We start from the raw sequence: 45,433 nt of genomic DNA, 5'->3' as shown, positions 1-45,433 counted from the left end.
CGGCCCCGGGGCGGGGGCCCGGCCCGCCGGAGGCCTAGTGCCCCCGGAGGATCTGGCTAAGGAAGGTCTTCAACCGCTCGGTCTGCGGGTTCTCGAACAGGTGGTTCGGCTCGCCGATCTCGACGATCTCGCCGCGGTCCATGAACACCACCCGGTCCGCCACCTGCCGGGCGAAGCCCATCTCATGGGTGACGCAGATCATGGTCATGCCCGTCTCGGCCAGGCCGACCATGGTGTCGAGTACCTCCTTGATCATCTCCGGGTCGAGCGCCGAGGTCGGCTCGTCGAACAGCATGATCTTCGGCTTCATGCAGAGCGCGCGGGCGATGGCGACGCGCTGCTGCTGCCCGCCCGAGAGCTGGCCGGGATATTTCTTCGCCTGCTCCGGGATGCGCACCCGGGTCAGGTAGTGCATCGCCAGCTCCTCCGCCTCCTTCTTCGGCATCCGGCGGACCCAGATGGGCGCCAGGGTGCAATTCTCGAGGATGGTGAGGTGGGGGAAGAGGTTGAAGCTCTGGAACACCATGCCGACCTCGCGGCGGATGTCGTCCAGCGCCTTGAGGTCGTCGGAGAGCTCGATCCCGTTGACCTTGATTGTGCCTTCCTGATGCGTCTCCAGCCGGTTGATGCAGCGGATCATGGTGGACTTGCCGGAGCCGGACGGCCCGCAGACCACTACCCGTTCGCCGAGCGCCACGTTGAGGGACACGTCGCGCAGCACGTGCAGCGCGCCGTACCACTTGTTGACCTTGTCGAGCAGGATGGCCGGCGGGGCATCCGTCCGCGCGGCCGAGGCGATGTGGTCCAGGGTCTCGCTCATCGTTTGGTTCCCCTCAGCGCGCACGGTGGCGGTTGAGCTCCGCCTCCAGGCCCTGGCTGTACTTGCTCATGGCGAAGCAGAAGATGAAGTAGATGGCGCCGACGGTGAGATAGACCTCGATGCCGAAGCCCTGCCAGGCCGGCTCGATGATCGCCGTCTTGCCCGCGGTCAGCAGGTCGAAGATGCCGATGATGAGCACCAGCGAGGTGTCCTTGAAGAAGCCGATGAAGGTGTTCACCAGCGGCGGGATCACGAGGCGCAGCGCCTGCGGCAGGATGATGAAGCCGGTCTTTTGCCAGTAGGAGAGGCCGAGCGCGTCCGCCGCCTCGTACTGCCCCTTGGACAGCGACTGCAGCCCGCCGCGGACCACCTCGGCCAGATAGGCGCCGGCGAAGAGGATGATGGCGAGCTGGGCGCGCAGCAGCTTGTCGATGTTCATCCCCTCGGGGAGGAAGAGCGGGAACATCACGCTTGCCATGAAGAGCAGCGAGATGAGCGGCACGCCGCGGATCAGCTCGACATAGAGCACGCACAGCGCCTTGATCGCCGGCAGCTTCGACCGCCGCCCGAGCGCCACCAGAATGGCGAGCGGGAAGGCGAGCGCCAGGCCGAAGGTCGCCAGGATCAGGGTGATGACGAGGCCGCCCCAACGCTCCTGCGGCACATAGGGCATCCCCAGCACGCCACCCCACATCAGCACGCCGATCAGCGTCAGCACGCCGACCCAGATCAGCGCGAGCTCCTTCCGCCAGAAGCGCCGCATGGCGGAGACGATGTAGAGCCCGACGAAAAGCGCGATGCAGAGCGCCGGGCGCCAGTGCTCCTCATAGGGGTAGGTGCCGAAGAGGATGAAGCGGTGCTTCTCGGTGATCACCGCCCAGCAGGCGCCGGTGCCGCGCAGGTCGCGACAGGCCTGAGTCTGGTTGTTCGGCACCGACCAGACCGCGTTGATGAAGGCCCAGTCGACGAAGCCGATCGCCCAGCGGACGATCATGTAGGCCAGCAGCAGGGTGACGGCGGTCGAGAGCCAGCCGGAGAAGAGGTTGGCCCGCATCCAGCCGACGAAGCCGACCTGGGAGATCGGCGCGCTGCGCGGCGCCGCCTCGGCAACCTTGGCGCTGGCGTTGAGGGTGATGTCGCTCATGGGCTCAGCGCTCCACCAAGGCGATTCTTGCGTTGTACCAATTCATGAACAGGCTGATCGACAGGCTGATCGAGAGATAGACCAGCATGATGATGGCGATGCCCTCGATCGCCTGGCCGGTCTGGTTCAGCGTCGTGTTGGCGATCGAGACGATGTCCTGGTAGCCGATCGCCACTGCCAGGCTGCTGTTCTTGGTGATGTTGAGGTACTGGCTGGTCATCGGCGGGATGATGACGCGCAGCGCCTGGGGCAGCACCACCTGCTTCAGCACCTGGCCGGGGCGGAGGCCGAGCGCCTGCGCCGCCTCCCACTGGCCATGCGGCACGGCGAGGATGCCCGCGCGCACGATCTCGGCGATGAAGCCGGCCGTGTAGGTGGTCAGCCCCAGCAGCAGGGCGAAATACTCGGGGCTCATGTTGAGCCCGCCGCGGAAGTTGAAGCCGCGCAGCTCCGGCCAGTCGACAGTCCAGGGCGCCCCGGCCGCGGCCCAGATGGCCACCGGCAGCACGAGGAGGCAGCCGAGCGCCACCGGCCAGACCGGCCGCGGCCTGCCGTCGAGGATGCGCTTGCGGATGGCGTCGCGCCGGTAGAACCAGGTGAAGAGCGCGCCCAGCGCGAAGGCCAGCAGCGCATAGGAATGCGCGTCCTGCCATTCGATCCAGGGCAGCTTGAGCCCGCGGTTGGAAAGGAAGACGCCGCCCACCGGGTGCAAGGCCTGGCGCGGACCGGGCAGGCCCTGGAGGATCGCGTACCAGAAGAGCAGCTGCAGCAGCAGCGGCAGGTCGCGGATCACCTCGATATAGACGCCGGCGATCTTGGAGAGCAGCCAGTTCTTCGAGAGGCGCGCGATGCCGATCAGCGTGCCGAAGACCGTCGCAAGCACGATGCCGACGACGGCGACCTTCAGCGTGTTCAGCAGGCCGATGAGCAGGGCGCGGAAATAGGTGTCGGTCGGGCTGTAGGGTATGAGGTTCTCGGCGATCGGCAGCCCCGCCTCGCGGCCGAGAAAGCCGAAGCCGGTGGCGATGCGCCGCACCTCGAGGTTGTGGACGGTGTTCGACCAGAGCCACCAGACGATGGCGCCGATGATGCCAACGACGAGGACCTGCCAGACGATGGCGCGGACCCGTTCGTCGGACCAGGAAAGCCGCAGCGGCCGCCGGGGCGGGGCGCGCAGCGAACGCGGGTCGATTGTGGTCTGGGACATGGCGCCCTCTTGCTCCAGGCCGATGGCGGGACCGGCCGCCTGGCCGGCCCCTTGAGGTATCAGCGGAAGGGCGGCGAGTATTGCAGCCCGCCGGTGGTGGTCCAGAGCGCGTTCGGCCCGCGCTGGATGCCGATGGGCTTCAGGTGGCGGTCGAAGATCTCAGCATAGTTGCCGACGGCCTTGATGACGTTCACGGCCCAAAGGTTGTCGAGGCCGAGCATCTTGCCGAGCTCCCCGTTGCGGCCGAGCATGCGCTGCACCTCGGGCCGCGGGTCGTTCGCCATCTGGTCGATGTTGGCCTGGTTGATGCCGAACTCCTCGGCGCTCAGCAGCAGGAAGTGGGTCCAGCGGACGATGTCGGCGAAGCGCGCATCGCCCTGCCGCACGCCGAGTGCCAGCGGCTCCTTGCTGATGACTTCGGGAAGGATGAGGTAGTCATCCGGCTTCTGCTGAGCCGAGCGCGTCGCGGCCAGGCCGGAGACGTCCGTGGTGAAGGCGTCGCACCGGCCGCTGATGAAGGCGGCGACGATCTCCTCCAGCCGCTCGATTACCACCGGGGTGAAGCGGATGCGGTTGGCCCGCGCCCAGTCGGCGAGGTTCTGCTCCGTCGTGGTGCCGGGCTGGACGCAGATGGTGGCGCCCTCCAGCTCCTTCGCCGACTTCAGGCCGAGGCTCGACCTCACCATGAAGCCCTGGCCGTCGAAGAAGTTGGTCGCGGCGAAGTCGAGACCGAGCGCGGTGTCGCGCGACAGCGTCCAGGTGGTGTTGCGGGACAGCAGGTCCACCTCGCCCGATTGCAGCGCGGTGAAGCGCACCTGGGGGGTGGTCGGCACATAGCGCACCTTGTTCGGGTCACCGAATACGGCGGCCGAGACGGCGCGGCAGTAGTCGACGTCGAAGCCGCGCCAGACGCCCTGGCTGTCGGGCTGGGCGAAGCCGGCAAGGCCGGTGTTCACGCCGCAGACCAGCTGCCCGCGGCCGCGGACGGCATCAAGGGTATTGGCCGGCGCCGCCTGCTGCGCCTGGGCGTGGCCCGGCAGGGCCAGCGTCAGGCCCAGGGCTGCCATGCCCAGAGCACGTTTCAAGAAAAGCCCGAATTGGGGCATCAACTCCGTCTCCCGTTCTGGACGCCCCTGTCCGGGGCTCCTGTCCCTGCTTGTCCAGCAAATGCTGCGCCACGGAGCATTGCCGAGGCAACGCCCTATCGGCCCTCGCACCGCCGGACTGCGGCCGATAGCAGAGCGTCACGGCATTGCGAAGCAATCGGTTAAGCTTTACCGGCTCGCGAGACGTAATTTGCCCAAAATGCGGGCGCCGGTCCCAATCGCCGGGCGCATCACCCGGCGGCTGGTGCCGCCGGCAGGGTGAGCCGCAGCCCGTCCGGCGCGAGGTTCGCCGATCCGCCGCTGTCGCGGGCGAGGGCGGCCAAGGCCTCAAGGCCCGGCAACGCCATCCCCTCCGGGTGGCGGATGGCAAGTGCTACGCCGCCGCCGTGCTCCTCAAGCGCCATGCTCAGGGCGCCGCCGCGCGGCATCGCCTCCGCCGCTTCGCGCGCCATCGCCAGCAGGGCGTCCTCGAAGGCGGCCCGGTCCACCAGCACTGGCGGGTCCTGCTCCGGTAGGTCGAGCCGCAAGGCGCCGCCGGTCGGCAGCAGCAACACCAGCAGCGGGTGTATGGGGCGGAGGATGTCCGACATCCTGAGTGCCGCGGTCTGCCCGACCGGCCGGCGCAGCAGGCTGAGGATGGCCCGGGTCGAGCCCTCCAGCCGCTTCGCCGCCTCCTGGATGCGGTCGAGCTGGCGCTGCGGCCCACCGGCGGCGGCGGTGCGCTTCAACAACTCCAGGTTGGCGAAAACAACCGTCAGCAGGTTGTTGATGTCGTGTTGCACCGGCCGCGCCAGCGTGGCGACGCTGGCAAGGCGCTTGGCCTGGATCTCGGTGGCCGAATCGGTCTGGGTGGGGGGCTGGCCCGTCATAACCTGTGGTGTATCGCGGTTATCCGCCGTCTGCACCCTCTATCAGGGCAGGGACTCGGCCACGTCGCGGAACAGCCGGGCAGGAAGGGTGCCACCGCGCACGTCGTCCATCGGCCGGGCATCGTCATTGCCGAGCCAGACGCCGATCACCTGCCCGCCCATCATGCCGATGAACCAGGCATCGCGCGAATCCTGGGTCGTTCCGGTCTTGCCGGCGACGGTGCGGCCCGGTACGGCGGCGGCGCGGCCGCTGCCCTGGGCGACGACGGCCTCCAGCATCCGCCGCAGCGCGGCCGCATGCTCGGCGGCGACGGCGCGGCGCGGCGCGGCGCGGATCATCGGCAGGGGGCGGCCGCCGGCGCTGGCGGCGGCGAGGCCGAAGGGGATGACGCGCATTCCGCCATTGGCGATCGTCGCATAGCCCGCGGCGAGGTCGAGCAGCCTCACCTCCCCGGTGCCCAGCGCCAGCGAGGCATCCCTCGGGAAGCGGCCCTCGATGCCGAGGCGGGCGGCCATCTCCATCGCCCCCTTCGGGCCGCCGGCACGGTAGAGCACTCTGACGGCCGCGGTGTTGACGGAGTTGGCCAGCGCCTCCTCCATGGTGATCTCGCCGCGGGCGCGCCAAGTGCCGTTGCCCGGCGACCAGCCGCCGAGGGTGAGCGGCAGGTCGGACACCGCGTCGTCCGGCCGCATCCCCTGTTCCAAGGCCGCCAGGTAATAGACCGGCTTGAAGGCGGAGCCGGGCTGGCGCCGCGCATCGGTCGCCCGGTTGAACTGGCTGCCGCGGTAGTCCCGCCCTCCGGCCATGGCGCGGACGGCGCCGCTCGCGGCATCGAGCACGATGACGGCGCCCTGTGAGACGCCGGCCCGCGCCCCCGGCCCGGCGAGCAGGGCCTCGAGCCGCGCTTCCACCACCGCCTGCAACCGGGTATCGAGCGTGGCGCGAAGCGTCAGGTCGGCATTGCCGGGGAAGCTCTCGCCCAGATCCTCCAGCGCCCAGTCGGCGAACCAGCCGGCCTGGCCGGCGCGCGGCGGCGGCAGGCGCATGCGGGACAGCTCCGCCTCCATCTGCGCCTTCGTGATGGCGTGGGTGGCGACCATCGCCTCCAACACCTCGGAGGCGCGGGCGACGGCGAGGTCGGGCGAGGCGCGCGGGTTGAGGCGCGACGGCGCCTTCGGCAGCCCGGCCAGCAGGGCGGATTGCCAAAGCTGGAGGCGCCGCGCCGACACGCCGAAGAACAGCCGCGCCGCCGCATCCACCCCATAGGCGCCGGCGCCGAGATAGACGCGGTTGAGGTAGATCTCCATCAGCTGGTCCTTGCTGAAGCGGCGCTCCAGCCAGAGGGCCAGCAGGGCCTCCTGCGCCTTGCGGCGGAAATTCCGCTCCGGCGTCAGGAACAGATTCTTCGCCAGCTGCTGGGTGAGGGTGGAGCCGCCCTGCACCACCTCGCCCGCGCGCCAATTGGCATGGGCGGCGCGGGCCATGCCCCAGAGGTCGATGCCGGGATGGCTGCGGAAGCGGCGGTCCTCGATGGCCATGAGCGCCGCCGGAAGATGGGCGGGCAGGTCGCGCAGGCGGACGACCTCGCCATAAAGGTCGCCCTGGTTGGCCAGCACCGTGCCGTCCGCCGCAAGCAGGGTGACGGCGGGGCGGCGGGTGGCGGCGGGCAGGCTGTCGGGCCGCGGCAGATCCCAGGCGAAGACCAGCAGCAGCAGGGCCAGGGCGAGGCTGCCCCAGATGGCGACGAGCAACGGCCAGCGCAGCCAGCGCCAACCGCTGCGGCGCACCGCACGGGAAGGGCTGGGGGGAGGAGCGGGGGCCGGGCGAAAGCCGGCCGCGGGCGGGGGGGGCCGGCGCGGCCGCTTCCGGGCAGCCTGCGCCGGGAGCATGGGCGGATGATAGACCTTTGACGAGGGGCGGAGAAAGGGCGGCGGCCTCCGCCCGCTTCAATTGCCTGGCCGCTTCAAACGGGTGGCGAGCAAGCCTTTGGGCAAGCAGCGTTTCGGACTGGGAATTGAGGGTTTGAAGGCTTGAATGACCCTTGGCCGGAAGGCGCGGCACGGCCGATGTTGGCTGGATTATAATCCTATATGGGACGACAAGGAAAGCCATCCTTTTCGTTTCGGAATTGCAAATGATGGCGGCCGGTCGCACCCTTTTCACTCTTGGGACCGTGTCAGCGATTCACTACAGCTACAGGTAGATGGAAGTCCTACGCTTTGAAGAATGGCGAGGGATCAAGAAGCCATGTCGCACAGCACCGCCCTCACCGATGTCGAGCCGCTGCGCCCCATCGCCCTGGCTCCCTCCCTTGGCGGGCCGATCCATCGGCGCCTTCGCCAGGCGCGGGTGGACGCCGGGGTGACCCTGGCGCAGATGGGCCAGGCGCTCGGCGTGAGCCCGCAGCAGATCCAGAAATACGAAACCGGGCAGAACCGTCTCTGCGCCTCCCGCCTGCCGGCCTGGGCGGTGACCTGCGGGGTGGCGGTGGATGACCTGCTGGGCCAAGGCGACCTGCTGCAGGGCGCGAGGGGCGAGCGGGTGGACAGCCTAGTCCATGCCTTCAACGCCATCGCCAATGCCGGGGTGCGGCGGGCGCTGGTGGAGACGGCCAGGGCGCTGGCCGATGCGGACCGGCAGCGCAGGGCTGGGCGCTAGCCATTTCCCAAGGAACCACGGCGCGGCGCTGCAGGCGCCCCTGGTTGGCGTTTGAAGCCTGAGGCCTTGCTTGCCTTCCGCGGAAAAGCACCGGGACAGAGCGGGTGCTTCGGCCCGGGCATACGAAAGGGCGCCCGGAGGCGCCCTGCCGTGATCTCTAGCTCCTGATCCCGAACTTAGCCACCCTGACCGGCGAGCCGGCCGGCCAGCGTCGGGCTGGCCTCCGAGGCGGGGACGAGGACGAGGGCCTGCTCGCGGCCGCCGCCGACGAGGCGGGTGACGTAGCCGCTATTGCCCTGGGTCGCGGTCGGGCCCGAATAGGCCAGGCCGCGGCTGAGGCTCTCGCCGGTGATGCGGGCATAGCCGCCGCCGACAACGTTCTGGCTCGGAACCGCGTACTCGACGCGCGGACCGCCATCGGCACCGCCGCCGACCAGGCGGGGGCCGGCATCCTGCGCCTGGGCGGCACCGGCCGCGGCGAGGGCGATCACTGAAGCGAATACGGTATTGCGGATCATACTCTGGTTCTCCTTCCGGGGGGCGGGCGGCTGGGCTGGAAAACCCTGTCTGCCTCGCCTGTTGAACGGAAGATGGCCCTCGCCTCCGCCAAGGGCCAATACGGAACCCGGATAAGACGCATCCATCGGATGGATGATGCTCCGGCCCGCGCTTCGCTTACCTCCTGATCAGGAAGGGAAGCCATGCCAGACCCCGCCACCGCCCATCCCGGCCTCGCCGCCGCCCTGCAGCGGTACTGTGCCGTCTTCGGCTGCGATGCGCTGCCCTGCCTCTTCGCCGCGCGCTGCGGCGGCGGTGAAGCGGTAGCGGCCGCCATGCTCGACCATGCCGTCAAGGCCGAGCGGCCGCTGGCCTATGCGGCGGTCGCCGCGGCGCTTGGCGCCGCCCCAGCGCTGGGTGGGGCGCTGTAGCCGGCCGCCACGCGCAGCCGGTCGCGCTCCCAGGGCGTGAAATCCGCCCATATGGGGTTGCGGTCGAGCGGGAAGAGCGCGCCGCCCGGCGCCGTCACGCCAAGGGGGATAACGCGCGTGCCGCCAGCCAGAAAGGCTTCGCCTTGTGGGCAGCGGCCAGAAGGCCGGTCGCTTGCCGTCCATCCGGGGGCACCTGCCAACCATTCGTGTCGCGTGTCACCTGCAGCGGCACCGGCGTCAGCCGCCGGCCCGGGAGGTCCGCCAAGCCGCACCGCGCCCATCCTGAAATTCCCACCGCCCGGTTCATGCGCCTGCGGGTCTGGCGTGGGCGGCGGGGCGGGGGCAGGATCGGCGCCCACCCTGGGAAGGAACCGCCATGACCGGACGCTGGCAGCCGAGCGAACGCTACCCGGACCCGTCGATCGTCGCCCTCGACCCCGCCTTCAGGAAGTATCACCTGGCCCTGTCGGCGGTGGAGCGGCTCTGGACCGGCTCGCGCTGGGGCGAGGGGCCGGTCTGGCTCGGCGACATGCGCTGCCTGCTGTGGTCGGACATCCCCAACAACCGCGTCCTGAAATGGGACGAGGCGACGGGGCAGGTCTGCGACTGGCAGCGGCCCTCCAACAACGCCAACGGCCATACGCGCGACCGCGAGGGGCGCATCGTCGCCTGCGAGCATGCCGGGCGGCGCGTGGTACGCTTCGAGCATGACGGCAGCACCACCGTCCTCGCCGACAGCTACCAGGGCAAAAGGCTGAACAGCCCGAACGATGTAGTGGTGAAGTCGGATGGATCGGTCTGGTTCACCGACCCGCCCTTCGGCACCTACGCCTTCTACGAGGGCATCAAGACCGAGGCGGAGCTGCCGCATACCAATCTCTACCGCGTCGATGGGAAGACGGGAGCGATTACCTGCGTCGCCGACGACATCGACCACCCGAACGGCCTCGCCTTCAGCCCGGATGAAAGCCTGCTCTATGTCGTCGAGAGCCGGGGCTCGCCGCGCAACATCCTCGCCTATGACGTGGCGGGCGACAGCTTGCGCAACCGGCGGGTCTTCATCGCCTGCGGGATGGAGGAGACGCCGGACGGGTTCCGCGTCGATATTGACGGCAATCTCTGGTGCGGCTGGGGCATGACGCCGGAGCTGGACGGCGTGCGGGTGTTCAACAGCGCCGGCGCGCCGATCGGGCATATCCACCTGCCGGAGCGCTGCGCCAATCTTTGCTTCGGCGGACTGCACCGGAACCGCCTGTTCATGTCGGCGGCGCAGTCGCTCTTCTCGCTCTACGTCAACACGCAGGGGGTGGCGGGAGGCTAGACACCTTCTCCCTCTGGCCATCCGTCCCGGTCACGCAGCATGTGGACCGGGACCTGGAGGCAGAGGCTCTGCGCCGGCAGGACGTCGCGCCAGTCGGCGATGAGCTTCCTGTAGGCCTCGCCGACCGGGCGGATGCGGCGGTCGAGGTCGTAGAGGCCGAGCGGATTGACGCGGCCATTGCGCTCGCGGAGCGCGGTATCCCAGTCCACCTGGTCGGTGAGCGAGAACCAGGTGAAGCCGACGATCGGCACGCCGTCATTACGGACGCGCAGCACGTTGGCCCATTGCTTCCAGAGCCATTGCACGGCCTCGTCGCCGTGCGGTCCCTGCTGCAGGTTGGTCTCGGTGTGCATCACCGGCAGGCGGTAGCGGTCGTGGTACTGCCTGGTGATGGTGGCGTAGCCGAAGATCTCGCCCGAGGCGCGGGTGCTGCCGTCGGCGGAGACCAGATGCTCGTTGGTGACGTAGTAGTCGTTGCCCATGATGCACCAGCGCTTCAGCCGGTGATCCATGAAGAAGCGGTATTCCTCGCGCGTCATGCCGTTGTCGAGGAGGTAGGCGTACATCTCCGAATCGACGCGGCGGCCATAGTTGAGGTCGAGGGTAAGGAAGCGCTCGGCGTTCTTCACCTCGGCGGGGCCGATGGCGGCGGGGCTGTCGGCGTGGAAGTATTCCGACGACTCGCTCTGGATGAAGATGGCATCGGGGCGGACCTCGAGGATCGCCTCCATCGCCAGGACATTGCCGCGGACGATGTGCTTGAGGGCGGTGACGAAGCCGCGGTCGGTGCGGAGCTGCTCGTTCCACCAGCCGTAGCGGGCGGAAAAGACCGCCGTGATGAACATCTCGTTCACTGGGGTGTAAAGCTGCACCCAGGGGAAGCGCTCGGCGAAGGCGCGGGCGTAGGCGGCGAAGGCGGCGGGGAAGTCGGGGTTCTGGAAGTCGCCGAGCCAGTTCGGCACGCCGAAATGGCAGAGATCGACGATGGGGACGATCTTCAGCCGGCGCATCTCGGGGAAGACGGCATCGGCATAGTCCCAGTCGTGGCGGCCGGGGGCGAGCAGGGTGCGGTGGAGCGCAGGGCCGATGCGGAGGAAGCCGCAGCCGGTCTCGGCAACAAGGGCAAGATCCTCCCGCCAGCGGGCGTAGTGGCCGCATTCCTCCATCTGATCGCGTCGGATGCGGCCCCCTTCGATGGTCGGGTCGCTGTTCTCGATGCCGGTGGCGAACATGAAATAGGTCACGCCGGCGCCAACGCATGGTGGGGTAGGCGGTTCGGGCGCAACGACCCGTTTCATTCGGAAACACGAACCGGATTTATGGACGGCTGTTAGTGTAGCCGTTACCTCTGGGCCATGATGGTATGGGGCCATGTGAGTGCCGGAGGAGGAGAAAGTATCAAACCGATGTTCCGCACCAGTTTGCTTGCCGCTGCCCTTGGATTGTCCATGAGCGCCGCGGCCGTGATGGCGCCCGCCGGGGCGGCGCCGCTGCTTTCGGGCGGCGGCACCGAGGCGGCCGTCACCTACGGCCCGATGCGCGGGGACACCGTCGTCGGCGGCACGCATGCCACCATCCAGGGCGGCGGGCGCGACACCAGCTACCGTGCGGCGCCGGGTGGGCAGGCGCGCGAGGGGCGCATCGGCCAGCCGGTCGGCGGCGGGCGCGACAAGGCGGTGGTCTATGGCGACGGCATGCCGCATGGCTGGGCCGCGACCGAGGCGGAGATCGATACCCGAGGCCATCGCGGCTGACCGGACGCGGCGGGCGGCGCTCAGGGCGCCGCCTGCCTCCGGGCCCCCTCGACAAGCGGCGCGGGCGGGGCTTTGGTCCAGGCGAACCAGCCCCGGAGCGCCGCATGCCCATCATCAACCGCATCGCCGACTATGCCGCCGAGATGACGGCCTGGCGGCGCGACTTCCACCAACATCCCGAACTTGGCTTCGAGGAGCGGCGGACCAGCGAGATCGTGGCGGCGAAGCTCGCCGAGTGGGGGATCGAGGTGCATCGCGGCCTCGCCACCACCGGCGTTGTCGGGGTGCTGCGCAATGGCGCGAGCGGCCGGAGCATCGGCCTGCGGGCCGACATGGACTGCCTCGCCATGGACGAGGCGAGCGGGGTGCCGCATGCCTCGACCATCCCGGGGCGGATGCATGCCTGCGGCCATGACGGGCATACGGCGACGCTGCTGGGGGCGGCGAAGTACCTGGCGGAGACCCGGAATTTCGACGGGACGGTCACCTTCATCTTCCAGCCGGCCGAGGAGGGCGGCGGCGGCGGGCGGGTGATGGTGGAGGAGGGGTTGTTCGACCGCTTCCCCTGCGATGCCGTTTATGGAATCCACAACGCGCCGGATCTGCCGCTTGGCGAGTGCTCGGCGGGGACGGGGCCGATCATGGCGGCGTCCGATGGGCTGAGCATCACGGTGCGGGGGCTCGGCGGGCATGCCGCGAAGCCGCATATCGCCATCGACCCGGTGATGGTGGGGGCGCAGATCGTCGTCGGGCTGCAGGCGCTGGTGGCGCGGCGGGTCGATCCGCTGAAGAGCGCGGTCATCAGCGTCACGCAATTCCATGCGGGGAGCGCGATGAACGTCATCCCCGAGGTGGCGGAGCTGGGCGGCACGGTGCGGACGCTGCTGCCGGAGGTGCGCGACGACATGGAGCGGCTGATCCCGCTGGTGGCGCGGAACACCGCGGCGGCGCATGAGGCCGAGGCGGAGGTGGTCTATACCCGCAAGTATCCGGCGACAGTGAACCATGCGGCGGAGAGCGACCGCGCGGCGCGGGCGGCGGCGCGGGTGCTGGGCGATGCCAAGGTGCATCGCAACCTGCCGCCGGTGATGGGCGGCGAGGACTTCTCCTTCATGCTGCTCGAGCGGCCGGGCGCCTTCCTGTTCATGGGGCAGAAAGGCGCGGAACGCGGCGGGGTGCCGGTGCACCATCCGCGTTACGACTTCAACGACGATCTGCTGCCGGTCGGGGCGAGCTACTTCGCCACGCTCGTCGAGCAGGAGCTGCCCCGGAGTTAGGCTTTCGGCTGCGGGCCGGCTTCCGGCGTCGTCGCCACGGAATGCTCGTTGGTGCGCTTGGCCTGCTTGGTGCGGGCCCATTGCCAGACGCCGAGCGCGGCGCCGACGATGAGCGTCATGGCGAAGAGCCAAACGACGAGGCTGTCGGAATCCATGGCGGTTTCTCCTGGGGGCTTGCGGTACCCGGCAGACGCGGCGGGCGGGGCGGCGGTTTCGTCGCTCCCGCTTCGAGTCACGCCTCCGTGCGCAAGGCGCGCCCGGGCTGTTGCTGCTAGGGGCCGTCACGGCCCGTCGCCAGGCGACAGGGCCCATGCGGCCTCGCCACCTGGGCTTGCGGCGGGAAGGGCGCTACACAGGAAGCCATCACGGAACCCTTGGAGAGAGACGGATGCGTCGTCGGGCCCTGCTTGTCACCATGGCGACGCTCGCTGGTTCGCTGGCCGCCCCCGGCATCCTGCGGGCGCAGGGGCGGCAGGGGCCGCCGCATGAATGGGTCTTCGGCGCCTGGACGGGCGGCATCTTCCCGCCGAACGATGCCGACACGCCCGCCTGCTTCGGCAGCCCGACGGTGGTCTTCACCAAGGACATCGTCATGCGCGCCAGCCTGCTCGACACGCCCTACCGGCAGCGGGTGATCGAGACCGTGGCCCTGCAGCCGAACGGCCTCGAATTCCGCTTCCTGCCGGCGGCGCCGCAGGGCAGCGCCTTCAGCAGCCGCCTGCCGCCGGATTTCGGCTTCGGCTGCGGCGGCAACCCGGATGTGCTGCGGGTGGAGCGGCGGGGGGCGGACGAGATCGCCTTCACCGATTGCAGCGACTTCCCCGCGCTGCTGCGGCGCTGCACGAGGCGGGGCTGATGCGCATCGCCTTGATCCATGCCCTGCGGCATTCGCCGCCCCCGATCGAGGCCGCCTTCCGCCGCGCCTGGCCGGAGGCCGTGCTGATGAACCTGCTGGACGACAGCCTCTCGGCCGACCTGGCGCGGGCCGGGGCGCTGACGCCGGCGATGACGGAGCGCTTCCTCACCCTCTCGCGCTATGCGGCGGGAACGGGGGCGGATGCGATCCTCTTCACCTGCTCCGCCTTCGGCCCCTGCATCGAGGCGGTGGCGGCGGAGCGGGCGCCGATGCCGGTGCTGAAGCCGAACGAGGCGATGATCGAGGCGGCGGTCGCCGAGGCGCGGCGGATCGCCGCCGGGCGCAGGCCGCGGATCGGGCTGCTGGCGAGTTTCCCGCTGACGCTGGAGACAATGCCGCCCGAGTTTCCGGGGGATGTGGAGGTGGTGACCTGCCTCGCCGAGGGATCGCTCGCCGCGCTCGATGCGGGCAATGCCGGGGAGCACGACCGGCTGGCGGCCGAGGCGGCGAAGGCGCTCGCCGGTTGCGACGTGGTGGCGCTGGCGCAGTTCAGCCTGGCGCGGGCGGCGCCGCTGGTCGAGGCGGCAACGGGGCGGCCGGTCTTCACCACGCCGGACAGCGCCGTCGCCAAGCTGAGGCGGCTGCTGGCCGGGTGATGGCGGCGCGGGCCTGGGTGCGGCTGCCCTCCGGGCGGCGGCTCGACCTCCTTTCGCCGACGCCCTTCGACTGGACGGAGGAGGATCTGGCGATCGGCCTGTCGCGGACCTTTCGCTGGGGCGGGCATTCGGTCTGGCCGGGGGCGCCGCTTTCCGTCGCGCAGCATTCGCTCGCCGTGCTGGCGCTGCGGCAGGCGCGGGCACGGCTGAGCCTGGCCCAGGCGCGGCGCGAGCTGCTGCACGATGCCGAGGAGGGGCTCATCAATTTCGACTGCATCTCGCCGCTGAAGCCCTTCCTCGGCGCCGGCTTCGCCGAGTTGCAGGCCCGGCTGCAAGGCGTGGTGGCGCTGCGCTATGCGCTGCCGGCCTGGACGACGGAGGAAAAGCGGGCGCACAAGGCCTGCGACATCGCTCTCGCCGCCGCCGAGGCGGTGCATGTCGCCGGATGGACGCCGGAGGAGGTGCGGGGGACGCTCGGCATCCGGGCGAAGGTGATGCAGGAGGATCCGCTGGTCGCCGTCTTCGGCGGCGAGCCCTGGCGGCCCTGGGCGCCGGAGCTGGCGGCGGAGCGGTTCCTGCGGTCCCTGACAGGCCTCTGACGGGCTCGCCCCGAGAGCGCAACAATGCGACAACAGCGCGGCGTGCGGCATATACCGGTTGAAGGGTAGGGGCGGGCGCGGCAAGTTCGGTCGTCAGGCAAAAAGGGCCTTGGGTGACGGCTCACAGCGAGGCCAGCCAATGAGCTTCGACCGCGGGAAGGACGCGCTCGACCTGGCGAGCGAGGCGCTGTTCCAGGCGCTCGGCGACAACGCCTATGAGCTGGACCGCGACTTCCGCTTCCTGACCTTCAACGCGGGTTGCGTGGCCTACTACGGCCGGCCAGCCGAGGCGACGCTGGGGCAGCCGATCTGGGAGGTGCTGGAAGGTGCGCGCGGCAGCTGGCTCGAGCCCTTGCTGCGCGAGGCGATGGCGACCCGGCGGCCGATGCGCGTGGAGCGGGAAGGCGTGGCCCGCCCGGATCGCTGGCTCGAGGTCACCGCCTTCCCGACCGCCCGCGGCCTCGGCGTCGCCTTCCGCGACCGCACCACGGAGCACCGTGCGACCGAGGCGCTGCGGCAGAGCGAGGCGCGGCAGGCCTTCCTGCTCGCGCTCGAGGAGCGGCTGCGCGGCCTTGCCGACCCGGATGAGGCCATGGCCGCCGCGGCCGAGATGCTAGGCCGGCATCTCGATGCGGTGCGCGCCGGCTATGCCGAGGTGGATGCCGCGACCGGGATGCTGCGGGTGACCCGCGGCTGGACCGAGGGGCGCATTCCGGTGCGTGCGGGAGAGCAGCGCGCACTCGACGCTTTCGGCCCGGCCGCCGCGGCCGAGCTGCGCACCGGGCGCGTGCTGGTGGTGGAGGACTGCCTTTCCGACCCGCGGACCACCGGCGAGGCGGTGGCGGCGACCTGGGCGGAGATCGGCGTCCGTGCGCTCCTGGTGGCGCCGCTGGTCAAGGCGGGGACCCTCAACGGATTCTTCTATGTCCACGAGATGGCGCCGCGGCGCTGGTCGGCCGCGGAGGCTGAACTCGTCCATGAGGTTGCCGAGCGGACCTGGGCGGCGGTCGAGTGGGCGCGGGCCGAGGCCGAGCGGCGGGAAAGCGAGGCGCGGCTCGCCCTCGCCGCGGAGGCGGCCGGGCTCGGCATCTGGGACTGGGACCTGGTGACCAACCGCTTCGTCTATTCCCCGCGCGCCAAGGCGATCTGCGGTTTCGACCCGGAGCGGGAGCCGAGCTACGAGGATGTGCGGCGGGCGACGCATCCGGAGGATCTCCCCGGGACATCGGCGGCGGCGCGGCGGGCCCTGGACCCGGCGTTGCGGGAGCGGCCGGTCTTCAATTACCGCCTGGTGCGGCCAGATGGCAGCCTGCGCCGCGTCATCGCCCATGGCCGGGCCTTGTTCGAGCGGATCGGCGGCGAGGAGCGGGCGGTGCGCTATGTCGGCACGCTGCAGGATGTCACCGAGGCCTGGGAGGCGGCCGAGGCCCTGCGCGAGAGCGAGGCGCGGCTGCGCCTCGCGGTCGAGGCGGGGCAGATGGCGGTGTGGGAATACGACGTCGCCACCGAAGGGGTCATCGGCTCGCCGGAGCTGAACCGGCTGCTCGGCTTTCCCGAGGATGCCAGCCCCGGCATCGCCGAGATGCGGGCGCGCTATTGGCCGGGCGAGCAGGAGCGGCTGCAGGCGATCGCCCAGGGGGCGCTGGCGCGGGGCGAGCGGCATTTCGAGGCGGAGTACCGCTATCTTTGGCCCGATGGCTCCGTGCGCTGGCTGATGATGCGGGCGGAGATACGGTTTGGCGCCGGGGGGGTACCGAGCAAGGTCGTCGGCGTGGTGCTCGACGTCAGCGCGCGCAAGGCGGCGGAGGAGCGCCAGGTGCTGCTGATGCGGGAGGTCGACCACCGGGCGAAGAATGCGCTCGCCGTGGTGCAGGCGGCGGTGCGGCTGACCCTGGCGCCGGACCTGGAGAGCTACCGGCGGGCGATCGCCGGCCGGGTCTCGGCGCTGGCGCGGGCGCAGACGCTGCTGGCGGAGGATCGCTGGTCCGGAGCGGAACTGCGGGCACTGGTCGAGGGGGAGCTGGCGGCCTTCGTCGGCGAGCGGCAGCGGGCGGTGCTGGAAGGCCCGCCGGTCGCCCTGCCGGCGCGGGCGGCGCAGCCGCTGGCCATGGCGATCCACGAGTTGGCGACCAATGCGGTGAAATACGGGGCACTGTCGGTGCCCTCGGGCTGCGTGGCGGTGCGCTGGTCGGTGGAACGCGGGGCGACGCCGGTGCTGACCTTGCGCTGGGCGGAGATGGGCGGGCCGCCTGTTGCGACGCCGCTGCGGCGCGGATTCGGCTCGCGGGTGCTGGAAGGCACGGTGCGGGGACAGTTGGCGGGGGCGGTGACGCTCGCCTGGGAGCCGGGCGGGCTGGTCTGCACGCTGGAGGTCCCGCTGCGGCGGGAGGATGAGGTCGAGTCGGGCCCGGGCGCGGCGGAGATCGACTGAGCAATCCGCGGCCAGGCGGAAAAGGGCTGGACTTTCCGGCATTTGCGCGGGAATCTTCACGCTCCGTTCCAGGCACCTCCGGCAAGGACCTGCACGCCGATGATGGCGGGCTCCCATGTTGCGCTCGGCATGGCGGCCTGGATGGCCGCCGCGCCCCATCTCGGCCAGCCGCCGCTGGCGCCGGGGGCGCTTGCGCTGGCGGCGCTGGGCGGGCTGCTGCCGGATATCGACCATCCGAAATCCTGGGTCGGGCGGCGGGTGCGGCCGGTCTCGGACCTGCTGGCGGCGCTGCTCGGGCACCGGGGGGTGACGCATTCGCTGCTGGCGGTGCTGGCCTGCGGCTGGATGCTGCGGCGGGGAGAGGTGCCGCCCGAATATGCCGGGCCGCTGGTGATCGGCTATCTCAGCCATCTCGGCGCGGATCTGCTGACGCCGGGCGGGTTGCGGCTGGCCTGGCCACTGAAGGGGAGCTGGGCCTTGCCGCTGGTGCGGACGGGCTCGGCCTTCGAACCGCTGGTGGTGGCGGCGCTGATCGCCGCCGCCTGGCTAAGCCTGCCGCACCGGCCGGACCCGCGGGCGCTGGCGGAGCGCTGGGGCCTCTGCATCACCTGCGAGTCGCTGCCCTTGCCGCCCCCGCCTCCGCCGCTGCCGCCCCGTCGCCGCGTGGCGTAACATCGACGGGGATGGCGGGGAGGGGTGAAGCGCCGTCAGAATGGCGGAATGACGACCCTCCTCGCCGATATCGGCGGCACCAATGCCCGCTTCGCCCTGACCGAGGGCGAGGTCCCAACCAACCCGGCCAGTCTGGCGCTCGACGGCTTCCCCGGCATCGTCGAGGCCATCGCGCATTTCCTCGGCGGGGCGACGCCGCCCGAGGCGGCGGTGCTGGCGGTCGCCGGGCCGGTCCATCGCAACGCCGTGCGGCTGACCAATCGGGACTGGGTGGTGGATGGCGCGGCCATCGGGCGTGCGCTCGGCATCGGCCATGTGCGGGTGGTGAACGACTTCGCGGCGCAGTCCTGGGCGTTGCCGGACCTTGCCGGGGCCGACCTGCATCCGCTGGGCGGTGGACAGGCGGAGGCGGGGGCGCCGCTGGCCGTCCTGGGGCCGGGGACGGGGCTCGGGATTGGGGCCTTCCTGCCACCGGGGCAGGCACTGGTGACGGAGGGCGGGCATGCCAGCATCGCCACCCATGATCCGCGCGAGGCGGCGGTGGTGGAGTGGCTACGCGGGCGGCATGGACATGTCTCGGCGGAGCGGGTGCTGTCGGGGCAAGGTCTCGAGAACCTGCATGCCGGGCTGGCGGCGGTGGACGGGGCGACCGTCGAGTCGCTCGAGGCGGCGGAGATCACCCGACGGGCGCTGGCGGGCGTGGATGCGCGCTGCGCCGAGGTGCTCGACATCTTCTGCGCCATGCTGGGGAGCGTGGCGGGGGACCTGGCGCTGCTCTACGGGGCGAAGGGCGGGGTTTATGTGGCGGGGGGCATCTGCCCGCGCTTCCCGGACTACCTGGCAGCCTCGCGGTTCCGGGCGCGGTTCGAGGCGAAGGGGAGGTTCCGCGAATGGCTGGCACCGGTGCCGGCCTGGCTGGTGATGCGGCCCGACCCGGCGATGCTCGGCCTGACGGCGATCGCGCGCGGCCGGGCAAAATAGCTTGCTGGGCGGCGATGGCGATGCTTGCATCATGCAAGTTGCAGGAGCGCCATGCCGATGGGCCGCACGGATTTCACCCAGATGCGCTGCCCGGTGGCGCGGGCCATGGCGGTGCTCGGCGAGCGCTGGGCCATGCTGGTGCTGCGGGAGTGCTTCTACGGCACAAGCCGCTTCGACGAGTTCGAGCGCAACCTCGGCATCGCGCCCAACATCCTCTCCGCCCGGCTGCGGGACCTGGCGATGCATGGGCTGATCGAGAAGCTGCCGGCGCCGGGGGCGCGGCATGACTATCGGCTGACCGAGAAGGGGCGGGATGCCTTCCCCGTCTTCCTGGCGCTGAAGGGCTGGGCGGATCGCTGGATGACCGGGCCGGAGGGGCCGCCGGTGGTGCTGGAGGAGCGGGGGACGGGGGCGCCGGTGCGGAGCCCGCCGGCGCTTTCCTCGACCGGGGCGCCGCTGCAGCCCGAGGATATCCGCGTGCTGGCGGGGCCGGGGGCGAGCGAGGCGCTGCGGGCGCGGTTCGGGGCGCTTGTCGATGGCTGACGGCACGGCGGCGCTTGCGGCGCCTTCCTCGCGCGACCTGCTGCGGCGGGTCTGGGTGCTGGCGGCGCCGACCACGGCCGTCGCCGCGCTGCAGTCGGCGGCGCAGCTGGTGGAGCCATGGCTCGCCGCGCGGCAGGGGACGGCGGCGCTGGCCGGCTGGGCGGTGGTGCTGCCCTTCGCCCTGCTGATGCAGCAGATGTCGACGGGGGCGATGGGGGGTGGCGTGGTTTCCGCCATCGCCCGGGCGCTGGGGGCGGGCAGGCGCGAGGAGGCCTCGACCCTCGTCGTGCATGCCGTGGTGATCGCGCTCGGCTTCGGGCTGGCCTTCGCGGTGGCGCTGGCGGGGTTTCCGCGGGCGATCCTCGGGGTGATCGGCGGGGCGGAGGCGGCGGAGGCAGCGGCCGCCTATTGCGCCTGGCTGTTCGGGGCGGGGGCGGTGCCGGCCTGGATGGCGAATACCCTCGCCTCCGTGCTGCGCGGCGGGGGGCGGCATGCGCTGGCCTCGCGGGTGCTGCTGCTGGCCTGGGTGGCCTATCCGGTGCTGGCCTGGCTGCTGATGGAGCGGGCCGGCTTCGGGCTGGCGGGGGCGGGGATGGCCTTCGCCCTCAGCATGGCCGCCGCCTCGGTCGGGATGGCGGTGGTGGTGATGCGCGGCGGGGCGGGGTTCGTGCCGCAGCTCAGGGTGCGGCTGCGGGGGGCGCTGTTCGGGCGCATCCTCTCGGTCGGGCTGGTGGCCTGTGCGATGGCGACGGTCGCCAATCTGGCGACGATCCTGGTGACGGCGCGGGTAGCGTCCTACGGGGCGGTGGCCGTCGCGGCCTATGGCGTCTCGGCGCGGATCGAATTCCTCATGGTGCCGCTGGCCTTCGGCGTCGGCTCGGCGCTGACGGCGCTGGTCGGGCGCGCGGTGGGGGCGGGGGACTGGGCGACGGCACGGCGGACGGCCTGGGCGGGGGCGGCGATGGCGCTGGCGGTGACGCTGGTGGTCGGCGTCTTCGTCGCGGTGGCGCCGGGCTTCACGGCTTCGGCCTTCAGCGGCGACCCGGCGGTGGTGGAGATCGCCACGCAGGCGCTGGCGGTGATCGGCTTCGCGCTGCCGGGCTTCGGCGTCGGCATGGCGCTCTACTTCGCCAGCATGGGGGCGGGGCGGATGGCGGGGCCGGTGGTGGCGGCGCTGGCACGGATCGGCCTGGCGGTCGGCGGTGGGTGGGTGCTGTCGGACCTGCTGGGTTACGGCCTGCAGGGGCAGTTCGTCGCTGTGGCGCTCGGGATCAGCGCCTATGGGCTGATCACGGCGCTGTCGGTGCGTCCGGGGGTGTGGGCGGGGCGCTGATCAGCCCCGCTGCACCCAGGGCGTGCGCTGCCAAAGGCCGCGGTAGTCGGCTCCTCGCGGCGGAGGCGGGCAAACCAGGCCTCGCCGGGCTCGTAGGCCGGCTCGGTGAAGCGGCTTTCCAGGGCGCGGATGAATTCCGGGTCGCGGGCGATCTCCTCCGTCGCCTCGCGCAGCCGGGCGAGGACGGCGGGCGGCGTGCCGGCCGGGACGACGAGGCCGCGCTCGGAGGCCATGGTCACCGGGTAGCCGAGCTCCTTCAGCGTCGGGATATCGGGGCCGAAGCGGCTGCGGCTGGCCGCGGCCTGGGCGAGGATGCGGAAGCCCTGCGGCGCGGCGGTGACGGCGCCGAGGTTGAGGCCCATCAGGTCCACCTGCCGACCGAGCACGGCCGTGCGGAGCTGCGGGTCGCCCTGGAAGGAGACATGGGTGAGGCGGATGCCCGCGGCCTCCTGCAACAGGACGAGCTGCAGGTGGTCGTCCGTGCCGATGCCGGGCGAGGCGTAGGTGATGCTGTCGGGTGCCGCCTTCGCGCGCGCGATCACGTCCTGCAAGCTCTTGTAGGGACCGTTGGCATGGGCGGTGATGGCGCTCGGGTCCGTCACCAGGTTGGCGATGGGGGCGAAGTCGTCGAGGCGGAACTGCGCCTGCCGCTCGATCGGGATGGTGAGCAGGCCGGGATAGTTGGTGGTGCCGATGGTGTGGCCGTCGGGCCTGGCGCGGGCGACGGCGCCGAGGGCCAGCTCGCCGCCGGCTCCGGGGCGGTTGGTGATGACGACGGTGCCGCCGAGCTTCTGCTCCAGCGCGCGGCCGTAGGAGCGGGCGTCGAGGTCGGTGCCGCCGCCGGCGGTGAAGCCGACGACGATCTCGATCGGGCGGTCCGGGTAGCGCACGGTCTGGGCGAGGGCCGGCGTCGCCAGCGTGGCGAGAAGGAGCGTGCGGCGGGAAACGGCTGCGCGAGGCGGCCGATTCAGCCCTTCGCGCCTGTCGGTGCTTCGGCCATCGGACGCACTCATGTCCCGCGCCCCTCGTTGCTGTCGCGCCAGGCGATGAGGCGGCGGAGGCCCTCGCGCATATCGACCTCGGGCGCCCAGCCGATGGCGGCCTTGGCCTTCTCATGCGCGATGCGGAAGGCGCCGCCGGAGGTGAGACGGACCTTGCCCGGCTCGGCCCCGATGAATTCCGGCGCCGGGCCGCCGCCCAGCAGCTCGGTGACGAGCTGGACCAGCTCCAGCGTCGTGGTCGGGGCGGGGCCGGAGGTGTTCACCGCCACATCGGTCGCCGCGCTCTCGAAGGCCATGCGGTTGGCCCGGGCCAGGTCGCCGACATAGACGAAATGCTTGGTCTCGGCGCCGTCGCCGAAGACCTGCGGCGCCTCGCCGCGCTTCAGCCGGTCGATGGTCTCGATGATGTAGAGGGCATTGGCCGCGCGGTAGTGCTGGCGCTCGCCATAGACGGTGGAATAGCGCAGGACGACGTAGTCCTGGCCCCATTTGCGGAAGGCGTCGCGGCAGAGCTGTTCGCCGATGATCTTGCTGGCACCGTAGAGGATGGCGGCGGGCGGGGCGCCGACGCTGTGGAAGGGCGTGCTTTCCACGAGTTCGCCGGCGACGCCCGGGCCGTAGCCGTAGGTGGCGTTGGAGGAGGCGAAGACCAGCTTGCGCACCCCGTTGGCGCGGCAGGCCTCCAGCACGTTCTGCACGCCGCGGATGTTGACGTCGAGGCCGCCCCAGGGATCGCGGTCCATCGAGAGCGTCATGTAGGCGGCGAGTTGCAGCACGCCGGCGAGGCCCTCGGTGGCGCGCAGCAGGTCGGCCATGCGCATCACGTCGCCGCGCACCAGCTTCAGCCGCGGATGGTCCTTGAGATGGGCGATGGCGGCATCGGAGCCGAAGGCGAAATTGTCGAAAAGCACGACTTCGGCGGCGCCGTGGTCCAGCAGCTCGCCGGCGGTGGCGGAACCGACCAGGCTGGCGCCGCCGATGATGGCGAAGCGGTTGCCGGCAATGGGGACCGAGGCGGCCATGCGTTTCCTCCAATATTCCTTGCGCGCCATCCAAGCGCGATGCGCGTTGCAGGCCAAGCCGCTTGTTGTGTCCCCGGCAGGGGTTCGACCGGCGGTGCCCCGGCCGCTAGAAGGGCGCCCCAACGCCAGATAGGGAAAACCATGCCCGTCATCCCACGCCGCGTCGCGCTCGGGGCCAGCCTCGGCACCACGCTCTCCAGCCTGCTGCCCGGCCGCCGCGCTGCGGCCCAGCCCGCCTGGCCCAGCCGGCCGGTGCGGATCATCGTTCCTTTCAGCGCCGCCGGCACCACCGACATCGTCGCCCGCATCCTGGTGGAGCCGTTGAGCGCGCGGCTCGGCCAGTCCGTGGTGGTCGAGAACCGCCCCGGCGCTGGCGGCAATATCGGCGCCGAGGCGGTGGCGAAGGCGACGGACAATCACACGCTGCTGATGACAACGATCGGGACGGCCGCCATCAATTACGGCCTGTACCGCAACACCATGCCCTACAAGCCGGAGGATCTCGCCGCGGTCTCGAACATCGCGGCGGTGCCGAACGTCATCATCGCGGCGCCGGGAGTGCCGGTGAAGACCCTGCAGGAGGCGGTGGCGCTGGCGAAGCAGCGGCGCGACGGGCTGACCATCGCCAGCTCGGGCAACGGCACCAGCCTGCACCTCACCGGCGAGCTGTGGAAGCAGGTGGCCGGCATCAACCTGGTGCACGTCCCCTTCCGCGGCTCGGGGCCGATGCTGACGGAGGTGATCGCCGGCCGGGTGGACCTGGCGGTGGACAACCTGCCCTCCTCGCTCGGGCATATCCGCGACGGGCGGGTGCGGGCGCTGGCGGTGACGACGCCGGAGCGCAGCAAGGCGGTGCCCGACGTGCCGACGACGCGGGAGGCCGGCTATCCCGGGCTCGACGCGACGGCCTGGTTCGGCATCCAGGCGCCCGCCCGCATGCCGGCGGAGGCGGTGCAGCGCCTGTCGCAGGAGTTGCAGGCGATCGTGAAGGAGCCCGCGGTGCGCGCCAGGATCGAGGAGCAGGGCGCGGAGCCGGTGGGCGACACGCCGGAGCACTTCGCCGGCTTCATCCGCGGCGAGATCGCCCGCTGGGGCGAGGTGATCCGCAAGGGCAACATCCAGCTCGACTAGGCGGCGCGGCGTGCGTTCCCTTACCCTTCGCGGAAGGGAAGGGAACCACGCCGATGAAGATCGACCATGTCTCGCTGACGCTCTTCGCCTGGGAGGGCATCCCGCCGACGAAATACCATGCGGCGAGCCGGCTGGACTCGGGCAGCTCGGCGCTCGGGCTGCTGCGGATCGGGACGGATGCGGGGATCACCGGCCATGCCTTCCTCGGCTCGGCGACGCATACGGCGGCGAATGACGGGCCGGGGCTGGTCCGCTACCTGAAGCCGCTGCTGATGGGGCAGGACCCGCTGGACCGGGAGCGGCTGAACGCGGCGCTCTGGCCCTGGTCGCGGCTGATCTCGGTGCGCTCCATCGGCGCGGTCGACGTGGCGCTGTGGGACATCGCGGGCCAGGCGGCGGGGATGCCGATCCACCGGCTGCTGGGCACCACGCGGCACAGCATCCCGGCCTATGCCAGCTCGGCGATCCTTCCCAGCATGGAGGAGTATGCCGAGGAGGCGGTGCGCTTCCGCGAGGCGAACTGGGCCGCCTACAAGATCCATCCGCCGCAGCGGCCGCGCGAGGACATCGCCGTCTGCCGGGCGGTGCGGCGGGCCGTCGGCGACGACTACACGCTGATGCTCGACAGCACCTGGGCCTATGACTTCCCGGCCGCGATGCTGGTCGGGCGGGCGATCGAGGAGCTCGGCTTCCTTTGGTACGAGGACCCGCTGCACGACCAGGACATCACCAGCTACGTGAAGCTGCGGCAGAAGCTCGATATCCCGATCGTGGCGACCGAGTACCCGGCGACGGGGCTCGAAAGCTATGCGCCCTGGATCATGATGCAGGCCACCGACTATCTGCGCGGCGACGTGGCGGTGAAGGGCGGCATCACCACGCTGGTGAAGACGGCGCACCTCGCCGAGGCCTTCCGCATGAATTACGAGGTGCACCATGGCGGCAACTCGCTGAACAACGTCGCCAACCTCCATGTCTGCTGCGCCATCCGCAACACCAGCTTCTTCGAGGTGCTGCTGCCGGACGGGGCGCATAAGTATGGGCTGGCGGAGGACATCACCGTGGGCCCGGACGGGATGGTGCATGCGCCGGAGGGGCCCGGGTTGGGGGCGGCCATCGACTTCGAATTGATCGAGCGGAAGCGGATTGCGGTGCTGGAGTGAGCGGCCACTCATTGTAGAAGCGGCGCCATCGACAACGGATTCGAAGGCGCCGGGCATGACCGATATCGTACAGGGGATTTCGCGACGGGGTGCATTGGCCGGGGTGCTGGGCCTCGGCCTGGCCACGCCGGCCATTGCGCAGGGCGGCTACCCGAACAAGCCGATCACCGTGGTGGTGGGCTTCCCGCCGGGCGGGCAGACGGATTTCGCGGCGCGCATCCTGCAGCCGGGGCTGTCCAACGCGCTCGGGCAGAGCGTCGTGATCGACAACCGCGGCGGCGCCGGCGGCAATCTCGGCACCGAGGCGGTGCTGCGGTCGCGGCCGGACGGCTACACGCTGCTCGCAGGCAATGCCAACCCGCTGACCATCAACCCGCACACCTTCCAGGGGATGACGATCGACCCGCTGCGGCTGACGCCGGTCGGGCTGATGCTGCAATCCTCGCTCATCCTCTGCGTGCATCCTTCGGTGCCGGCGAAGACGCCGCAGGAATTCGCGGCCTGGGCGCGGACGCAGGCGAACGGCGTCGATTACGGCTCGGCAAGCGCGGGCAGCCTTTCGCATGTGGCGATGGAGATGCTGAAGAACCGCATCGGCAATCCGCCGATGGAGCACATCCCCTATCGCGGCAGCGGGCCGGCAATGCAGGACTTCATCGCCGGGCGCTTCAGCATCATGTGCGACGCCTCCTCGGTGGTGGCGCCCTTCCTCAGAGCGGGGCAGATCCGCGGGATGCTCTCGACCGGCGCGGCGCGCATCCCGGCCTTCCCGGAGATCCCGGTGGCGGCGGAAGCGGGGCTGCCGGACTACGTCTTCAACGCCTGGATCGGGCTGTTCGGCCCGCCGGGGATGCCGGCCGAGGTGGTGCAGCGGCTCAATGCGGCGCTGAACCAGGCGGTGCAGGATGCGGCGATCCGCGAGAAGATCACCAGCCAGGGTGACGAGCCGGGCGGCGGCACGGCTGAGTCGCTGGGCGAGACCATGCGGCGCGACCATGCGCGTTGGGGCGAGGTGGTGCGCGCCAACAACATCCGCGCCGACGGCTGACGCATCGGGAGGGGCGCCGCCCCCTCCCGCCGCGGCCTATTCGCCTTCCTTGGCGAGGGCGTCGAGGGCCGCGGTGAAGCCGCGGAAGGAGACGGGGATGGAGGCGTCGCCGCCGCTGGCGTCCTTCCATTCCAGCCGGCCGGCGGCTTCGGCCGGGCGGGCGCGCAGGCGGCGCAGCACGGCGTCGTCGCGCAGCTCCAGTTCGGCGAAGCAGCCGCGCGGGATGCAATTGCGGAAGGCGACCGTCAACGGTGCTTCGGCCGGGCGGTTGGGGATGTCGAGCACCAGCTTGGCCGGCGGGCCGATCTGAAGGTTCACCGGCACCTGAGCGACAAGGCGCAGCGGCTCGCCCTTCACGGTGCGGCCGATGGCGAGCACGGCCACCGGTTGCTGGCGCTGGTCCTGCGTCGTCTGCGCCATCTCGCAGAGCCGGGTGGCGGACGCGGTGCCGCTGGCCGCGCGCGTCTCGCAGCGGACCACCCAGTCGGTGAAGACGGCCATGGTGCGGTCCGGGCTGCTCTCGGCGGCGGGGGCCTGCGCCGGCTGGGGCTGGGCCGCCGGGCGCTGGGCGGCGGGCTGGGCTTGGCCGATGGCCGGGACGAAAGCGGCGAGCATCACCGTTGCAGCCAGAGCCTTGAACGTCACGCGCATCGATTCCTCGGCCACCGTGTTGGCCGGATGCCTGTACCCCGCGCCAGGGTGCTCACACAACCTTGTGCTGCCGGATCAAAGCCCTTGATGCGACTCGGCCACGGGGCGGCGGACGATGCCGCCCCATTCCTGCATGATGTCGCCGCCGGCCAGCGTCTCCGGTGCGCGGCCGGGGTCCTGCACCAGCACGTCCGGGCGCAGCATGCGGATGAGGTCGAGCGCCGTCTCCGCCCCGTAGCGGATGACGAGGTCGACGCTGTTGCGCTCGGCAAGGTCTTCTGCCGCCGGGTCGCCATCGGCGATGCCGATGATGAGCCGGTCGCACCAGTCCTGCGCGCGGTCCAGAAGATGCGGCTCGGCGGCCGCGGTGCTGGCGGCGAGGAAGCCGACGCGATGGCCGGCGCGGCGCCAGCCCTCGACGCGCTCGGCGGCCTGGCCGCGGGTGACGAGCTTGCGGGCGGCGAGGCGGCCGGGGGTCAGCACCTCGAGGAACTCGTCCTCGCGCACCACGCCGATGCCGGACTTGCCCATGGCGATGCCGGCGGCCAGGGCGGCGAGCCGGGCGATCAGCGGCAGCGGCAGGCCGACCGCGAGGCCGGCGGCGGTGACGGAGATCACCGCATCGCCCGCGCCGGCCGGATCGACGAGTTCCGCCACATCGGCGGGCAGGTGCTGCGGCACCGCATCCTCGCCGACCAGCATCACGCCCTCCGGGCCGCGGATGACGAGCACGGCGCCGAAGCCATGCGCGGTGCGGAGCGCGGTGGCGGCGGCCGCGATCTCGGTCTCGGTGCCGGTGGGCAGGCCGGTGGCTGCGGCGAGCTCGGCGCAATCGGGGATGATGAGGTCGGCGCCGGCGAAGCGGCCCGGGTCGCCGCCGCGCGGGTCGACCACGATCTTGCGCCCGGCGGTGCGCGCCGCGGCGATCAGCCGCGTCGCGGTGGTGCCGGCCAGCACGCCCTTGCGGTAGTCGGAGAGCACCATGACCGTCGTCGCCGCCACGGCATCAGCGGCGATGCGCACCAGCCGGTCGGCGAGGCGGGGGTGGATGGGCGCCGCCTCCTCATGGTCGGCGCGGAGCAGCTGCTGGCCGCTGGCGACGAAGCGCGTCTTCACCGTGGTGGCGCGGCCGCCCTGGACCAGCAGCCATGGCTCGACGCCCGGCTGGCCACCGATCAGCCCGGTGAGGTCGCTACCCGCCTGGTCGTCGCCGACGATGGAGACGAAGGCAACGGCAGCGCCGAGCGCTGTCAGATTCCGTACAACGTTGCCGGCGCCGCCGGGCAGCGCGACCTCGCGCTCAACCGCCAGGACCGGGATAGGGGCTTCGGGGCTGATGCGCTCGACCCGGCCATAGACATAGCGGTCGAGCATGGCATCGCCGACGACGAGGACGGTGCCGCGCTTCAGCTGCCGCACCGCTTCCAGCAGATCGGCCGGGATGGCGCCGGATGGGCTCGGACGAGGTTCGGGCGCGGGGCCGTGCATCCCCCTGCGGTAGCCTAAGCCAGGGCTCACACGCAAGGCGAGAGACGCCAAATCTTGTAATGCAGGTAGCATCGCTCCGTCATGCGGAGAGGAAGCGCAGCCGGTGGCCTTCCAGCACCACGCAGCTCAGCGCGCCGCCGAAGCAGGCCCCGGTGTCGATGCCGATCCGATGCGGGCGCACCACCGGTAGCTCGCTTGGGGTATGGCCATGGACGACGACCAGCGGCAGGTCGCCGTCGAAGGAAAGGAAGGGCTCGCGGATCCAGACGAGGTCGAAGGGATCCTGCCGGTCGGTCGGGATGCCGGGCCGCACGCCGGCATGCACGAAGAGGTAGTCGCCGGCGGAGAATTGCAGGGGGCAGTGGCGCAGCAGGTCGAGATCCTCCGGCAGAACGGCGGCGCAGGCCTCCGGATCCTCCGGGTCGGCGCCGTAGCTGGCGAGCGTGGCGGCGCCGCCATTGTCGAGCCAGAAGGGCAGCGCGCCGGGATGCGCCTCCGGCTCGCAGGCGTCGAGCATCATCACCTCGTGGTTGCCGAGGAGGTTCACCACCTCGACCTCGCCGATGGCCTCGCCGAGCAGCGGCGCCGGGTCGAGCAGGCGGCGCAGCACGGCGGCGCTGTCCGGGCCGCGATCCACATAGTCGCCGAGATGAATGAGGGTGATGCGCTCGGTCGGGCGGGCGGCGGCGTCCTCGGCGATCAGGGCGTGCAGCGCGGCCAGCCGGTCGGCGCAACCGTGCACATCGCCCACCGCATAGATGCGCCAGCCCGGGGGCAGCGCGCCGGGGGCGAGCTGGCCGGGCCAGGGGGCTGGCCAGGGGGCAGCGGGGCGCGCCGATTTCGGGCCGGCGCTTAGGGCATCGTTCACCATCCGGCGCGACTTTAGAGGATGACGCGCCGCACCGCACCGCGCCAGGACAGCGCATGATCGTGACCGGACCCCGCCTCGCCGGCTTTCCCGCCCCTCCGCCGGCCTCCCCGCCGATGGCGGGGCTTCTGCCCCTGCTCCGCCAGGCCCTGCCTGGCGCGGAGGGACGTGTTGCCCTGCTTTTGAGCCCGGCCGGGCGGCTGGCCGGGCCGCCGGCGCGGCGGCGGCTGGCGCGGGCCCTGTTGCAGGACGCGGCCGAGGCCGGCGGCGGCGCGGTCTACGACACGGCGGCGGGGGAGCTGCTGCTGCTCTGCGCCATGCCGGCGGCGGCGCGGCGGGCGGCGGCGGCGCTGGCGCAGCTTGCCGGCCCCGAGGCGCCGGCTCCAACCATCTGGACCCTGCCCCGGGATGCGGCGGCGCTGCTCGCCTGGGCGGCCGCGGCGCAGCTTGCCGGGCCGGAAGCGATGGCCTCGCCGGTCGAGGGCTTGGCGGGGCTGGAGGGGCGGCTCGATTCGCTCCCGGCCGATACGGTGCTGCGGCACCGGCATGTGATCCGCCCGGGCGCGGCGGTGCCAGGCCGCGGGCGGCGGCTGCGGTTGTCGCGCCCGGCCCTGGCCGCGGTGCTGGGGCTGCTGGCGGCGGATGCGGATCTGATGGCGCATGCGGCGGAGCGGCTGGCGCGGCGGCTGCTGCCCGGCCTCGCCACCTGGGCGCGCGACCTGCCCGGCTGGCGGCTGCTGCCGCTGCCGGTGGGGGTGTTGCCGCCACCGGCCGCCGTGGCCGGCCTGTTCGGCGTGCTGCCGCTCGCCGCCGCGGCCGATCCCGGCTTGCCTGCGCAGCGCGAGGCGCTGGCGGCGCGAGGCTGGGGCTTGGCGCTGGAAGGGCTGGATGCGGCCGGGCTGGCGCTGCTCGCCCCGGCCGGGCTGCCGGCCGACCTGCTGCTGCTGCGCTGGTCGCCGGCGCTGGAGGAGCGGGCGGCGCTCGCCGTGCTGCGCGACCGGCCCGGGGAGCGGCTGGTGGTGACCGGCTGCGACGGCGCGGCCGCGCTCGACTGGGCCGCGCGGCTCGGGGCGATGGCGACTGGCCCGGCGGCGGAGGCGGTGGCATGACGACGGAGCCCTCCCTCGCCCCGCTGCGGCCCTTCGCCGGGCCGCGCGGCGCCGATGCGCTGGCGCTGGCGCACTTCCTGCGCGAGGCGGTGGCCGCCGGCACGGTGCGGGAGGTGCTGCACCTCCGCCTCGGTACCCTGGCCGAGGAGTTGCGGCGGACCCATCACCAGCGCCTGGTTCGCGATGCGCTGGCGCCGCTGATGCGTCCGACCCGGGCGCGCGTCTTCGAATTGCCGAACGGCGACATCGTCGCCATCGCCCCACCGGAGGGGCGGCATCTGGGCGAGGTGCAGGCGGCGCTCGGCATCCTTTTCGCTGCCGAGGGACAGCTGCCCTTCGCCCGGCGGCGGCTGCCGGAGGAGGCGGCGGCGCTGCTGGCGGCGGTGGAGGAGAGTCTGACGCCGAGCCAGGCGGCGCCGCGCTGGCCGGTGCCGGAGGAGGACAGGCTGCCGATCTCGGCCGCCGACCTCGCGGCGCTGGAGCGGGGGCTCGGCCATGCCAGCCTGGCACGCTTCCTGGTGCGGCGGCCGGTCTGTCGCCTCGCACCGGGCGAGGCCGGGCCGGAGACGGAGTGGGAGGACTGGTCGCTGCACTGGGCGGAGCTCTGCGCCACGCTGCTGCCGGGGGCGGATCCGGCGCTGGCCCCGGCGCTGTTCCGCCGGTTGCGGCGGCTGGCCGACCGGCGGCTGCTCAACGAGCTGGCCCGGCCGGAGGACGCAAGGCGGCTCGGCCAGGCCGGGCTGTCGCTGGCGCCGGAGACGGTGGCGGAGCCTGAATTCCTCCGCCTCGACGCGGCGTTGGGGCCGGAGCGGCGGGGGCGAATGACCGTCTCCTTCGCCGCCGGGGATGCGCTGGCCGACCTGGCGGGCTTTGCCTTCGCCCGCGACTTCTGCCGGCTGCGCGGCTGGCGGGTGGCGCTCGACCTCGCGGCGCCGGTCCTGCTGCCCGCCCTGCCGCTGGCCGGCTTGCAGGTGGATCTGCTGCGGCTGCGGTGGTCGGCGGCGCTGCCGGGCTTCGCGGCGGCGCTGCCGGCGGACCGCGGCAGGGTGATGCTGGCGGGGGCGGACCGGGCGGCGGCGATCGGCTGGGGATGGGAGGCGGGCATCACCTTGTTCGAAGGGCGGTTGCTGCGGCCGCGGGGCTGACGCATATGGCGGGCATATGGAAACGCCCGCCATCCTCGCCGAGGCGCTGAGCAAGCGCTACGCCCCCGATGCGCCGCCAGCGGTCGATGCCCTCTCCTTCTCCATGCCGCGCGGGGCGACCTGGGGGCTGCTCGGCGGCAACGGGGCCGGCAAGACGACAACCATCGCCATGCTGCTCGGCCTGCTGGTGCCGAGCGGGGGGCGGATCAGCGTGCTCGGGCATGACATGGCGCGGGACCGGTTCTCGGCGCTCGCGCGGATGAATTTCTCCTCGCCCTATATCGCCCTGCCGGCGCGGCTGAGCGTGGCCGAGAACCTGCGGGTCTATGCGCATCTTTACGACGTGCCGGAGGCGGAGCGGCGGATCGGCGAACTGGCGGCGCAGCTGCAGCTGACCGATCTGCTGGACCGGCCGGCGGGGCAGCTCTCGGCCGGGCAGAAGACGCGGGTGGCGCTGGCCAAGTCGCTGGTCAACCGGCCGGAGCTGCTGCTGCTGGATGAACCGACGGTGAGCCTCGACCCGGATACGGGCGACTGGGTGCGGTCCTGGCTGGAGCGGTACCGGGCGGAGACCGGCTGCTCCATCCTGCTCGCCAGCCACAACATGGCGGAGGTGGAGCGGCTTTGCGGCCATGTGCTGATGCTGAAGCAGGGGCGGGTGGTCGACAGCGGCAGCCCGGCCGGGCTGCTCGGCAAGTATGGGCGGGAGGATCTGGAGCAGGTCTTCCTCGACATCGCCCGCGGGCGGCAGCGGGTGCCGGCGTGAACCGGGCCGCCTTCCGCCGGGTCTGGGGGATCATCTACCGGCACCTTGCGCTCTACCGGCGGTCCTGGCCGCGGGTGGTGGAGCTGATGTACTGGCCGGTGCTGCAGATGGTGGTGTGGGGCTTCGTCACCTCGTATCTCGCGGGCGTGCAGGGGAATACGGCGAGCGTCGCGGCGGGCGTGCTGCTCGGGGGCGTGCTGCTGTGGGAGGTGGCGCTCCGCAGCCAGATGGGCTTCTCGCTTTCCTTCCTCGAGGAGATCTGGTCGCGCAACCTCGGCCATGTCTTCGTCAGCCCGCTCCGCCCGCGGGAGCTGGTGGCGGCGCTGATGGGGATGAGCATCATCCGCGTCCTGGTCGGCGTGCTGCCGGCGATGCTGCTGGCCTGGCTGCTCTATTCCTTCGGCATCCTGACGATGGGGCCGGTGGTCGTCGGCTTCTTCGCGGCGCTGCTGGTGATGGGCTGGGCGGTGGCGCTCGGCGTCACCGCGCTGATCCTGCGCTACGGCGCGGGGGCGGAGGCGCTGGCCTGGTCGATCCTGTTCGGGCTGACGCCCTTCTCCGCGGTCTTCTACCCCGTCGCCATCCTGCCGGGCTGGTTGCAGCCGGTGGCGCTCGCGCTCCCCTCGGCGCATGTCTTTGAAGGGATGCGGGCGGCGCTGCGCGACGGGACGGTGGAGACGGGGCACCTTCTGGCGGCCTTCGCGCTGGATGCGGCGTGGCTGGCGCTGATGGGCTACGTCTTCCTCCGCCAATTCGAATCGGCGCGGGTGCGGGGCGCGCTGCTCAATATCGGGGAATAGCGGCGCGATGCCGGAAACACGCTTCCACCTGATCCGCCACGCCCTGGTCGAGCCCAAGGCGCGGACGCTCTTCTACGGCGCGATGGACGTGCCGCTCTGCGACCTCGCCTTGAAGCAGGATGCCTCGCTGTTCCGCTGGCTGGCGGCGCGGCTGCCGCGGCCGGCGGTGTGGGTGACCTCCAACCTGGCGCGGACGCGGGCGACGGCGGCGGCGATCTTCGCGGCGGGCTATCCGGAGCAGGACATGGCCACCGAGCCGAACCTCGCCGAGCAGCATCTCGGCGAGTGGCAGGGGCTGCCGCATGAGGCGCTGGCGGCGAAGCTGCGGCACCCGGCGCATCCCTTCTGGCCGCATGCGGCGGAGGAGGAGCCGCCGGGCGGCGAGAGCTTCGCTACTGTCGCCGCGCGGGTCGGCGGGGTGCTCGACCGGCTGGCGGAAGCCCACAAGGGCGAGGATGTGGTGGTGGTCGCGCATGGCGGTTCGATCCGGGCGGCGATCGCCCATGCGCTGGGGCTGACGGGGCACCAGGCGTTGGCCTTCTCCATCCGCAACCTCGGGGTGACGCGGCTGGAGCGGCATGGCGGAGACTGGCGCGTCTCCGCGGTGAACGAGGAGCCCTGGGTGATGCCGGAGTTCGAATAGGCTCCGGCTACAAGATCTTCACCCACTGCGTCAGGTGGCTGAGGAAAACATCCTTGTCCATGCCGTGCAGGACGATGGTGTTGTCGCCGATGGTGATCTTCGTTGCCGCGTGGTCGCCGCTGGCATAGGGCGCCAGGTCCTTCGGCGTCATGATGCCGGAGCCGTTGATGTCCGAGGCGAACATCAGCTTGTCTCCGGTCGAGAAGTCGGTGATCCGGTCATAGCCGAAATCGTCACCGAAGTAGAAGAAGTCGTGGCCGTCGCCACCAAACAGAACATCGGCACCGCCGCCGCCGGACAAGGTGTCGTCACCGGCCCCGCCGAGGAGGGTGTCGCGGCCCTCGCCGCCGTTCAGCAGGTCGTCATCCTTGCCGCCGATGAGGGAGTCGTTGCCGGCGCCACCATACAGGTCGTCGTCTCCCTTGCCGCCGTCAAGCGTGTCGTTGCCGGCACCGCCATCGAGGAAGTCGTTGCCGTCGTCGCCGGCGAGGTAGTCCTGGCCGCCGCCGCCCCAGATCCCGTCATCCCCCTTGTCGCCGCTCAGCGTGTCGTCGCCATGGCCGGCGCTGATGGTGTCGTGGTCCTGGCCGCCGATGACGAAGTTGCGGCCGTCGCCGGCATCGATGCTGTCGTCGCCCTTGCCGCCAAAGATGCTGTCGTCGCCGCTGCCGGTATGGACGGTGTCGTCACCCTTGCCGAGAAGGACATGCAGCGGGTTGGCGTTGCCGGCACCGTCGACATAGCTGTCGCCGCTGCGCATGGAGAGGTCGAGGATCGGGAGGGCGGTTTCGACATGGTAGAAGGCGTCGATGCCGCGCGGCACCTCGTCGAAGGCCAGATGGCCTCCGTTGCCGCCGATGATGGACGCGTAGTCAGCCATGGCTCGACTCCTTTTGCCGATGGACGCACAAGGCGGGTGACCGTGGCGAACAATACAACCTAAGATTGAGTATGCACTTTTGGAAACACTTCGTTAATCGTAACAAAATGTCGCGGCGGACCGGCCTTCTTGCCTGGCTGCGGACAAGCCGTGCCGGCGAAGCTTTGGACAGCGGGGATAAACGAGGTTAGCTTCCGCCACTGAAATCCATGGCTTGGTGGGGAAGCTTCATGCGGCGTCTGATGATCCTGGGCATGACCCTGGCGATGCTGACCGGCTGCGCGGGCGGCGTGCCGGCCGGGGGAGAGGAGCAGACGCTGGTCGACCGGGCCACGCTCTCCGTCCAGGAGATCCTTGGCGAGGGGAACGACCGGCTGAAGGCGGCGCAGATGCTGCACCGGGCGCGCGCCGTGCTGGTCTGCCCGCGAATCTTCCGTGGCGGCTTCTTCTTCGGCGGCGAGGGCGGCGGCTGCGTGATGGTCGGGCGGGATGCCGCCGGGTCCTGGTCCTCGCCGGCCTTCTATTCGATGGGATCGGGCAGCTTCGGCCTCCAGGCGGGCATCCAGGACCTGCAGATCCTGATGCTCATCATGAACGACCGGGCGCTGACTGCGCTGCTCGACAGCCAGCTGAAGCTGGGAGCGGATGCCTCGCTCGCCTTCGCTACCTTCGGCGGTTCGGTCGAGGGCGCGACGACGGCGGCGGTGGGCGCGGATATCGTCGCCTTCGCCCGGGCGCGCGGGCTCTATGCCGGGCTGACGCTGGAGGGGACGCTGCTTTCGGCGCGAAGCGAGTGGAACCGCTCCTATTACCGGCAGGAGGTCGGGCCGCGGCAGATCGTGGTGGCGATGCAGGTGCACAATCCAGGGGCGGACCCGCTGCGGGCGGCGCTGATGCGCTTCGATGGCAGGGGCGGCATGGCCGCTCCGGGGCCGGCCGCCTATCAGCAGCCTGCGCCGGCCTATCAGCAACCCGCGCCGGGCACGCTCGGCAGCGGGCCGCCGCCGGTGGCGAGCGGTGGCGTGCAGCGGGCGCCCTTGCCGCCGCTGCGGTAGGACCCGGGAGGGGCAGCGCCCCTCCCCCAAGGTTGCCCCGCGCCGCCCCCGGGTCTATGCCCCGCCGCGACCCGCGGAGCGCCATCCATGACCGACCTCGTCCCCATCCGCCGTGCCCTGATCTCCGTCTCCGACAAGACCGGGCTGCTCGAATTCGGCCGGTTCCTGGCCGGGCAGGGGGTGGAGATCCTTTCGACCGGCGGCACCGCGCGGGCGCTGCGCGAAGCCGGCATCCTGGTAAAGGACGTCTCCGAGCATACCGGCTTCCCCGAGATCCTGGATGGCCGGGTGAAGACGCTGGTGCCGCAGGTGCATGGCGGCCTGCTCGGCCGGCGCGACCTGCCGGAGCATGGGGCGCAGATGGCCGAGCACGGCATCGCGCCGATCGACCTCGTCGCGGTCAACCTCTACCCCTTCGAGGCGACGGTCGCCGGCGGCGCCGGCTTCGAGGACTGCATCGAGAACATCGACATCGGCGGCCCGGCGATGATCCGCAGCGCCGCCAAGAACCACGCGCATGTGGTCGTGCTGACCGAGCCCGCGCAATTGGTCGAGGTGCAGGCCGAGATGGCGGCCGAGGGCGGCACGCGGCTGGCGACGCGCCGCCGGCTGGCCGCCGCCGCCTATGCCCGGACGGCGGCCTATGACGCCGCCATCTCCGGCTGGTTCGCCGGACAACTCGGCGAGGCCTTCCCGCCCCGCCTCGCCGTCGCGGGCGTGCTGCGCCAGGGCCTGCGCTACGGCGAGAACCCGCACCAGCAGGCGGCCTTCTACACCGATGGCAGCGACCGGCCGGGCATCGCCACCGCGCGGCAGGTGCAGGGCAAGGAGCTGTCCTACAACAACCTGAACGACACCGACGCCGCCTTCGAATGCGTCGCCGAGTTCGACCGGCCGGCCATCGTCATCGTCAAGCACGCCAATCCCTGCGGCGTGGCCGTGGACGAGAGCCTGACGGCGGCCTGGGACCGGGCGCTGCTCTGCGACCCGGTCTCGGCCTTCGGCGGCATCGTCGCGGCGAACCGGGTGCTGGATGCGGCGGCGGCGGAAAGGATCACCGCCATCTTCACCGAGGTCGTCGTCGCCCCTGATGCGGACGAAGCCGCGAAGGCGGTCTTCGCCCGGAAGAAGAACCTCCGCCTGCTGCTGACCGGCGCCGTGCCCGACCCGGCGGTGCCCGGCCGCGTGTTCAAGAGCGTCTCCGGCGGCTTCCTGGCGCAGTCGCGGGATGCCGGCCGCGTCGAGGCGGCGGGTCTCAAGGTGGTGACCAAGCGGGCGCCGAGCGAGCAGGAGATGGCCGACCTGCTCTTCGCCTTCCGCGTCTGCAAGCACGTGAAGTCGAACGCCATCGTCTATGCCAAGGGGCTGGCGACGGTCGGCATCGGCGCCGGGCAGATGAACCGGGTGGAAAGCAGCCGCATCGCCGCCTGGAAGTCGGAGGCGGCGGCCAAGGCCGCCAGCCTCGCCGAGCCGCTGGCCCGCGGGAGCGTCGTCGCCTCGGACGCCTTCTTCCCCTTCGCCGACGGGCTGGAGACGGCGGCGGCGGCCGGCGCCACGGCGGTGATCCAGCCCGGCGGCTCGATGCGCGACAACGAAGTGATCGCGGCGGCCGATGCGGCGGGGCTCGCCATGGTCTTCACCGGCATGCGGCACTTCCGCCACTGAGCCGGGCTTGATTCCGGCCCCGGTCGGAACACATCGGGCGAATCATCATCGCAGCGCAGCAGGAACCCCATGCAACGCCTGATCGACGGCTATCGCCGCTTCCGCGAGGAAACCTGGCCGCAGCAGAAAGCGCGGTTCGAGGAACTGGCCGAGCGCGGGCAGAGCCCGAAGACGCTGGTGATCGCCTGCTCCGATAGCCGGGTCGATCCGCAGATGATCTTCTCGGCAGCGCCGGGCGAGCTCTTCGTCGTCCGCAACGTGGCCAACCTGGTGCCGCCCTACATGCCGGACGCCGCCTTCCACGGCACCAGCGCGGCGCTGGAATTCGCCGTGCGCGTGCTGAAGGTGGAGCGGGTGCTGGTGCTCGGCCATGCGCTCTGCGGCGGCGTCGCGGCGCTCCTGCACGGCGCGCCGCCCGAGGCGCAGGACTTCGTCGTCGGCTGGATCAGCATTGCCGCCGAGGCGCGGGAGCGGGTGCTGCGTTGCGACCCGGCCGAGCAGCAGACCGAGGGCGAGCACGAGGCGGTGCGCATCTCGCTCCGCAACCTGATGACCTTCCCCTGGGTGGCTGAGGCTGTCGGGGCCGGCCGGCTGAGCCTGCATGGCGGGCATTTCGGCGTGGCGACGGGCCGGCTGATGCTGCTCGGCGAGGACGGGGAATTCCGCCTAGCGTCCTGATCCCGGCGTGAAACATGCGAGACTTCGGCCGCGAATCGGGGAGTGCTCTGCGTGCCGGACTGGCTGCTGCCCTTGCTGGTGCCCGTCGTGGCCGCGCTCGCCGGCGGGTTGCTGGTGCTCGCCTTCCGCCCGCGCGGCGGCGGGGAGGGCGTAGCCCTGCTCGCCGACCGGATGGAGGCGCTGTCCGACCGGCTCGACCAGGCGGTGGCGCAGCAGAACGAGCGCCTGGCCCGCAGCCTCGCCGACAGCGCCGACCGGACGCAGGAAAGCGCCCGGCGCATCCATGAGCGCCTGGCCGTCATCGATGCCGCGCGGGCCAATATCGAGGCGCTGGGCGGGCAGGTGACGACGCTCGCCGGCATCCTCGGCAACAAGCAGGCGCGCGGGGCCTTCGGCGAGGTGCAGCTGCGCGACATGCTGGCCGACCGCCTGCCGGCCGAGGGCTGGGCCTGGCAGCACCCGCTCTCCAACGGCACGCGCTGCGACGCGCTGATCCGCCTGCCCTTCCCGCCCGGACCCATCGCCATCGACAGCAAATTCCCGCTCGAGGCTTGGCAGGCGCTGCGCACGGCCATGGACGACGGGACGCGGGTGCAGGCAACGCGGCGGCTGGTCTCCGACATCCGCCGTCATGTCGACGACGTGGCGAGCAAGTACATCCGGCCGGGCGAGACGGCGGAGGGCGCGCTGATCTTCCTCCCCTCCGAAGCCCTGCATGCCGACCTCCACGCGCTCCATGGCGGGCTGGTGCAGGAGGCGGCGCGGCGCGGCGTCTACCTGGTCTCGCCCGGGACGCTCTGGGCGGTGCTCGGCGCCATGCGGGCGCTGATGCGCGACGTACGGCTGCGGGCGGAGGCGCAGCACCTCCGGCTGGAGGTGGCGCGGCTGGCGGAGGAAACGGGGCGGCTCGACCGGCGCGTCGCCAACCTCCGCCGGCATTTCGGCGAGGCGCAGTCCGACATGGACCAGATCGGCATCACCGCGCAGAAGATCCTGGCGACCGCCGCCCGCATCGAGGCGGTGGAGATGGATCCGCCGGCCCCGGCAAGAGCTGCCGAATGAGCGCGCTGCAACTGCAATCCCTGGCCGGGCTGCCGGCGCTCTGCCTGCTGGCCTGGGTGCTGGGCGGCTGCCGGCGCGGCGTGCGCCCGCGCGTGGTGGTGGCGGGGCTGCTCGGGCAGATGCTGGTTGCCGCGGCGCTGCTGCACCTGCCGCCGCTGCGCGCCGGCTTCGCCCTGGTGGGCGATGCAGTGGATGCGCTGGCGCGGGCGACGCGGGCAGGCACCACGCTGGTCTTCGGCTATCTCGGCGGCGGTCCGCTGCCCTATGCGGAGACGGTGCCGGGCGGCAGCTTCATCCTCTTCTTCCAGGCGCTGCCGCTGGTGCTGCTGGTCGGCGCGCTCTCTGCGGTGCTATACCACTGGCGCGTCATGCCGCTGGTGGTGCGCGGGCTGGCGCGTGGCCTCGGCTGGCTGTTCGGCCTGTCCGGGGCCTGCAACCTCTCGGTCGCGGCGAATGTCTTCGTCGGCATGGTGGAAGCCCCGCTGCTGATCCGCCCCTGGCTCGGGCGGCTGACCGAGGCGGAGCTGTTCGTCGTCATGGTGGCCGGCCTCGCCACCATCAGCGGCAACATGCTGGTGGTCTATGCGACGATGATCGCCCCGGTGGTTCCGGATGCGGCCGGGCAGCTGCTGACGGCGAGCCTGGTCTCGGCGCCAGGCGCCATCCTCGCCGCGCTGCTGATGCTGCCGGAGCGGGAGGCGATGGCGACATCCAGGCCGGAAGGGGAGGCCCCCCGCCTCTACGACAGCACCATGGACGCGCTGGTGCGTGGCACGGCGGATGGCCTGCAGCTGCTGCTCGGCATCATGGCCTCGCTCATCGTCTTTGTCGCGCTGGTGGCGCTGGCGAACGGCATCCTCCAGCCGCTGACGGGCTGGACGCTGGAGGCCATCGCCGGCTGGGTGTTCTGGCCGCTCGCCTTCGCCATGGGCATCCCGGCCGCGGAATGCGCGACGGTTGGCGCCAGCCTCGGCGTGAAGGTGGTGGTGAACGAGTTCGTCAGCTACCTCCAGCTCGCCGCGAGCGGCGGGGCAGGTCTTGCCGAGCGGTCGCGCGTCATCCTCACCTATGCGCTCTGCGGCTTCACCAATTTCGCCTCGGTCGGGATCATGGTGACGGGGATGGCCGCGATGTGTCCGGAACGCCGGGCCGACATCCTGCGGCTCGGGCTGAAGGCGCTGGTCGCGGCGAGCATCGCCTGCTGCATGGCGGGCGCGACGGTCGGCGTGCTGACGGCACCCTGAGCAACTTCGGGCGGCGACGGGGTTTCTGCCCCTGTTGCAACCGCCCTGGAGACGAAACATGCGCCTCGCCGCCCCGCTGCTGCTGCTCGCCCTTATGGCCGCCTGCGCCGAAGCGCCGCGCCGGACCAACGGGGTCGCGACGCCCGACCAGAACGGCCGCATCGCGCCGACGCCGCAGACGACGGCGCCTCGCACCATGCCCTGAAGTCGCTGCCCGGCCGCGTGTTGAGCGGCTTTCGGAATCATGGAACCCTGGCCGCCTTGCCGCGCCGGAGGTCCCACCGTGAGCCACCTCATCCATCGCAGCCTGCATGCCGACCCGCCGCTCGCCCTGCGGGGCGAGGGCATCCATCTCTACGACCAGGATGGCCGCGCGATCATCGATGCCTCGGGCGGCGCGGCCGTGGCCTGCCTCGGCCATGGGCATCCGAAGGTGATCGAGGCGATCAAGGCGCAGCTCGACACGCTCTCCTATGCGCATACCGCGCTGTTCAGCTGCGAGAGCGCCGAGGCGCTGGCCGATGTGCTGGTCGGCCACGAGCCCGGCGGGCTGACGCATGCCTATTTCTGCTCCTCCGGCTCGGAGGGGAACGAGGCGGCGATCAAGCTGGCGCGCCAGTATTTCCTTGAGCTCGGCCAGCCGCAGAGGACGCGCTTCATCGCCCGGCGGCAGAGCTACCACGGCAACACGCTCGGCGCGCTCTCGGCCGGCGGCAATGCGATGCGCCGCGCGCCCTACCAGCCGCTGCTCTCGCCGGCCTTCAGCCATGTCTCGCCCTGCTATGCCTATCGCGGCCAGGGCGAGGGCGAGAGCGACGAGCAATACGTCACCCGCCTGGCCGGTGAGCTGGAGGCGGAGTTCCAGCGCCTCGGCCCTGACACCGTCATCGGCTTCATGGCGGAGACGGTGGTCGGCGCCACGCTCGGCTGCGCCACGGCGCTGCCCGGCTATTTCCCGGCGATGAAGGCGGTCTGCGACCGGCACGGCGCGCTGCTCATCCTCGACGAGGTGATGAGCGGCATGGGCCGCTGCGGCACCATGCACACCTGGGAGCAGGAAGGCGTGGTGCCCGACATCCAGATCGTCGCCAAGGGGCTCGGCGGCGGCTACCAGCCGATCGGCGGCATCCTGGTACATGGGCGGGTGATGGGGGCCTTCCTGCAAGGCTCCGGCGCCTTCATGCACGGCCACACCTACCAGGCGCATCCGGTCGCCTGCGCCGCGGCGCTCGCGGTGCAGCGGGTGATCGCCGAGGAGCAACTGCTGGAGAATGCCAGGGAGATGGGCGCGCGGCTGGAGCAGCGGCTGCTGGAGCGCTTCGGCAACCACCGGCACATCGGCGACATCCGCGGGCGGGGCCTGTTCTGGGCGGTGGAATTCGTCGCCGACCGGGCCAGCAAGGCGGTCTTCGACCCGGCGCTCAAGCTGAACGAGCGGGTGAAGATGGAGGGCTATGCCCGCGGCCTCGCCTGCTACCCCATGGGGGGCACCATCGACGGGCGGCAGGGCGACCATGCCATCCTCGCACCGCCCTACAACGTCACGGCCGAGCAGGTGGATACGATCGTCGAGCGCTTCGGCGCCGCGGTGGAGGCGGCGCTGGAAGGCCTGTGACCGGATCGTAACCCGGAACCTTTCGCTCCCTCATTGCGTTCTGTCCCTCGAAGCCGCCGCATGCCGCGGTGCGCCAAAGGGGAGTGCCAGCCATGGACAAGGATCGCATCGAAGGCATTGGCAAGCAGGTCAAGGGCGCGGTGAAGGATGCCGCCGGCAAGGTGACCGGCGACGCTGCCCTGCAGGCCGAAGGCAAGACCGACAAGGCCGAGGGCAAGGTGCAGAACGCCGTCGGCGGCGCCAAGGACAAGGTCCGCGACGCGACCAACGACTGATTGGCGAGCACCTGCTTGGTGTTGTGAGCCGTCCCCCAATTCGTTGGGGGACGGCTTCTTGTTGTTGAACCGTCCAGCCACCGCCCCCTATGGTGCCTTGGAATTCCGGAACGGCATCGTATTGGCTGTTCGGGCGCCATGCATGGGGGCACTTGATGTCGCTGGACCAACAACTCGATCTTTTAAGCATCGAGGATTTAATCACTTCCCATGATCGCCGGGGCCTCGAAGCGGCGATACGGCGGCGATGCCATACGATTTCGATCGACCCCGAGACCATATTGTGCCGTATTCTTGGTCGTTACAAATTCTTCGTTGATTGCCGGGACCGTGGCCTTGCACCGCATTTGATGATGGATGGCTACTGGGAATACTGGGTAAGTGATTTCATCTGGCGTAACGTCGGCAAGGGGATGACCGTTGTCGATGTCGGTGCAAACCTGGGATACTATACCGTTTTGATGGGGGATTTGGTTGGTGCTGGCGGCAAGGTCCTTGCCATTGAGCCCAACCCCTGGCTACTCGATTTGCTGCAACGCAATATTGACATCAATGGCTTCAGCCGCTGGACCGAGTGCGAAGCGAAGGCCGTTGCCGGGCGTAGCGGCGATCGTTTGCAGTTCCGCGCTTCGGTCCGCGATCCCAAGAATGGCAGCCTGATGGGGGGCGCGTCCGCGACGGATGGCGACATTATCGAAGTCGAGGTCGAAACGCTCGCCTTGAACGATCTGGCGGTCGGTGCGGTTGATTTCATGAAGATCGACGTCGAGGGAGCCGAGGAAGTATTGTGGTCTGGCATTGGCGACCTTATTCGGCGCAGTCCCGATATCAAGATTCTTCTGGAGTTCAACGCCCTCCGTTGCCGGGACCCGCAGCGCATGCTGGAGGAGATCTCGGCCGCCTTCCCGCTGCGCCAGCTCGATGACGACGCCGTGGTGCGGCCGGCTCGGCCAGAACGCCTTTTGGCCGAGCGAGAGGATACGATGCTTTATCTGTCCCGCCTGGAGCCGGTGAATTTTGGCCAAAGCCCAAGCTGATCTGCCCTGGTCAGCCCCCCGCCTTGCGGATGACCAGGCCGATCGACGTGGTGACGTAGTCGGCAGCCAGTAACTTCAGATGCGGCAGCGCGTAGGGCGGCAGGTCGATGACAGCATCGAGTTCAGCCTCGCCCGGATGGAAGTTGAGCGGCGAAACCTGGTGGCCAGCCGCAACGAGCCGGCTGGCCAGCTCTTCGATATCCCGCTTGCGGAAGAAGGCCAGATTGGGTGCCTCCAGGGTATCGGTATTGGAGGAAAGATTGAATTCGGTCGTGTGAATGGCAAAGCCGCCCGGCTTCAGCGGCCGCAGGCTTTCCTCGATGAAGCGCAGACCATGACCGATCGAGCCAAGGTGCTCGAGCGCGCATGACGACCAGCATAGGTCGAAGCCTTCGAGGTCATCCGGTATGGCGTTCATGTCGAGCGCCCTGAACTGGGTCTGACGCTGCAAAGTCTCGAAGGGAATGATGGCCGGTCGGTCCAGCGCCTCGATGCCCGTCGCGTGCTGGTTGGACGTTTCCCAACCCTGGCCCTCCACGACGTCGAGCGGTGCGTCGGTCGCAAGGACGCTCATGCCATGTTTCACCAGGAAAGCGGGCAGCGGTTCCGTCCCGACACCGAAGCCGAGCGCCCTCGATCCAGGCCGGAGCAGGCCGTTCGCCTTCATCGCAGCAACAAGGAAGCAGAATTCCCAGATCTTGCGATGCTGGCTTACGGGCAGGTCGAGTGCAGCACAAAGTTCAGCGAAGCAGGGCTCTTCCATTTGTCCGGCAGTACAAAGCTGAGACACTGGCTCCTGCAGTGAAGGCGGCGTGAAGCGCCAGGGAAGTGCCGGATCTTGTGGCTTCTGCAACAGGAAGAGCGGAGCGCAGTAAGGCTGCTTCGGCCCGAACTTCGAGAAGGTCAGCCGGAACTCGGGGGTGCTCAGAAAGGCCGTGCGCAAGGAGTCGACATCGGGATGCTGCCTGTGCAGCTCGATTTCGCCTTCATCCTTCGGATCGCGCCCGATCAGCATACGGAACGCCCAGACGATCGCTTCATGGGGGAGCAAGTCGGTCATTATCTGTAAATGGCCCTGAATTGGGTTGGGATCCCTCGAAAGCTGCGCCGGTCGGCTCCAATCAAAGGTCTACACCGGTAAAAAAGCACGAGCCGAAATACCAGAAGATAGTAAGGAAATCGCAACGTCGATGCAAAATATTCATAAGCGCCAGCACGATCGAACCCGCCTGCAAGTTGTGAAGAATCCATCGTTGCTGCTTGGAATGAAAATTAACTCTCATTTTACAAATCTGTGGTTGATAGCCGGAACGCAAGTTTGGATCGTGTCATAGGGTTGGAAGCCAAAAATGGCGACGCTAATCGACGTCTCGGGCGAAAATTTCCTGCAGGGCGGACCCTTCGACTCGCTGTCCGGGCTTGGCGGCAATGATACCCTGATCGGCAGCTTCGGCGATACGATCGACGGCGGTGACGGCAACGACCGGATCAGCCCGAACGGCCCCACCACGATCATCGGCGGCGCCGGTCAGGACACGATCTATCTGCCGCCCGTCCATATTGGGGTGACCGAGGCCGACGCGATCCTGGTTACTGATTTCGTCCCTGGCGCTGGCGGCGATATCCTCGACTTTGCGGATCTGCTGAGACCGATCCGTGACCTGGGCGTCGACCTTGGTAACCCCTTCGGGCCGGCCGGATACTTGCGACTGGTGGCGCAGCAAGGCGATACCATCGTCCAATGGGACGAGGATGGCGGAGGAGACAGGTACGTCCCACTGGTCATCCTCAAAGGCGTGGCCACCAGCGCGCTGACCCAAGCCAACCTTGGGTATGATCCCCAAGGTACCTCCCTGGCTGGCCTGTTCCTGAACGGCACCGCTGCCGCCGAAGCCCTGTTGGGCGGCCTCGGCAACGACACGATCCTCGG

At 70.7% G+C, this 45,433-nt stretch carries 47 protein-coding genes (1 of these 47 cut by a window edge); 31 read left to right on the top strand and 16 right to left on the bottom strand.

Features of this window, described 5'->3' with window-relative positions:
- Positions 1-34: 34 nt before the first annotated feature.
- From LH62_RS07425 to LH62_RS07400, 6 genes are all read right to left on the bottom strand, one after another.
- The gene (locus tag LH62_RS07425) at positions 35-820 is read right to left on the bottom strand and encodes an amino acid ABC transporter ATP-binding protein (RefSeq protein ID WP_043360290.1); all 786 of its coding nucleotides are present in this window, start codon (positions 818-820) and stop codon (positions 35-37) included.
- A 13-nt stretch (positions 821-833) separates the two neighbouring features.
- On the bottom strand, positions 834-1,964 hold the full coding sequence (locus LH62_RS07420; RefSeq protein ID WP_043360287.1) for an amino acid ABC transporter permease: 1,131 nt from the start codon (positions 1,962-1,964) through the stop codon (positions 834-836).
- A 4-nt stretch (positions 1,965-1,968) separates the two neighbouring features.
- Complete coding sequence (locus LH62_RS07415) at positions 1,969-3,171, bottom strand: amino acid ABC transporter permease (protein ID WP_052213883.1); 1,203 nt, start codon at positions 3,169-3,171, stop codon at positions 1,969-1,971.
- 59 nt (positions 3,172-3,230) lie between these two features.
- Positions 3,231-4,238 carry an amino acid ABC transporter substrate-binding protein gene (locus tag LH62_RS07410; RefSeq protein ID WP_043365353.1) on the bottom strand — a complete coding sequence of 336 codons (1,008 nt, stop codon included), beginning with the start codon at positions 4,236-4,238 and terminating at the stop codon, positions 3,231-3,233.
- 269 nt (positions 4,239-4,507) lie between these two features.
- Positions 4,508-5,146 carry a histidine kinase dimerization/phospho-acceptor domain-containing protein gene (locus LH62_RS07405; protein WP_043360285.1) on the bottom strand — a complete coding sequence of 213 codons (639 nt, stop codon included), beginning with the start codon at positions 5,144-5,146 and terminating at the stop codon, positions 4,508-4,510.
- A gap of 42 nt (positions 5,147-5,188) precedes the next feature.
- Entirely contained in the window at positions 5,189-6,934 is a 1,746-nt protein-coding gene (locus LH62_RS07400; RefSeq protein ID WP_043360284.1) for a transglycosylase domain-containing protein, read from the bottom strand.
- Between the two features lie 460 nt (positions 6,935-7,394).
- On the opposite strand from LH62_RS07400, the gene LH62_RS07395 reads away from it, so the two are divergent.
- Complete coding sequence (locus LH62_RS07395) at positions 7,395-7,805, top strand: helix-turn-helix domain-containing protein (protein ID WP_052213881.1); 411 nt, start codon at positions 7,395-7,397, stop codon at positions 7,803-7,805.
- A 176-nt stretch (positions 7,806-7,981) separates the two neighbouring features.
- On the opposite strand, the gene LH62_RS07390 is transcribed toward LH62_RS07395, so the two are convergent.
- Positions 7,982-8,323, bottom strand: a complete 342-nt coding sequence (locus LH62_RS07390) for a hypothetical protein (RefSeq protein WP_043360283.1) — start codon at positions 8,321-8,323, stop codon at positions 7,982-7,984.
- Between the two features lie 183 nt (positions 8,324-8,506).
- Here LH62_RS07390 and LH62_RS07385 point away from each other — a divergent pair, with 183 nt between their 5' ends.
- The gene (locus LH62_RS07385) at positions 8,507-8,734 is read left to right on the top strand and encodes a hypothetical protein (RefSeq protein WP_043360281.1); all 228 of its coding nucleotides are present in this window, start codon (positions 8,507-8,509) and stop codon (positions 8,732-8,734) included.
- 376 nt (positions 8,735-9,110) lie between these two features.
- A complete protein-coding gene (locus LH62_RS07380; protein WP_043360279.1) occupies positions 9,111-10,055 on the top strand; it encodes an SMP-30/gluconolactonase/LRE family protein in 945 nt (314 codons plus the stop codon).
- Here LH62_RS07380 and LH62_RS07375 read toward each other — a convergent pair.
- Positions 10,052-11,299 (bottom strand): family 1 glycosylhydrolase, encoded by a 1,248-nt coding sequence (locus tag LH62_RS07375; protein ID WP_201445443.1) that lies wholly within the window; start codon positions 11,297-11,299, stop codon positions 10,052-10,054. The two genes, LH62_RS07380 and LH62_RS07375, sit on opposite strands and share 4 nt — an antisense overlap.
- A 204-nt stretch (positions 11,300-11,503) precedes the next feature.
- Here LH62_RS07375 and LH62_RS28140 point away from each other — a divergent pair, with 204 nt between their 5' ends.
- A complete protein-coding gene (locus LH62_RS28140; protein WP_052213871.1) occupies positions 11,504-11,809 on the top strand; it encodes a hypothetical protein in 306 nt (101 codons plus the stop codon).
- Between the two features lie 104 nt (positions 11,810-11,913).
- On the top strand, positions 11,914-13,086 hold the full coding sequence (locus tag LH62_RS07365) for a M20 aminoacylase family protein (RefSeq protein WP_043360275.1): 1,173 nt from the start codon (positions 11,914-11,916) through the stop codon (positions 13,084-13,086).
- On the opposite strand, the gene LH62_RS31045 is transcribed toward LH62_RS07365, so the two are convergent.
- A complete protein-coding gene (locus LH62_RS31045; RefSeq protein ID WP_160299792.1) occupies positions 13,083-13,241 on the bottom strand; it encodes a hypothetical protein in 159 nt (52 codons plus the stop codon). The two genes, LH62_RS07365 and LH62_RS31045, sit on opposite strands and share 4 nt — an antisense overlap.
- A gap of 233 nt (positions 13,242-13,474) precedes the next feature.
- On the opposite strand from LH62_RS31045, the gene LH62_RS07360 reads away from it, so the two are divergent.
- From LH62_RS07360 to LH62_RS07325, 8 genes are all read left to right on the top strand, one after another.
- Positions 13,475-13,942 (top strand): hypothetical protein, encoded by a 468-nt coding sequence (locus LH62_RS07360; protein ID WP_043360273.1) that lies wholly within the window; start codon positions 13,475-13,477, stop codon positions 13,940-13,942.
- A complete protein-coding gene (locus LH62_RS07355; protein ID WP_043360271.1) occupies positions 13,942-14,598 on the top strand; it encodes an arylsulfatase in 657 nt (218 codons plus the stop codon). The genes LH62_RS07360 and LH62_RS07355 overlap by 1 nt, the downstream gene beginning before the upstream one ends.
- Complete coding sequence (locus tag LH62_RS07350; RefSeq protein ID WP_043360269.1) at positions 14,598-15,197, top strand: phosphohydrolase; 600 nt, start codon at positions 14,598-14,600, stop codon at positions 15,195-15,197. Before LH62_RS07355 ends, LH62_RS07350 begins: the two co-directional genes overlap by 1 nt.
- A gap of 139 nt (positions 15,198-15,336) precedes the next feature.
- Complete coding sequence (locus LH62_RS28135; RefSeq protein ID WP_052213869.1) at positions 15,337-17,628, top strand: HWE histidine kinase domain-containing protein; 2,292 nt, start codon at positions 15,337-15,339, stop codon at positions 17,626-17,628.
- A 99-nt stretch (positions 17,629-17,727) separates the two neighbouring features.
- On the top strand, positions 17,728-18,300 hold the full coding sequence (locus tag LH62_RS07340) for a metal-dependent hydrolase (RefSeq protein ID WP_052213866.1): 573 nt from the start codon (positions 17,728-17,730) through the stop codon (positions 18,298-18,300).
- Between the two features lie 48 nt (positions 18,301-18,348).
- Complete coding sequence (glk, locus tag LH62_RS07335; RefSeq protein WP_043360267.1) at positions 18,349-19,281, top strand: glucokinase; 933 nt, start codon at positions 18,349-18,351, stop codon at positions 19,279-19,281.
- A gap of 57 nt (positions 19,282-19,338) precedes the next feature.
- Positions 19,339-19,824 (top strand): helix-turn-helix domain-containing protein, encoded by a 486-nt coding sequence (locus LH62_RS07330; RefSeq protein ID WP_043360265.1) that lies wholly within the window; start codon positions 19,339-19,341, stop codon positions 19,822-19,824.
- Positions 19,817-21,157, top strand: coding sequence for an MATE family efflux transporter (locus LH62_RS07325; RefSeq protein ID WP_043360264.1), 1,341 nt, complete (start codon positions 19,817-19,819; stop codon positions 21,155-21,157). The genes LH62_RS07330 and LH62_RS07325 overlap by 8 nt, the downstream gene beginning before the upstream one ends.
- Here LH62_RS07325 and LH62_RS07320 read toward each other — a convergent pair.
- Positions 21,103-22,170, bottom strand: coding sequence for a tripartite tricarboxylate transporter substrate binding protein (locus LH62_RS07320; protein ID WP_052213864.1), 1,068 nt, complete (start codon positions 22,168-22,170; stop codon positions 21,103-21,105). The two genes, LH62_RS07325 and LH62_RS07320, sit on opposite strands and share 55 nt — an antisense overlap.
- Positions 22,167-23,180: an NAD(P)-dependent oxidoreductase gene (locus tag LH62_RS07315; protein WP_043360262.1), complete on the bottom strand. Its 1,014-nt coding sequence runs from the start codon at positions 23,178-23,180 to the stop codon at positions 22,167-22,169. Before LH62_RS07315 ends, LH62_RS07320 begins: the two co-directional genes overlap by 4 nt.
- A gap of 141 nt (positions 23,181-23,321) precedes the next feature.
- On the opposite strand from LH62_RS07315, the gene LH62_RS07310 reads away from it, so the two are divergent.
- Genes LH62_RS07310 through LH62_RS07300 form a run of 3 tightly spaced genes read left to right on the top strand, consistent with a single transcriptional unit; the run spans position 23,322 to position 26,522 of the window.
- Positions 23,322-24,311 (top strand): tripartite tricarboxylate transporter substrate binding protein, encoded by a 990-nt coding sequence (locus LH62_RS07310; protein ID WP_043360261.1) that lies wholly within the window; start codon positions 23,322-23,324, stop codon positions 24,309-24,311.
- Positions 24,312-24,364: 53 nt separating this feature from the next.
- Positions 24,365-25,474, top strand: a complete 1,110-nt coding sequence (locus LH62_RS07305) for an enolase C-terminal domain-like protein (protein ID WP_043360260.1) — start codon at positions 24,365-24,367, stop codon at positions 25,472-25,474.
- Between the two features lie 55 nt (positions 25,475-25,529).
- Positions 25,530-26,522: a tripartite tricarboxylate transporter substrate binding protein gene (locus LH62_RS07300; RefSeq protein ID WP_043360255.1), complete on the top strand. Its 993-nt coding sequence runs from the start codon at positions 25,530-25,532 to the stop codon at positions 26,520-26,522.
- 36 nt (positions 26,523-26,558) lie between these two features.
- Here LH62_RS07300 and LH62_RS07295 read toward each other — a convergent pair whose 3' ends face one another.
- From LH62_RS07295 to LH62_RS07285, 3 genes are all read right to left on the bottom strand, one after another.
- Complete coding sequence (locus LH62_RS07295; RefSeq protein WP_160299791.1) at positions 26,559-27,167, bottom strand: invasion associated locus B family protein; 609 nt, start codon at positions 27,165-27,167, stop codon at positions 26,559-26,561.
- A gap of 81 nt (positions 27,168-27,248) precedes the next feature.
- Positions 27,249-28,661, bottom strand: a complete 1,413-nt coding sequence (locus tag LH62_RS07290) for a bifunctional heptose 7-phosphate kinase/heptose 1-phosphate adenyltransferase (protein ID WP_052213860.1) — start codon at positions 28,659-28,661, stop codon at positions 27,249-27,251.
- Positions 28,662-28,740: 79 nt separating this feature from the next.
- On the bottom strand, positions 28,741-29,532 hold the full coding sequence (locus LH62_RS07285; protein ID WP_082012401.1) for a metallophosphoesterase family protein: 792 nt from the start codon (positions 29,530-29,532) through the stop codon (positions 28,741-28,743).
- Between the two features lie 59 nt (positions 29,533-29,591).
- On the opposite strand from LH62_RS07285, the gene LH62_RS07280 reads away from it, so the two are divergent.
- The 5 genes from LH62_RS07280 to LH62_RS07260 are packed head-to-tail and all read left to right on the top strand — an operon-like array spanning position 29,592 to position 33,992.
- The gene (locus tag LH62_RS07280) at positions 29,592-30,638 is read left to right on the top strand and encodes a hypothetical protein (protein WP_144404413.1); all 1,047 of its coding nucleotides are present in this window, start codon (positions 29,592-29,594) and stop codon (positions 30,636-30,638) included.
- Positions 30,635-31,783: a hypothetical protein gene (locus LH62_RS07275; protein WP_043360250.1), complete on the top strand. Its 1,149-nt coding sequence runs from the start codon at positions 30,635-30,637 to the stop codon at positions 31,781-31,783. Before LH62_RS07280 ends, LH62_RS07275 begins: the two co-directional genes overlap by 4 nt.
- A gap of 16 nt (positions 31,784-31,799) precedes the next feature.
- The gene (locus LH62_RS07270) at positions 31,800-32,549 is read left to right on the top strand and encodes an ABC transporter ATP-binding protein (protein ID WP_043360248.1); all 750 of its coding nucleotides are present in this window, start codon (positions 31,800-31,802) and stop codon (positions 32,547-32,549) included.
- A complete protein-coding gene (locus LH62_RS07265; protein WP_043360247.1) occupies positions 32,546-33,349 on the top strand; it encodes an ABC transporter permease in 804 nt (267 codons plus the stop codon). Before LH62_RS07270 ends, LH62_RS07265 begins: the two co-directional genes overlap by 4 nt.
- A gap of 7 nt (positions 33,350-33,356) precedes the next feature.
- Entirely contained in the window at positions 33,357-33,992 is a 636-nt protein-coding gene (locus tag LH62_RS07260; protein ID WP_043360246.1) for a histidine phosphatase family protein, read from the top strand.
- Between the two features lie 7 nt (positions 33,993-33,999).
- On the opposite strand, the gene LH62_RS07255 is transcribed toward LH62_RS07260, so the two are convergent.
- Positions 34,000-34,872 (bottom strand): calcium-binding protein, encoded by an 873-nt coding sequence (locus LH62_RS07255; protein ID WP_052213858.1) that lies wholly within the window; start codon positions 34,870-34,872, stop codon positions 34,000-34,002.
- A 230-nt stretch (positions 34,873-35,102) separates the two neighbouring features.
- Here LH62_RS07255 and LH62_RS07250 point away from each other — a divergent pair, with 230 nt between their 5' ends.
- The 9 genes from LH62_RS07250 to LH62_RS07215 all read left to right on the top strand — a co-directional run bounded on the left by LH62_RS07250 (position 35,103) and on the right by LH62_RS07215 (position 43,503).
- Positions 35,103-35,927 carry a lipid-binding SYLF domain-containing protein gene (locus tag LH62_RS07250; RefSeq protein WP_082012400.1) on the top strand — a complete coding sequence of 275 codons (825 nt, stop codon included), beginning with the start codon at positions 35,103-35,105 and terminating at the stop codon, positions 35,925-35,927.
- 87 nt (positions 35,928-36,014) lie between these two features.
- The gene (purH, locus tag LH62_RS07245; RefSeq protein ID WP_043360245.1) at positions 36,015-37,592 is read left to right on the top strand and encodes a bifunctional phosphoribosylaminoimidazolecarboxamide formyltransferase/IMP cyclohydrolase; all 1,578 of its coding nucleotides are present in this window, start codon (positions 36,015-36,017) and stop codon (positions 37,590-37,592) included.
- Between the two features lie 69 nt (positions 37,593-37,661).
- Complete coding sequence (locus tag LH62_RS07240) at positions 37,662-38,270, top strand: carbonic anhydrase (protein ID WP_043360243.1); 609 nt, start codon at positions 37,662-37,664, stop codon at positions 38,268-38,270.
- A gap of 51 nt (positions 38,271-38,321) precedes the next feature.
- Positions 38,322-39,332, top strand: a complete 1,011-nt coding sequence (locus LH62_RS07235) for a DNA recombination protein RmuC (RefSeq protein WP_236552499.1) — start codon at positions 38,322-38,324, stop codon at positions 39,330-39,332.
- Positions 39,329-40,576: a NupC/NupG family nucleoside CNT transporter gene (locus LH62_RS07230; RefSeq protein ID WP_043360240.1), complete on the top strand. Its 1,248-nt coding sequence runs from the start codon at positions 39,329-39,331 to the stop codon at positions 40,574-40,576. Before LH62_RS07235 ends, LH62_RS07230 begins: the two co-directional genes overlap by 4 nt.
- Before the next feature lie 58 nt (positions 40,577-40,634).
- Positions 40,635-40,781 (top strand): hypothetical protein, encoded by a 147-nt coding sequence (locus tag LH62_RS31040; RefSeq protein WP_160299790.1) that lies wholly within the window; start codon positions 40,635-40,637, stop codon positions 40,779-40,781.
- A 78-nt stretch (positions 40,782-40,859) separates the two neighbouring features.
- The gene (locus tag LH62_RS07225; protein WP_043360239.1) at positions 40,860-42,191 is read left to right on the top strand and encodes an aspartate aminotransferase family protein; all 1,332 of its coding nucleotides are present in this window, start codon (positions 40,860-40,862) and stop codon (positions 42,189-42,191) included.
- Between the two features lie 92 nt (positions 42,192-42,283).
- On the top strand, positions 42,284-42,466 hold the full coding sequence (locus LH62_RS07220) for a CsbD family protein (protein ID WP_043342193.1): 183 nt from the start codon (positions 42,284-42,286) through the stop codon (positions 42,464-42,466).
- 155 nt (positions 42,467-42,621) lie between these two features.
- Entirely contained in the window at positions 42,622-43,503 is an 882-nt protein-coding gene (locus tag LH62_RS07215; RefSeq protein WP_043360238.1) for an FkbM family methyltransferase, read from the top strand.
- 10 nt (positions 43,504-43,513) lie between these two features.
- Here LH62_RS07215 and LH62_RS07210 read toward each other — a convergent pair whose 3' ends face one another.
- A complete protein-coding gene (locus tag LH62_RS07210; RefSeq protein WP_052213851.1) occupies positions 43,514-44,563 on the bottom strand; it encodes a class I SAM-dependent methyltransferase in 1,050 nt (349 codons plus the stop codon).
- A 289-nt stretch (positions 44,564-44,852) separates the two neighbouring features.
- Here LH62_RS07210 and LH62_RS07205 point away from each other — a divergent pair, with 289 nt between their 5' ends.
- Positions 44,853-45,433, top strand: the start of a protein-coding gene (locus LH62_RS07205) for a calcium-binding protein (protein WP_043360237.1). It continues 1,489 nt past the right edge of the window; only the first 581 of its 2,070 coding nucleotides appear in the window; its start codon is at positions 44,853-44,855; its stop codon lies beyond the right edge, outside the window.

Origin of the sequence: Belnapia sp. F-4-1 (assembly GCF_000802185.1) — a bacterium.
GTDB lineage: Bacteria > Pseudomonadota > Alphaproteobacteria > Acetobacterales > Acetobacteraceae > Belnapia.
This window is presented reverse-complemented; position numbering and strand designations above follow the sequence as displayed.

Bases quoted from the DNA above. Each gene is read 5' to 3' on its own strand.
- LH62_RS07425 (WP_043360290.1), bottom strand. From the start codon at position 820: ATGAGCGAGACCCTGGACCACATCGCCTCGGCCGCGCGGACGGATGCC.
- LH62_RS07420 (WP_043360287.1), bottom strand. From the start codon at position 1,964: ATGAGCGACATCACCCTCAACGCCAGCGCCAAGGTTGCCGAGGCGGCG.
- LH62_RS07415 (WP_052213883.1), bottom strand. From the start codon at position 3,171: ATGTCCCAGACCACAATCGACCCGCGTTCGCTGCGCGCCCCGCCCCGG.
- LH62_RS07410 (WP_043365353.1), bottom strand. From the start codon at position 4,238: ATGGCAGCCCTGGGCCTGACGCTGGCCCTGCCGGGCCACGCCCAGGCG.
- LH62_RS07405 (WP_043360285.1), bottom strand. From the start codon at position 5,146: ATGACGGGCCAGCCCCCCACCCAGACCGATTCGGCCACCGAGATCCAG.
- LH62_RS07395 (WP_052213881.1), top strand. From the start codon at position 7,395: ATGTCGCACAGCACCGCCCTCACCGATGTCGAGCCGCTGCGCCCCATC.
- LH62_RS07390 (WP_043360283.1), bottom strand. From the start codon at position 8,323: ATGATCCGCAATACCGTATTCGCTTCAGTGATCGCCCTCGCCGCGGCC.
- LH62_RS07385 (WP_043360281.1), top strand. From the start codon at position 8,507: ATGCCAGACCCCGCCACCGCCCATCCCGGCCTCGCCGCCGCCCTGCAG.
- LH62_RS07380 (WP_043360279.1), top strand. From the start codon at position 9,111: ATGACCGGACGCTGGCAGCCGAGCGAACGCTACCCGGACCCGTCGATC.
- LH62_RS28140 (WP_052213871.1), top strand. From the start codon at position 11,504: ATGAGCGCCGCGGCCGTGATGGCGCCCGCCGGGGCGGCGCCGCTGCTT.
- LH62_RS07365 (WP_043360275.1), top strand. From the start codon at position 11,914: ATGCCCATCATCAACCGCATCGCCGACTATGCCGCCGAGATGACGGCC.
- LH62_RS31045 (WP_160299792.1), bottom strand. From the start codon at position 13,241: ATGGATTCCGACAGCCTCGTCGTTTGGCTCTTCGCCATGACGCTCATC.
- LH62_RS07360 (WP_043360273.1), top strand. From the start codon at position 13,475: ATGCGTCGTCGGGCCCTGCTTGTCACCATGGCGACGCTCGCTGGTTCG.
- LH62_RS07355 (WP_043360271.1), top strand. From the start codon at position 13,942: ATGCGCATCGCCTTGATCCATGCCCTGCGGCATTCGCCGCCCCCGATC.
- LH62_RS07350 (WP_043360269.1), top strand. From the start codon at position 14,598: ATGGCGGCGCGGGCCTGGGTGCGGCTGCCCTCCGGGCGGCGGCTCGAC.
- LH62_RS28135 (WP_052213869.1), top strand. From the start codon at position 15,337: ATGAGCTTCGACCGCGGGAAGGACGCGCTCGACCTGGCGAGCGAGGCG.
- LH62_RS07340 (WP_052213866.1), top strand. From the start codon at position 17,728: ATGATGGCGGGCTCCCATGTTGCGCTCGGCATGGCGGCCTGGATGGCC.
- glk (WP_043360267.1), top strand. From the start codon at position 18,349: ATGACGACCCTCCTCGCCGATATCGGCGGCACCAATGCCCGCTTCGCC.
- LH62_RS07330 (WP_043360265.1), top strand. From the start codon at position 19,339: ATGGGCCGCACGGATTTCACCCAGATGCGCTGCCCGGTGGCGCGGGCC.
- LH62_RS07325 (WP_043360264.1), top strand. From the start codon at position 19,817: ATGGCTGACGGCACGGCGGCGCTTGCGGCGCCTTCCTCGCGCGACCTG.
- LH62_RS07320 (WP_052213864.1), bottom strand. From the start codon at position 22,170: ATGAGTGCGTCCGATGGCCGAAGCACCGACAGGCGCGAAGGGCTGAAT.
- LH62_RS07315 (WP_043360262.1), bottom strand. From the start codon at position 23,180: ATGGCCGCCTCGGTCCCCATTGCCGGCAACCGCTTCGCCATCATCGGC.
- LH62_RS07310 (WP_043360261.1), top strand. From the start codon at position 23,322: ATGCCCGTCATCCCACGCCGCGTCGCGCTCGGGGCCAGCCTCGGCACC.
- LH62_RS07305 (WP_043360260.1), top strand. From the start codon at position 24,365: ATGAAGATCGACCATGTCTCGCTGACGCTCTTCGCCTGGGAGGGCATC.
- LH62_RS07300 (WP_043360255.1), top strand. From the start codon at position 25,530: ATGACCGATATCGTACAGGGGATTTCGCGACGGGGTGCATTGGCCGGG.
- LH62_RS07290 (WP_052213860.1), bottom strand. From the start codon at position 28,661: ATGCACGGCCCCGCGCCCGAACCTCGTCCGAGCCCATCCGGCGCCATC.
- LH62_RS07285 (WP_082012401.1), bottom strand. From the start codon at position 29,532: ATGGTGAACGATGCCCTAAGCGCCGGCCCGAAATCGGCGCGCCCCGCT.
- LH62_RS07275 (WP_043360250.1), top strand. From the start codon at position 30,635: ATGACGACGGAGCCCTCCCTCGCCCCGCTGCGGCCCTTCGCCGGGCCG.
- LH62_RS07270 (WP_043360248.1), top strand. From the start codon at position 31,800: ATGGAAACGCCCGCCATCCTCGCCGAGGCGCTGAGCAAGCGCTACGCC.
- LH62_RS07260 (WP_043360246.1), top strand. From the start codon at position 33,357: ATGCCGGAAACACGCTTCCACCTGATCCGCCACGCCCTGGTCGAGCCC.
- LH62_RS07255 (WP_052213858.1), bottom strand. From the start codon at position 34,872: ATGGCTGACTACGCGTCCATCATCGGCGGCAACGGAGGCCATCTGGCC.
- LH62_RS07250 (WP_082012400.1), top strand. From the start codon at position 35,103: ATGCGGCGTCTGATGATCCTGGGCATGACCCTGGCGATGCTGACCGGC.
- purH (WP_043360245.1), top strand. From the start codon at position 36,015: ATGACCGACCTCGTCCCCATCCGCCGTGCCCTGATCTCCGTCTCCGAC.
- LH62_RS07240 (WP_043360243.1), top strand. From the start codon at position 37,662: ATGCAACGCCTGATCGACGGCTATCGCCGCTTCCGCGAGGAAACCTGG.
- LH62_RS07230 (WP_043360240.1), top strand. From the start codon at position 39,329: ATGAGCGCGCTGCAACTGCAATCCCTGGCCGGGCTGCCGGCGCTCTGC.
- LH62_RS31040 (WP_160299790.1), top strand. From the start codon at position 40,635: ATGCGCCTCGCCGCCCCGCTGCTGCTGCTCGCCCTTATGGCCGCCTGC.
- LH62_RS07220 (WP_043342193.1), top strand. From the start codon at position 42,284: ATGGACAAGGATCGCATCGAAGGCATTGGCAAGCAGGTCAAGGGCGCG.
- LH62_RS07215 (WP_043360238.1), top strand. From the start codon at position 42,622: ATGTCGCTGGACCAACAACTCGATCTTTTAAGCATCGAGGATTTAATC.
- LH62_RS07210 (WP_052213851.1), bottom strand. From the start codon at position 44,563: ATGACCGACTTGCTCCCCCATGAAGCGATCGTCTGGGCGTTCCGTATG.